Annotated in this window: 54 protein-coding genes (2 of these 54 cut by a window edge); 20 read left to right on the top strand and 34 right to left on the bottom strand. The window is 71.2% G+C overall.

Annotated features, from left to right (window positions below):
* Positions 1 to 352, top strand: partial view of a TerD family protein gene (locus tag ACZ60X_RS00550; RefSeq protein ID WP_469591805.1) — the 3' end only. 857 nt of this gene lie to the left of the window's left edge; 352 of the gene's 1209 nt are visible here — the last part of the coding sequence; the start codon falls outside the window, past its left edge; the stop codon is at positions 350 to 352.
* Positions 353 to 401: 49 nt separating this feature from the next.
* Here ACZ60X_RS00550 and ACZ60X_RS00555 read toward each other — a convergent pair whose 3' ends face one another.
* Genes ACZ60X_RS00555 through ACZ60X_RS00565 form a run of 3 tightly spaced genes read right to left on the bottom strand, consistent with a single transcriptional unit; the run spans position 402 to position 3217 of the window.
* Complete coding sequence (locus ACZ60X_RS00555) at positions 402 to 968, bottom strand: TetR/AcrR family transcriptional regulator (protein WP_469591807.1); 567 nt, start codon at positions 966 to 968, stop codon at positions 402 to 404.
* A gap of 4 nt (positions 969 to 972) precedes the next feature.
* On the bottom strand, positions 973 to 1887 hold the full coding sequence (locus tag ACZ60X_RS00560) for an alkaline phosphatase PhoX (protein WP_469591809.1): 915 nt from the start codon (positions 1885 to 1887) through the stop codon (positions 973 to 975).
* Positions 1790 to 3217, bottom strand: a complete 1428-nt coding sequence (locus ACZ60X_RS00565; RefSeq protein WP_469591811.1) for a hypothetical protein — start codon at positions 3215 to 3217, stop codon at positions 1790 to 1792. The genes ACZ60X_RS00560 and ACZ60X_RS00565 overlap by 98 nt, the downstream gene beginning before the upstream one ends.
* Positions 3218 to 3495: 278 nt before the next feature.
* Here ACZ60X_RS00565 and ACZ60X_RS00570 point away from each other — a divergent pair, with 278 nt between their 5' ends.
* Positions 3496 to 5358, top strand: coding sequence for an endonuclease/exonuclease/phosphatase family protein (locus ACZ60X_RS00570; RefSeq protein ID WP_469591813.1), 1863 nt, complete (start codon positions 3496 to 3498; stop codon positions 5356 to 5358).
* An 11-nt stretch (positions 5359 to 5369) separates the two neighbouring features.
* Here the strand turns inward: ACZ60X_RS00570 and ACZ60X_RS00575 are convergent, their stop codons facing one another.
* The 4 genes from ACZ60X_RS00575 to ACZ60X_RS00590 form a co-directional block, all read right to left on the bottom strand.
* Entirely contained in the window at positions 5370 to 6107 is a 738-nt protein-coding gene (locus ACZ60X_RS00575; protein ID WP_469591816.1) for an SRPBCC family protein, read from the bottom strand.
* A gap of 14 nt (positions 6108 to 6121) precedes the next feature.
* A complete protein-coding gene (locus ACZ60X_RS00580; RefSeq protein WP_469591817.1) occupies positions 6122 to 6760 on the bottom strand; it encodes an ArsR/SmtB family transcription factor in 639 nt (212 codons plus the stop codon).
* An 80-nt stretch (positions 6761 to 6840) separates the two neighbouring features.
* The gene (locus tag ACZ60X_RS00585; protein WP_469591819.1) at positions 6841 to 7527 is read right to left on the bottom strand and encodes a hypothetical protein; all 687 of its coding nucleotides are present in this window, start codon (positions 7525 to 7527) and stop codon (positions 6841 to 6843) included.
* Positions 7524 to 7694, bottom strand: a complete 171-nt coding sequence (locus ACZ60X_RS00590; protein WP_469591821.1) for a hypothetical protein — start codon at positions 7692 to 7694, stop codon at positions 7524 to 7526. Before ACZ60X_RS00590 ends, ACZ60X_RS00585 begins: the two co-directional genes overlap by 4 nt.
* Positions 7695 to 7851: 157 nt before the next feature.
* Between ACZ60X_RS00590 and dapA the strand changes: the two genes are divergently transcribed.
* The gene (gene dapA, locus ACZ60X_RS00595) at positions 7852 to 8760 is read left to right on the top strand and encodes a 4-hydroxy-tetrahydrodipicolinate synthase (RefSeq protein ID WP_469591823.1); all 909 of its coding nucleotides are present in this window, start codon (positions 7852 to 7854) and stop codon (positions 8758 to 8760) included.
* Between the two features lie 90 nt (positions 8761 to 8850).
* Positions 8851 to 9354 carry an HAD domain-containing protein gene (locus ACZ60X_RS00600; RefSeq protein ID WP_469591824.1) on the top strand — a complete coding sequence of 168 codons (504 nt, stop codon included), beginning with the start codon at positions 8851 to 8853 and terminating at the stop codon, positions 9352 to 9354.
* Between the two features lie 72 nt (positions 9355 to 9426).
* Here ACZ60X_RS00600 and dapD read toward each other — a convergent pair whose 3' ends face one another.
* From dapD to ACZ60X_RS00615, 3 genes are all read right to left on the bottom strand, one after another.
* Positions 9427 to 10413: a 2,3,4,5-tetrahydropyridine-2,6-dicarboxylate N-succinyltransferase gene (dapD, locus tag ACZ60X_RS00605; RefSeq protein WP_469591826.1), complete on the bottom strand. Its 987-nt coding sequence runs from the start codon at positions 10411 to 10413 to the stop codon at positions 9427 to 9429.
* A gap of 73 nt (positions 10414 to 10486) precedes the next feature.
* Positions 10487 to 11047: a TetR/AcrR family transcriptional regulator gene (locus ACZ60X_RS00610; RefSeq protein ID WP_469591828.1), complete on the bottom strand. Its 561-nt coding sequence runs from the start codon at positions 11045 to 11047 to the stop codon at positions 10487 to 10489.
* Positions 11047 to 11370, bottom strand: coding sequence for a DMT family transporter (locus ACZ60X_RS00615; protein ID WP_469591830.1), 324 nt, complete (start codon positions 11368 to 11370; stop codon positions 11047 to 11049). The genes ACZ60X_RS00610 and ACZ60X_RS00615 overlap by 1 nt, the downstream gene beginning before the upstream one ends.
* A 114-nt stretch (positions 11371 to 11484) precedes the next feature.
* On the opposite strand from ACZ60X_RS00615, the gene ACZ60X_RS00620 reads away from it, so the two are divergent.
* On the top strand, positions 11485 to 12294 hold the full coding sequence (locus ACZ60X_RS00620) for an AbfB domain-containing protein (protein ID WP_469591833.1): 810 nt from the start codon (positions 11485 to 11487) through the stop codon (positions 12292 to 12294).
* Between the two features lie 57 nt (positions 12295 to 12351).
* On the opposite strand, the gene ACZ60X_RS00625 is transcribed toward ACZ60X_RS00620, so the two are convergent.
* The 8 genes from ACZ60X_RS00625 to ACZ60X_RS00660 are packed head-to-tail and all read right to left on the bottom strand — an operon-like array spanning position 12352 to position 18906.
* Positions 12352 to 12684 (bottom strand): metal-sulfur cluster assembly factor, encoded by a 333-nt coding sequence (locus ACZ60X_RS00625; RefSeq protein WP_062142589.1) that lies wholly within the window; start codon positions 12682 to 12684, stop codon positions 12352 to 12354.
* Positions 12681 to 13148 (bottom strand): Fe-S cluster assembly sulfur transfer protein SufU, encoded by a 468-nt coding sequence (gene sufU / locus ACZ60X_RS00630; protein WP_469591835.1) that lies wholly within the window; start codon positions 13146 to 13148, stop codon positions 12681 to 12683. Before sufU ends, ACZ60X_RS00625 begins: the two co-directional genes overlap by 4 nt.
* 18 nt (positions 13149 to 13166) lie before the next feature.
* Positions 13167 to 14423: a cysteine desulfurase gene (locus ACZ60X_RS00635; RefSeq protein WP_469591837.1), complete on the bottom strand. Its 1257-nt coding sequence runs from the start codon at positions 14421 to 14423 to the stop codon at positions 13167 to 13169.
* Positions 14420 to 15184: a Fe-S cluster assembly ATPase SufC gene (sufC, locus tag ACZ60X_RS00640; protein ID WP_469591839.1), complete on the bottom strand. Its 765-nt coding sequence runs from the start codon at positions 15182 to 15184 to the stop codon at positions 14420 to 14422. Before sufC ends, ACZ60X_RS00635 begins: the two co-directional genes overlap by 4 nt.
* 8 nt (positions 15185 to 15192) lie before the next feature.
* Entirely contained in the window at positions 15193 to 15513 is a 321-nt protein-coding gene (locus ACZ60X_RS00645; protein ID WP_469591841.1) for a non-heme iron oxygenase ferredoxin subunit, read from the bottom strand.
* Positions 15510 to 16694, bottom strand: a complete 1185-nt coding sequence (sufD, locus tag ACZ60X_RS00650; protein ID WP_469591843.1) for a Fe-S cluster assembly protein SufD — start codon at positions 16692 to 16694, stop codon at positions 15510 to 15512. The genes ACZ60X_RS00645 and sufD overlap by 4 nt, the downstream gene beginning before the upstream one ends.
* 59 nt (positions 16695 to 16753) lie before the next feature.
* Entirely contained in the window at positions 16754 to 18175 is a 1422-nt protein-coding gene (gene sufB, locus ACZ60X_RS00655) for a Fe-S cluster assembly protein SufB (RefSeq protein ID WP_070025403.1), read from the bottom strand.
* The gene (locus ACZ60X_RS00660; protein ID WP_399069045.1) at positions 18172 to 18906 is read right to left on the bottom strand and encodes a helix-turn-helix transcriptional regulator; all 735 of its coding nucleotides are present in this window, start codon (positions 18904 to 18906) and stop codon (positions 18172 to 18174) included. Before ACZ60X_RS00660 ends, sufB begins: the two co-directional genes overlap by 4 nt.
* A 183-nt stretch (positions 18907 to 19089) precedes the next feature.
* Between ACZ60X_RS00660 and ACZ60X_RS00665 the strand changes: the two genes are divergently transcribed.
* The 4 genes from ACZ60X_RS00665 (at position 19090) to ACZ60X_RS00680 (ending at position 22715) form a co-directional block, all read left to right on the top strand.
* The gene (locus ACZ60X_RS00665; protein ID WP_469591847.1) at positions 19090 to 19890 is read left to right on the top strand and encodes an AAC(3) family N-acetyltransferase; all 801 of its coding nucleotides are present in this window, start codon (positions 19090 to 19092) and stop codon (positions 19888 to 19890) included.
* Positions 19891 to 19936: 46 nt separating this feature from the next.
* Positions 19937 to 20860 carry an ABC transporter ATP-binding protein gene (locus tag ACZ60X_RS00670; RefSeq protein WP_469591849.1) on the top strand — a complete coding sequence of 308 codons (924 nt, stop codon included), beginning with the start codon at positions 19937 to 19939 and terminating at the stop codon, positions 20858 to 20860.
* A 59-nt stretch (positions 20861 to 20919) separates the two neighbouring features.
* The gene (locus tag ACZ60X_RS00675) at positions 20920 to 21636 is read left to right on the top strand and encodes an ABC transporter permease (protein ID WP_469592954.1); all 717 of its coding nucleotides are present in this window, start codon (positions 20920 to 20922) and stop codon (positions 21634 to 21636) included.
* 68 nt (positions 21637 to 21704) lie between these two features.
* Positions 21705 to 22715: a COX15/CtaA family protein gene (locus ACZ60X_RS00680; protein ID WP_469591851.1), complete on the top strand. Its 1011-nt coding sequence runs from the start codon at positions 21705 to 21707 to the stop codon at positions 22713 to 22715.
* A 34-nt stretch (positions 22716 to 22749) separates the two neighbouring features.
* Here the strand turns inward: ACZ60X_RS00680 and ACZ60X_RS00685 are convergent, their stop codons facing one another.
* From ACZ60X_RS00685 to ACZ60X_RS00700, 4 genes are all read right to left on the bottom strand, one after another.
* Entirely contained in the window at positions 22750 to 23490 is a 741-nt protein-coding gene (locus ACZ60X_RS00685; RefSeq protein ID WP_469591853.1) for a nucleotidyltransferase domain-containing protein, read from the bottom strand.
* Between the two features lie 18 nt (positions 23491 to 23508).
* Complete coding sequence (locus tag ACZ60X_RS00690; protein WP_469591855.1) at positions 23509 to 24615, bottom strand: amidohydrolase family protein; 1107 nt, start codon at positions 24613 to 24615, stop codon at positions 23509 to 23511.
* Between the two features lie 182 nt (positions 24616 to 24797).
* Positions 24798 to 25118, bottom strand: coding sequence for a hypothetical protein (locus ACZ60X_RS00695; protein WP_469591857.1), 321 nt, complete (start codon positions 25116 to 25118; stop codon positions 24798 to 24800).
* Between the two features lie 58 nt (positions 25119 to 25176).
* On the bottom strand, positions 25177 to 26133 hold the full coding sequence (locus ACZ60X_RS00700) for a heme o synthase (protein ID WP_469592956.1): 957 nt from the start codon (positions 26131 to 26133) through the stop codon (positions 25177 to 25179).
* 437 nt (positions 26134 to 26570) lie between these two features.
* Between ACZ60X_RS00700 and tkt the strand changes: the two genes are divergently transcribed.
* From tkt to pgl, 5 genes are read left to right on the top strand one after another with little or no spacing between them, the layout of a single operon-like run.
* Positions 26571 to 28673 carry a transketolase gene (gene tkt / locus ACZ60X_RS00705; RefSeq protein ID WP_469591859.1) on the top strand — a complete coding sequence of 701 codons (2103 nt, stop codon included), beginning with the start codon at positions 26571 to 26573 and terminating at the stop codon, positions 28671 to 28673.
* Positions 28674 to 28706: 33 nt separating this feature from the next.
* A complete protein-coding gene (gene tal, locus ACZ60X_RS00710) occupies positions 28707 to 29825 on the top strand; it encodes a transaldolase (protein ID WP_469591861.1) in 1119 nt (372 codons plus the stop codon).
* Between the two features lie 10 nt (positions 29826 to 29835).
* Entirely contained in the window at positions 29836 to 31365 is a 1530-nt protein-coding gene (gene zwf / locus ACZ60X_RS00715) for a glucose-6-phosphate dehydrogenase (RefSeq protein ID WP_469592958.1), read from the top strand.
* Positions 31362 to 32450 (top strand): glucose-6-phosphate dehydrogenase assembly protein OpcA, encoded by a 1089-nt coding sequence (gene opcA / locus ACZ60X_RS00720; protein WP_469591863.1) that lies wholly within the window; start codon positions 31362 to 31364, stop codon positions 32448 to 32450. Before zwf ends, opcA begins: the two co-directional genes overlap by 4 nt.
* Complete coding sequence (gene pgl / locus ACZ60X_RS00725) at positions 32447 to 33229, top strand: 6-phosphogluconolactonase (protein ID WP_469591865.1); 783 nt, start codon at positions 32447 to 32449, stop codon at positions 33227 to 33229. The genes opcA and pgl overlap by 4 nt, the downstream gene beginning before the upstream one ends.
* Positions 33230 to 33290: 61 nt before the next feature.
* Here pgl and pgi read toward each other — a convergent pair whose 3' ends face one another.
* The 10 genes from pgi to uvrC form a co-directional block, all read right to left on the bottom strand.
* Positions 33291 to 34943: a glucose-6-phosphate isomerase gene (gene pgi, locus ACZ60X_RS00730; protein WP_469591867.1), complete on the bottom strand. Its 1653-nt coding sequence runs from the start codon at positions 34941 to 34943 to the stop codon at positions 33291 to 33293.
* A gap of 203 nt (positions 34944 to 35146) precedes the next feature.
* Positions 35147 to 35482, bottom strand: coding sequence for an RNA polymerase-binding protein RbpA (locus ACZ60X_RS00735; protein ID WP_003957010.1), 336 nt, complete (start codon positions 35480 to 35482; stop codon positions 35147 to 35149).
* Between the two features lie 227 nt (positions 35483 to 35709).
* The gene (secG, locus tag ACZ60X_RS00740; RefSeq protein ID WP_469592960.1) at positions 35710 to 35940 is read right to left on the bottom strand and encodes a preprotein translocase subunit SecG; all 231 of its coding nucleotides are present in this window, start codon (positions 35938 to 35940) and stop codon (positions 35710 to 35712) included.
* A 128-nt stretch (positions 35941 to 36068) separates the two neighbouring features.
* Positions 36069 to 36845 (bottom strand): triose-phosphate isomerase, encoded by a 777-nt coding sequence (gene tpiA, locus ACZ60X_RS00745; protein WP_469591868.1) that lies wholly within the window; start codon positions 36843 to 36845, stop codon positions 36069 to 36071.
* Positions 36846 to 36851: 6 nt separating this feature from the next.
* The gene (locus tag ACZ60X_RS00750; RefSeq protein WP_469591870.1) at positions 36852 to 38063 is read right to left on the bottom strand and encodes a phosphoglycerate kinase; all 1212 of its coding nucleotides are present in this window, start codon (positions 38061 to 38063) and stop codon (positions 36852 to 36854) included.
* A gap of 134 nt (positions 38064 to 38197) precedes the next feature.
* Positions 38198 to 39205, bottom strand: a complete 1008-nt coding sequence (gene gap, locus ACZ60X_RS00755; protein ID WP_469591872.1) for a type I glyceraldehyde-3-phosphate dehydrogenase — start codon at positions 39203 to 39205, stop codon at positions 38198 to 38200.
* 492 nt (positions 39206 to 39697) lie between these two features.
* A complete protein-coding gene (gene whiA / locus ACZ60X_RS00760; protein WP_030605113.1) occupies positions 39698 to 40687 on the bottom strand; it encodes a DNA-binding protein WhiA in 990 nt (329 codons plus the stop codon).
* Complete coding sequence (locus ACZ60X_RS00765; protein WP_469591874.1) at positions 40678 to 41745, bottom strand: gluconeogenesis factor YvcK family protein; 1068 nt, start codon at positions 41743 to 41745, stop codon at positions 40678 to 40680. Before ACZ60X_RS00765 ends, whiA begins: the two co-directional genes overlap by 10 nt.
* On the bottom strand, positions 41742 to 42761 hold the full coding sequence (gene rapZ, locus ACZ60X_RS00770) for an RNase adapter RapZ (protein WP_469591876.1): 1020 nt from the start codon (positions 42759 to 42761) through the stop codon (positions 41742 to 41744). Before rapZ ends, ACZ60X_RS00765 begins: the two co-directional genes overlap by 4 nt.
* Positions 42758 to 44842, bottom strand: a complete 2085-nt coding sequence (uvrC, locus tag ACZ60X_RS00775) for an excinuclease ABC subunit UvrC (RefSeq protein WP_469591878.1) — start codon at positions 44840 to 44842, stop codon at positions 42758 to 42760. Before uvrC ends, rapZ begins: the two co-directional genes overlap by 4 nt.
* 641 nt (positions 44843 to 45483) lie before the next feature.
* On the opposite strand from uvrC, the gene ACZ60X_RS00780 reads away from it, so the two are divergent.
* Entirely contained in the window at positions 45484 to 46431 is a 948-nt protein-coding gene (locus tag ACZ60X_RS00780; protein ID WP_469591880.1) for a hypothetical protein, read from the top strand.
* A gap of 30 nt (positions 46432 to 46461) precedes the next feature.
* On the opposite strand, the gene ACZ60X_RS00785 is transcribed toward ACZ60X_RS00780, so the two are convergent.
* Complete coding sequence (locus ACZ60X_RS00785; protein ID WP_469591882.1) at positions 46462 to 46887, bottom strand: Rieske (2Fe-2S) protein; 426 nt, start codon at positions 46885 to 46887, stop codon at positions 46462 to 46464.
* Between the two features lie 511 nt (positions 46888 to 47398).
* Between ACZ60X_RS00785 and ACZ60X_RS00790 the strand changes: the two genes are divergently transcribed.
* Positions 47399 to 48538: a LacI family DNA-binding transcriptional regulator gene (locus tag ACZ60X_RS00790; RefSeq protein WP_469591884.1), complete on the top strand. Its 1140-nt coding sequence runs from the start codon at positions 47399 to 47401 to the stop codon at positions 48536 to 48538.
* A complete protein-coding gene (locus tag ACZ60X_RS00795; RefSeq protein WP_469591886.1) occupies positions 48535 to 49446 on the top strand; it encodes a carbohydrate kinase family protein in 912 nt (303 codons plus the stop codon). Before ACZ60X_RS00790 ends, ACZ60X_RS00795 begins: the two co-directional genes overlap by 4 nt.
* A 186-nt stretch (positions 49447 to 49632) precedes the next feature.
* Here the strand turns inward: ACZ60X_RS00795 and uvrA are convergent, their stop codons facing one another.
* Positions 49633 to 52659, bottom strand: a complete 3027-nt coding sequence (gene uvrA, locus ACZ60X_RS00800) for an excinuclease ABC subunit UvrA (protein ID WP_469591888.1) — start codon at positions 52657 to 52659, stop codon at positions 49633 to 49635.
* A 224-nt stretch (positions 52660 to 52883) separates the two neighbouring features.
* On the opposite strand from uvrA, the gene ACZ60X_RS00805 reads away from it, so the two are divergent.
* The 3 genes from ACZ60X_RS00805 to ACZ60X_RS00815 form a co-directional block, all read left to right on the top strand.
* Positions 52884 to 53570 carry a maleylpyruvate isomerase family mycothiol-dependent enzyme gene (locus tag ACZ60X_RS00805; RefSeq protein WP_469591890.1) on the top strand — a complete coding sequence of 229 codons (687 nt, stop codon included), beginning with the start codon at positions 52884 to 52886 and terminating at the stop codon, positions 53568 to 53570.
* Positions 53571 to 53615: 45 nt separating this feature from the next.
* Positions 53616 to 54272 carry an MBL fold metallo-hydrolase gene (locus tag ACZ60X_RS00810; protein WP_469591891.1) on the top strand — a complete coding sequence of 219 codons (657 nt, stop codon included), beginning with the start codon at positions 53616 to 53618 and terminating at the stop codon, positions 54270 to 54272.
* A 491-nt stretch (positions 54273 to 54763) separates the two neighbouring features.
* Positions 54764 to 55566 carry the 5' portion of an ABC transporter substrate-binding protein gene (locus ACZ60X_RS00815; protein WP_469591893.1) on the top strand. The gene runs 82 nt beyond the window's last position, so only the first 803 of its 885 coding nucleotides appear in the window; its start codon is at positions 54764 to 54766; its stop codon lies off the right edge, out of view.

Genomic DNA, 55566 nt, shown 5'->3' on the forward strand with positions numbered 1-55566 from the left:
GGTCAAGCACTCGGGGGACAACCTCACCGGTGAGGGCGCGGGCGACGACGAGGTGATCGTGGTCGACCTCGGCCGCCTCCCCCAGGAGGTCACCGGCCTGGTCTTCACGGTGAACTCCTTCTCCGGGCAGAAGTTCACGGACGTCGCCAAGGCGTACTGCCGCCTGGTGGACGCGGCCACGGACGAGGAGCTGGTCCGCTTCGACCTCACTCACGCCGAGCCCCGGACGGGCGTCATGATGGCCAAGCTCATCCGCCAGTTCTCCGGCGAGTGGGACATGACGGCGATGGGCGACTTCGTGGAGGCGCGGACGGTGCGCAACATGGTGGAACCGGCGGCGAGGGCTCTGTAGGCCGCCGGCCACGGGTGCGTGGGTGCCGGTCGTGCGGCGCCAGCGGCACCTACGCCCGCAGCCCCTCCGTCACCAACGCCAGATAGCGCCGGATCTGCGTGCCCTTCCCGTCCGCCAGCTCCGACGCCGTGGCCACCCCGTGCGCCAGCCGCAGCAGCTCGATGGGCTCCAGGTCGGCGCGCAGGAACCCCTCCTCCCGCGCGGCCTCGATCAGCGGGCCCGCCGCCCCGCGCACGGCCGTCCCGCACGCCGTCAGCGCCGCCGTGCCGCCGTCCGTGACCGCCGAGCCCAGCAGCGCCTTCATTCCGCGCACCTGGATCGTGCCGACGCACAGCTCGTACAGCCACTCCATCAGCGCCTCGCCCGGCGGCAGTTCGGCCGCCAGTTCGCCGGCCCGCGCGCCGAGTGCCTCGATGCGGTCGACGTACGCCGCCTCCAGCAGCGCCCGCCGCGTGGGGAAGTGCCGGTACAGCGTGCCGGAGCCGACGCCCGCCCGCTTGGCGATGTCGTCGAGCGACGCGTTCTCCCCATGCTCGGCGAAGGCCTCCGCCGCCACCTTCAGCAACCGCTCGTAGTTGCGCCGAGCGTCCGCGCGCATGGGCCTGACCTGCGTCATCCAGTTACTCCTCGCCCACCGGGGACTCTTCGCGCATATTACCGACGCACGACCGGCACCGGGCACGAGCGCTGTTTCGAAGCAGAGACGAGGACAGCGGATCGTGCCGGTCCTCCTCGGTGCCGCCCGCCGCGGTAGCGGCTGATGGCGCGCTCGGGCTCCTCGTGCCCCAACAGGCAACGTTCGCCCCGTCGCGACGCCCGGCACGCTCCCCCGCTGCGCGGGAGGCGCCCCCACTCGCCGCACCGGCCGAAAGCCCACGTACGCCCAGTACGAGGACTTCCGGCCGGCACGCCGACAGCACGCACCGGACGCCGCTCCGTGACGGGCAAACGTCGCCTGCCGGGGCACTAGAACCAGACCTGGCCGTCGTGCCGGCCCGGGCTCTCCGCACGGGCGTAGGAGGAGGCGACGCCGGCTCCGCCGGCGCCCCACCCCATGCCGGCGTCGCTCTGGGCCCGGCGGGGTGCGCAGCTTGCCGCGGCCGTGCCGGAAGACCTCGGCCGGGGTCCGGCGGTAGAGCAGACCGGTGGGGCCGCAGGCGTCCTCGGCGAGGCGTCGCTCTGGGCCCGGCGGGGTGCGCAGCTTGCCGGAAGACCTCGGCCGGGGTCTGGCGGTAGAGCAGACCGGTGGGGCCGCAGGCGTCCTCGGCGAGGTCCGGATGGCCGCGCCCCGGCTCGACCGGGACGGCCTCGTGGGCGTAGCGGCCGAGCGCATTGACCGGCTTCGGGTCGCGGGCCGCCCGTCGTCGACCCGGCGCCCACGCTTGCGGCGCTCGCCGGTTCGCCTCGCGCACGGCCCGCCAGGCTCTCCCCCGACGCTCAACTCCCCTGCTGCGAGCGCGCCTTGAATGCCGCCTTGCGCGCCGCCTTGGCCACCTTCTTGTCCGGGTGCAGCCGTCCCATCGCCTCCAGCACATCGGCGGTGGCCGGATGCTCCACCCGCCACGCCGCCGCGAAGAACCCGCTGTGCTGCGCGGCCAGCCCCTCGACCAGGGCCTGCAGCTCCTCGGAGTTGCCCTCGGCCGCGAGCTGCGCGGCGACCGTGTCGATGGTCAGCCAGAACACCAGCTCCTCGGACGGCGCCGGCACCCCGGCAGCACCCTGTTCGGTCAGCCACACCCGGGCGAGGCCGCCCAGCTCGGGGTCGTCCAGCACCTCGCGCAGCGCCGGCTCGGCCTCCGCGCCGATCAGCGACAGCGCCTGCTGGCAGCGCAGCCGGCGCAGCGGCGCGCCCGCGTCGCCGCCGCGCGCAGCGGCAAGCAACTCCCGTGCGGCGCCCAGCGGTTCGCGGCGCGCCAGCCACTGCTCGGTCTCGGCCTGGGCGGCCGACGGGCCGAAGCCGGCGGTGCCGTCGAGCAGGACGTCCGCGCCCTTGTCGGCGAGTTCGCCGACGGCCGGCGCCTCGAACCCGGCGTCCAGCAGCCGCGCCCGCAGCCCGTACGCGCCGAGCGGGGTGAGCTGGACCATGCCGTAGCGGGAGACGTCGGTGTCGTCCACCGGGCCGCCGGGCTCCTCGTCGGCGTCCGCCATCAGCGCCTCGTCCACCGGCTGGTACTCGACCAGCCCGACCGGCTCCAGCACCCGGAACTGGTCGTCCAGCCGCATCATCGCGTCGGAGACCTGCTCCAGGACGTCGTTGGTGGGCTCGCCCATGTCGTCGGGGACGAGCATCGAGGCGGCGAGGGCGGGCAGCGGGACCGGGCCGTCGCCGGGGCCGCCCTCACTCACGGTCAGCAGATAGAGGTTCCCGAGGACGCCGTCGAGGAACTCGGCCTCGGCCTCGGGGTCCCAGTCGAGTGACGAGAAATCGACCTCGCCGCCCTCGTCCAGCGCGTCGACCAGGTCGTCCAGGTCGGGTACGGCGGCGTCGGCGAGGACGGTCTCCAGGGCGGCGAGCCACACGGTGAGCACGTCCCGCGGGGTGCCGCCGGTGAGCAGCCGGAGCTCCTCCCCCGCCCGGACCGTGCCGTCCTCCTCGTCCGCGATCTCGACCAGTCCGGCGTCCACCGCGACCCGCCAGGCCTCGGCGGCGTACGCGGCGGCGTCGTCCCCGGTCAGTCCGAGCAGCTCGACGGCGGCCGGAAGCTGCTCCTCCACGAGACCGCCGCCCGCGTCCACGAGGGTGTCGGGGCCGGCCCAGCGGGCGAGGCGGGCGGCACGGGAGAGCAAAGGCGTGGACAGCGCGGCGCGCGCCAGCTCCGCTTCGGGACGCAGCCGTACGGGCGGCAGGGGGGAGCGGTCTGACATCGGCTGGTTCTCCTCGGACCGTGAACGGGCTCAGCCGCTCAGCCTAGACGGATTTCCACCCATGCCGCCCGGTTCATCTCTCCGCCGGCTTCGGTACATGGCCGAAACCTTGACAACTCCCTTACCCAGGTAAGAGATTGACGCGCGTAGAAGTCGGGGGGACGCCTGTTCGCCCGGCGCTGCGGGTGTCACGGAGGGCCACCAGCGCCCCACGGTCCCGATCCGCCTCCGTGCCGCACCTCGTCCCGGCGTTTCGTCACGTCCCCGGAGGGAACCCCTTGCCGAGCAGGTCTTCCGCGCGCCTCGGCGCGCTCACGGCCGCCGCCGTCTGTTCCGCCGCGGCCGTCCAGACGGTCGTCCTCCCCGCCCCCGCCCACGCCGACTCGGTGCGCATCCACGACATCCAGGGCACGACCCGGATCTCGCCGCTGGCCGGCCAGAAGGCGGCGGACCTGCCCGGCATCGTCACGGCCACGCGCACCTACGGTTCCTCCAGAGGCTTCTGGATGCAGGACCCGAACCCGGACGACGACCCGCGCACCAGCGAGGGCGTCTTCGTCTTCACCGGCTCCACGCCGAAGGTCGCCGTCGGCGACTCGGTGACGGTGACCGGCACGGTCTCCGAGTATGTCCCGGGCGGCGCCTCGTCCGGCAACCAGTCCCTGACGGAAATCTCGTCCGGCAACCAGTCCCTGACGGAAATCACCAAGGCGACGGTCACCACCGTCTCCACCGGCAACCCCGTACCGGCGCCGGTCGTGATCGACGCGAAGTCGGTCCCGAGCGCGTACGCCCCGGCCGGCGACACCGCCGCGAACGGCTCGGTCAACGGCCTGCCCCTGCGTCCGTCGACGTACGCCCTGGACTTCTACGAGTCCCTGGAGGGCATGAACGTCCAGGTCAGGGACGCCCGCTTGGTCACCGCGACCGATCCGTACAGCGAGCTGTGGGTCACGGTGAAGCCGTACGAGCACCGCAACCGCCGCGGCGGCACGGTCTACGGCTCCTACGACTCCCAGAACACCGGCCGGCTCCAGATACAGTCGCTGGGCGCGACCGCCGACTTCCCCCGGGCGAACGTCGGCGACACGCTCACCGGCACCACCACCGGCCCGCTGGACTTCAACCAGTACGGCGGTTACACGCTGGTCGCGAGCCACCTGGGCACGCCGGCGAGCGGCGGGCTCCAGCGCGAGACCACGCGCAGGCAGTCGGGCCGCGAGCTGGCGGTGGCGACGTACAACGTCGAGAACCTCGACCCGTCGGACACCACCTTCGACGCGCACGCCGCCGCGATCGTGCACAACCTGCGGTCGCCGGACATCGTGTCCCTGGAGGAGATCCAGGACGACAACGGCGCCAAGGACGACGGCACGGTCGACGCGAGCGTGACCGTGGACAAGCTGATCGACGCGATCGTCGCGGCGGGCGGCCCGAAGTACGACTGGCGCTCGGTCAACCCGGTCAACGACCAGGACGGCGGCGAGCCGGGCGGCAACATCCGCCAGGTGTTCCTGTTCAACCCCGAGCGGGTGTCCTTCGTGGACCGCGCGGGCGGCGACTCCACCACCGCGGTCGGCGTCGCCGAGGTGCACGGCAAGGCCGGGCTGACGGCCTCGCCGGGCCGGATCGATCCGGCGAGCGCGGCCTGGACGGCCAGCCGCAAGCCGCTGGCCGGCCAGTTCACCTTCCACGGCAAGACCGTCTTCGTGATCGCCAACCACCTGGCCTCCAAGGGCGGCGACCAGGGCCTGACCTCGCAGTACCAGCCGCCGACGCGCAGCTCGGAGATCCAGCGCCACGCGCAGGCGGCCGAGGTGAACGCGTTCGTCAGGTGCATCCTGAAGGTCCAGAAGAACGCGAACGTCATCGCGCTTGGCGACATGGACGATTTCGAGTTCTCGGAGACGGCGAGGATCCTGCAGGGTGACGGCGAGCTGTGGTCGGCGATCGAGTCGCTGCCGAGGAGCGAGCGTTACACCTACGACTACCAGGGCAACGAGCAGGTCCTGGACCAGATCCTGATCAGCCCGCGGATCCGGCGCGACGGCGACTTCGCGTACGACAGCGTGCACATCAACTCGGAGTTCAACGACCAGATCAGCGACCACGACCCGCAGGTGCTGCGCTTGCGCCCGTGACCGACGGCCGCTCAGGACCGGCCGAACACGCCGTCCAGCCAGCCCTGCCAGGCGGTCTCGGTGGCCTCGGCATCGGCGTCCGGCGCGAAGTCGTGGACGCTGATGCCGAGCGGCGCGCCCCAGTGGCCGCGTCCGAAGAAGCGGATGAGGGCGTCGTCGGTGCGCAGTCCGATGAAGTACGGGTTGCGGTAGTCGAGTACGGCGTCCAGGGTCCGCCCGCCCGGCCCCCGGGCGCCGACCTTCGTCCCGGCGGCCGCGTCGTCCGGCAGGCCCAGGGCCTGGGCGACGGCGGCGAGCGCGCGCGGGGTCGCCGAGACCGCCGGGCCGTCCAGCTGGGCGAAGGTGACCGGGCGGCGCGCGAAGTGCGTCAGGTACTCGCACAGGGTGTGCAGATAGAAGTTGGTGTGCTTGCTCGCACCGTCGTACTGGTTGTTCCAGTCATCGGTGAAGATGCCGCTGTGCACGTAGCGCACCCAGGCACGGCGGCCCTCGTCGCGGGGCTCGATGGTGTAGTCGAGCTGGTTGGCGGACTGGACGGGGAAGCCGACGTCCTCGCTGCGGTTGGTGTAGCGGTGCGGCGGGTCCCAGGCGGTGACCGTCGACCCGAAGGGCCCGGAGCCGCCGACGCGGGGCTCCGGCGGATCCATGGGCCACAGGTAGGCGCCCGACGCGTTGACGACCGCGTCCCACACCTCCTCCGGCGGGACGTCGACCTCGAACTCGCGGACGATCTCGAATTCCTTGGACATGGCGGGGCTCCTGCTCACTGATCCGGTTCGGGCGCGGGCCGGGCCGTGACGGCGGGAGCCTCGGCCGGGGGTTGCTTGACGGCGGGGTGGAGGGCGACGACGATCCGGTGGTCCCGGCCGCCCTCGGCGCCGGGCGCGTCGTACTTGCGGACGAGGGCGCTCACACCCGCCGTCAGCTCCTGCACGAAGGCCGCGCGGTCGGCGGCGGAGGCGAAACGGACCTGCCCGTCCAGGGCGTAGGTCGCCAGCTGCTTCCTGGCCCGGGCCGCGTCGGTGATGAGCACGCCGAGGTCGCGCACCAGGCGGGCGCCGAGGGCGAGCAGCCAGCGCGCCGAGAGCTGGTCCCGGAAGCGCTCCGGGTCCGGCTGCACGGCGGGCAGGGCGGCCGGCGAGATGACGTACGACGCGGCGGTCGCGCGCATCAGCCGCTCGGTGACATTGCCCTTGCGGCGCTCTCCGGCCAGCTCCACCAAGCCGTGCCGCTCCAGCGTCTTGAGGTGGTAGTTCACCTTCTGCCGGGGCAGTCCCACCTTGCCGGCCAGCATGGCGGCCGACGCGGGCCCGGCGGCCAGCTCGGCGAGCAGCCGCGCCCGCACGGGGTCCAGCGACACGGCCGCCGCCTCGGGGTCCTCGATCACGGTCACGTCCAGCATGCGCCCACCCTCGCACCGAAAACTTTTTTCGTCCAGGTGAACCAAGTTTTCGGTCCGGGGGCGGGACCGGCAGCCGGCGGCTAGCCCTTCTCCCCTCGCTCGCCGAGGCGGGCGAGCTGACTCTGGAACCAGTCGAGACGGGCCTGCAACAGGGCTGCCTCCGCGACGAGTTCGGGCACGCCCAGCTCCGCGCCGGACGCCGGGGCTGCGGCCGGGAGCGCCGTACCGGCACCGCCCCGGGCCACGACCTCCAGCCCCTCCCCGGCCAGCCGGGCGAACCCGGCGAGCGGGACGGAGGTACGGCCGCGCACACAGCCGGCGCAGACGGGGGCGAGGGCGTGCCAGCCGGGGCGGCCCCAGCCGGCGTCGGCCAGCGCGACGGCGGTCGCCCCGCAGGCGCACGGCCCGGCCGTGGCGGTGCGCACCCGCTGGCGGGCGTAGCGGAATCCGCGCTCGAAGCGGATGTAGGCGCCGAGCACGGCGACCTCCAGCAGGAGGGCCGTACGGTGTTCGGCCGGGCACAGCATGGCCTCGGCGGCGGCGCGGTCATGGACGCAGTGGAAGCCGCAGTCGCACAGCCGGGCGGGCGGGCGGTGCCGTCGGCCGTAGACGCAGGAGGCGTCGTCGAGCACGCCGTACGGCAGCGCGCCGCCGAGCGACACTCCGGTGAACCCGGCCCGGGTGCCGTCCTGGGACAGCACCGGGTGGGCGATCTTGTATCCGGTCGGCGGCTCCGTCGGGCGTTCCGCCGGGAGCCGCAGTCTCATCGGGCGGCCGGGACCTCTTCGCGGGCCGGCTCGGCCGGTTCGACGTGGACGGTGGCAGTGTCCGTGGTGGTGCCCTCGGGAGGCGGCGCCTCTTCCTCACGGACGAGCGGCCGCTCCTCGGCGACCCCCGCGGCCAGTGCCTTGCCGAGCTTCATGGTGCCTCCCATGACGGACGTCACTATGACCCTCTGGCCATAGTGACCCATGAGGGGCCGAGTTGGACACCGTGCCGTCGGCTGCGGACCAAACGTCTCAGAATTATTTAGCTGTACCTCGTAGAAGAATTAAGTGGTGCTTCACTGTGGGGCTGCCGAGACTACTCCCATGACGAGCACACCCGACACCGCCCGGCCCCGGCCCTTCGGACGCACCCTCTGCGCGATGGTCACGCCGTTCACCGAGTCCGGCGCCCTGGATCTCGACGGCGCCCGGAGCCTGGCCGCGCGGCTGGTGGCCGCGGGCTGCGACGGCCTGGTGCTCAGCGGCACCACGGGCGAGTCGCCCACCACCACGGACGCCGAGAAGGCGCGGCTGATCGCGGCCGTCCGGGACGCGGTCGGCGACGGGGTCTTTCTGGTTGCGGGCGTGGGCAGCGCCGACACCCGGCACACCGTCGAGCTGGCGCTCGCGGCCGAGAAGGCGGGCGCCGACGGGGTGCTGGTGGTGACGCCGTACTACAGCCGGCCTCCGCAGGAGGCGGTCGAGGCGCACTTCCGCCAGGTCGCCGACGCGAGCGGCCTGCCCGTGATGCTCTACGACATCCCGGGCCGCACCGGCACCCGGATCGAGCCGGACACCATGATCCGGCTGGCCGGGCATCCGCGGATCGTGGCGGTCAAGGACTGCTCCTACGACTTCCTCGGCACCCAGAAGGTGCTCGCCCGCACGGAGTTGGCGTACTACGCGGGGTGCGACGAGCATGTACTGGCGCTGTACGCGGTCGGCGCCGCGGGCTGTGTGAGCACGGTCGGCAACGTCGTCCCGGCCCAGGTCGCAGCGATCCTCGACGCCTTCGACGCCGGTGACACCGCCCTCGCCCGCCGACTCCAGCTGCGGGCCACGCCGTTGATCGACGCGATGATGGGCGCGGGCCTGCCGGGCACGGTCACCGCCAAGGCCCTCCTCGCCCGGCTCGGCCTGCCCGCCGGCCCCGTGCGCGCGCCACTGCTGCCCGCCGGCCGGGAGGCGGCCGACGGACTGCTGGCACGGTACGAGGAATTGGTGGCCGCCTGACCGGCGGCGCGAGAAGCCGAGCGCGGCGTGTGCCGCCGGGGCGCCGGAATCCCGCAGGAGCGTCCGCCACCGCTGCCGTACCGTGTCCCCGTGAGCCGACCCCTGCTGTTCCTGGACGTCGACGGCCCGCTCAATCCGTACGCGGCCCAGGCGGAACGACGGCCCGAGGGGTACACGACGATCCGGGTGCCCTTCGGCTCCCGCACCCTGCGCGTCTGGCTGAACCCGGACCACGGCCCGGCGTTGCTGGCCCTCGGTTACGACCTGTGCTGGGCGACGACGTGGATGGCGCAGGCGGGCAGCCGGATCGCGCCGGTGATCGGCCTTCCCACCGACCTGCCGTACGTCGACTTCGGCACCGGCCTGTTCGCCGTCCGGCCCGACGCAGTCCACTGGAAGACGGAGGCGATCGTGGCGTACGCCGACGGCCGCCCCTTCGCGTGGGTGGACGACGAGCAGAGCCCGGCGGACACGCGGTACGTCAGGGACCGTCACCCCGGCCCCGCCCTGCTCCACCCCGTCGACCCGAGGATCGGCCTGCGGGCGGACGACTTCGCCGCGCTGCGGCGGTTCGCGGCGGCTCTGCCCGCGTGACCGGGTGGGGCACGGGAGACAGCGGCGCCCCTCACCGCCTGGTGAGGGGCGCTTGCCGACCTGCCGTGCGGATCAGTTGTGGCTGTGCAGGATGTCGTTCAGGCCGCCCCAGACCGCGTTGTTCGGGCGGGCCTCGACCACACCGGTGACCGAGTTGCGGCGGAAGAGGATGTTGGACGCGCCGTTCAGCTCGCGGGCCTTGACGATCTGCCCGTCGGGCATGGTGACGCGGGTGCCCGCGGTGACGTAGAGACCGGCCTCGACCACGCACTCGTCGCCCAGCGCGATGCCCACGCCAGCCTCGGCGCCGATGAGGCAGCGCTCGCCGATGGAGATGCGCACGTTGCCGCCGCCGGACAGGGTGCCCATGGTGGAGGCGCCGCCGCCGATGTCCGAGCCGTCGCCGACCACGACACCGGCCGAGATGCGGCCCTCGACCATCGAGGTGCCCAGCGTGCCGGCGTTGAAGTTCACGAAGCCCTCGTGCATGACCGTGGTGCCCTCGGCCAGGTGCGCGCCGAGGCGGACCCGGTCGGCGTCGGCGATGCGCACGCCCTTCGGGGCCACGTAGTCGGTCATGCGCGGGAACTTGTCGATCGAGGTGACCTGGAGGTGCAGGCCCTCGGCGCGGGCGTTGAGCCGCACCTTCTCGATGTCGTTCACGGCGACCGGGCCGAGCGAGGTCCAGGCGACGTTGGCGAGGTGGCCGAAGATGCCGTCCAGGCTCTGGCCGTGCGGCTTGACCAGGCGGTGCGAGAGCAGGTGCAGGCGGAGGTAGACGTCGTGCGCGTCGATCGGCTTCTCGTCCAGCGAGGAGATGACCGTGCGGACCGCGACCACCTCGACACCCCGGCGGGCGTCCGGGCCGGTCGCCGCGGTCGCGCCGCCGCCCAGCAGCTCGGCCGCCCGCTCGGCGGTCAGCCGCTCGGTGCCGGCCGGGCCCGGCTGCTCGACCAGCTCGGGAGCCGGGAACCAGGTGTCGAGAACAGTGCCGTCGGAGGCGATCGTGGCAAGGCCGGCGGCGACGGCGCCGGTGGTACGGGAAGCAGTGTCGGTCATGTACCAAAACCTAACGTGAGCGGCCTGGTGGAGGCGAACCGGTGCCGGGCCGTCTCACGTGCCGGGCGCGGCTTCAGGGGATCAGACGGCAGAGCGCGGCGCGCGCGTACTCCTCGTCGTACGAACCGCCCGTCAGCAGCACCTGCAAGCAGATGCCGTCCATGAGCGCGAGCAGCGCCCGGGCCGTGACCGGGTCGGTGCGCCGGGCCAGCAGCGCGGCGCCCTCCTCGGTCCACTCGGCGGCGACGGGACGCAGCGCGGGCCGGCGCAGCGCGGCGAGGTACAGCTCGTACTCCAGCTCCACGCCGGTGCGCTCGCCGCCCAGCCAGTCGCCGAGCACGGCGGCCAGTTCCGCCGCGAGAGCGCCCGCGCCGTCCCCCGCGCCGTCCTCGCCGTCCGCGGTCTCGCGCAGCCGCTCGGCGAGCATCCGGCCGAAGCCCTCGTTCGCCTGCCGCAGCGCGGCCACCATCAGTTCTTCGAGGGTGGCGAAGTGGTACGTCGTGGAGCCGAGTGGCACGTCCGCCTCGGCGGCGACGGAGCGGTGGCTCAGCCCGGCGATGCCGTCCCGGCCGACCACGCGGATCGCGGCGTCGATGATGCGCTGGCGCCGCTCGGGGTCGTAGCGCCGGGGCATCAGTGGCTCGCCCCGCCGAGGTTGAGCACGACGACACCGCCGATGATCAGCAGGATCCCGGCGAGCTTGGCGGCGCTCAGCCCCTCCCCGAAGAGCAGCAGCCCGAGCACGGCGATGGTGGCGGTGCCGGCCCCGGACCAGATCGCGTACGCGGTGCCGATCTGCACGGTCTTCAGCGTCTGGGCGAGCAGCGCGAAGGAGACGACGTACCCCAGGGTCGTGACCAGCGAGGGCCCCAGGCGGGTGAAGCCCGCGCTGTACTTCATCGCCGTCGTCGCGGCGACCTCGGCGGCGATGGCGCCGGCGAGCAAGAGATATCCCATGCGTACGAGCGTACACAACGTTGTGTACGCTCGTACACACAGAAGGGAACGAGAAAGTTTCACTTTCACAGAAACCGCTCACTGAACACTCCGCGGCCACTAATGTGCGGGGCCATGTCCGACCACACCCCCCGCTCCTGGGAGACCGGCTGGAGTGCCGACGCCTCCCGCGCCCCCGGCACCCGAAGACTCTGGCTGGCCGGCGCGCTGGCGCTCACGGTCGTCACCGCCTGCGTCACCGCGCTCGCCGTGACCGACAGGGCCCCGCGCGCCGAGGCCACCTCGCGCGCGACCGCCGACCCGACGGCGAACGGCCCCGGCCTGCTCTCCTTCGCCTCTCCCTCCGGGAGTACGACCGCTTCCCCCAAGGGCAGGAGCGCCCTGGCCCCGGTCACCGCGCAGGAGGCCGCTTCCCCTTCGGGCGCGCCGAAGCCCGCACCCGCCACGTCACCCGCAGGGCAGGGAAGTCCGCCGAAGCGGAAGCAGCCGGAGCCCGCGCCGCGGGAGTCGGGAACCTCCGTCCGTTCCGTCAACTACCCGGACCGCTACTGGCACATCAGCGGTGACGTCGTCCGGCTCGACCCCGTCACCTCCCCCGCCGATCGCGGCGCCGGCACCTTCACCGTGGTCAACGGCCTCGCCGGCAGCGGCTGTTACTCCTTCGCCACGGCCGACGGCGGCTACCTGCGCCACCGGAACTTCCTCCTGCGCGCCGAACCCGACGACGGCACGAGCCTGTTCCGCCAGGACGCCACCTTCTGCCCCCGGCCCTCCCCCTACCCCGGCGCGACCATGCTGGAGTCGGTCAACTACCCCGGCCGCTTCCTGCGCCACCAGAACTTCCGGCTGAAGCTGGACCCGTACCAGAACACCGACCGGTACCAGGCGGACTCGGCGTTCGAGCTGGTGGCCGGGGTGGGCTGAGGCCACGCGAAAGCGGCGGCACCCGCAGGAGTGCCGCCGCTTTCGCACGCGGTGAGGTCAGACGTTGAACCCGAGCGCCCTCAGCTGCTCGCGGCCGTCGTCCGTGATCTTGTCGGGGCCCCACGGGGGCATCCAGACCCAGTTGATGCGCAGTTCGCTCACGAGGCCGTCCGTGGCGGACTTGGCCTGGTCCTCGATGACGTCGGTCAGCGGGCAGGCAGCCGAGGTCAGGGTCATGTCGACGGTCGCCACATTGGAGTCGTCGATGTGGATGCCGTAGATCAGGCCGAGGTTGACGACGTCGATGCCCAGCTCGGGGTCGACCACGTCCATCAGGGCCTCGCGGAGTTCCTCCTCCGAGGCCGGCTTCATCTCGACGGTGTCGCTCATGCGGTCTTCCTTTCGGCTTCGGCGCCACCCAGCGCCTGGGCCGTCGCGTCCTTCCACGCCATCCAGCTCAGGAGGGCGCACTTGACCCGCGCGGGGTACTTGGAGACGCCGGCGAACGCGACGGCGTCCTCCAGCACCTCCTCCATGGCGTCGTCCGGCTCGATCTTTCCCTTGGACTGCATCAGCTCCAGGAAGGTCTCCTGGATCTTCTGCGCCTCGGCCAGCTCCTTGCCGACGAGGAGATCGTTGAGGACGGAGGCGCTCGCCTGGCTGATGGAGCAGCCCTGGCCCTCGTAACTGACGTCCTTGATCGTCATGCCGTCGTACTTCACGCGAAGGGTGATCTCGTCGCCGCACGTCGGGTTCACGTGGTGCACCTCGGCGTCGCCATCCCTCAGACCACGCCCGTGCGGGTTCTTGTAGTGGTCCAGGATGACTTCCTGGTACATCGAATCCAGCTTCACGGTCTCAGCTCACGCCTCTCAGCCGAAGAAGTTCCGTACGTGCTCCAAGCCGTCGACCAGCGCGTCGATCTCGGCCGGCGTGGAGTACAGATAGAACGACGCTCGCGTGGTCGCAGGAATTCCGTAGCGCAGGCAGACGGGGCGCGCGCAGTGGTGGCCGACGCGGACCGCGATGCCCTGCTCGTCGAGGACCTGGCCCACGTCGTGCGGGTGGATGTCGCCGAGCGTGAAGGAGATCGCCGCACCCCGGTCCTCGGCCGTGGTCGGGCCGATGATCCTCAGGTCCGGGACCTGCGCCAGGCGCTGGACCGCGTACTCGGTCAGCGCGTGCTCGTGGGCGAGGATCTTCTCCATGCCGATCGAGTTCAGGTAGTCGATCGCGGCGCCGAGGCCGACCGCCTGGGCGATCGGGGGCGTGCCCGCCTCGAACTTGTGCGGGGCGGGAGCGTACGTCGAGGAGTGCATCGAGACGGTCTCGATCATCTCGCCGCCGCCGAGGAACGGCGGAAGGTCCTCCAGCAGCTCCTGCCGGCCCCAGAGCACGCCGATTCCCGTCGGACCGCACATCTTGTGGCCGGTGAAGGCGACGAAGTCGGCCTGGAGGGCCTGCACGTCCAGCGGCATGTGGGGGGCCGCCTGGGAGGCGTCGATGCAGACCAGGGCGCCGACCTCCTGGGCGCGGCGCACGATGGCCTCGACCGGGTTGACCGTGCCCAGGATGTTCGACACCAGCACGAAGGAGACGATCTTCGTCTTCTCGGTGATGACCTCGTCGATGTTGGACAGGTCCAGCCGGCCGTCCTCGGTCAGGCCGAACCACTTCAGCTTCGCGCCCGTGCGCTGCGCGAGCAGCTGCCACGGCACGATGTTGGAGTGGTGCTCCATCTCCGTGATGACGATCTCGGTCTCGTGGTCCACGCGGTAGGGCTCGTCGGCCCAGCCCAGCATGTTCGCCACGAGGTTCAGCGACTCGGAGGCGTTCTTGGTGAAGACCACCTCGTCGCGGCTGGGGGCGTTGACGAACTCGGCGACCTTGTCGCGCGCGCCCTCGTACAGCGCCGTGGCCTCCTCGGCGAGCACATGCACACCGCGGTGGACGTTGGCGTTGTAGCGCTCGTAGTACTCGCTCAGGGCGTCCAGCACCTGGCGCGGCTTCTGCGAGGTCGCCGCGTTGTCCAGGTACACGAGCTTCCTGCCGTCGTGGACGACTCGGTCCAGCACGGGGAAGTCCTTGCGGATCGCCTCGGTGTCGAGGAGGCCCGGCAGCTGTGTCACGCGGATGCGCCACCCTTCACGTATGCCTCGTAGCCCTCGTTCTCCAGCTTGTCCGCCAGCTCGGGGCCGCCGGACTCGACGATGCGGCCGCCGGCGAACACGTGGACGTGGTCGGGCTTGATGTAGCGCAGGATGCGCGTGTAGTGCGTGATCAGCAGGGTGCCGACCTCGCCGGTCTCGCGGACGCGGTTGACGCCCTCGGAGACGATGCGAAGGGCGTCGACGTCGAGGCCGGAGTCGGTCTCGTCGAGGATCGCGACCTTCGGCTTGAGCAGTTCCAGCTGCAGGATCTCGTGGCGCTTCTTCTCACCGCCGGAGAAGCCCTCGTTGACGTTGCGCTCGGCGAAGGAGGGGTCCATGTGGAGGCGCTCCATGGTCTCCTTGACCTCCTTCACCCAGGTGCGCAGCTTGGGGGCCTCGCCGCGGATGGCGGTGGCGGAGGTGCGCAGGAAGTTGGAGACCGAGACGCCGGGGACCTCGACCGGGTACTGCATGGCGAGGAACAGGCCCGCGCGGGCGCGCTCGTCGACGGACATCTGAAGGACGTCCTCGCCGTCGAGCAGCACGGTGCCGCCGGTGATCGTGTACTTCGGGTGACCCGCGAGGGAGTAGGCGAGGGTCGACTTGCCGGAGCCGTTGGGGCCCATGATGGCGTGCGTCTCGCCCTGCTTCACGGTGAGGTCGACGCCCTTGAGGATCTCCTTCGTGGCGTTGTCGGCCTCGACGGTGACGTGCAGGTCTCGGATTTCAAGCGTTGCCATGGATTGCCTCAGGACTCCTGGGTGAGGGAGACGAGAACGTCGTCCCCTTCGATCTTTACGGGGTATACGGGGACGGGGCGCGTCGCGGGGAGGCCGGACGGCTTGCCGGTGCGGAGGTCGAAGCTGGAGCCGTGCAGCCAGCACTCGATCTGGCAGTCCTCCACCTCGCCCTCGGAGAGGGAGACGTTCGCGTGGGAGCAGATGTCGTAGATCGCGAAGACCTCGCCCCCGGTCTTGACGACCGAGACGGGCGTGCCGTCGAGTTCCACCCGCTTCGGGGTGTCCTCCTCCAGCTCGCTCAGCCCGCAGGCGCGTACGAACGACGTCATGCGACCGACGCCTCCAGCTCCTCCTCGATCTTGGCGAGCAGGCGCTCCTCGATGTCGGCGACACCGATCTGCTGGACCAGCTCGGCGAAGAAGCCGCGGACCACCAGGCGGCGGGCCTCGTGCTCCGGGATGCCGCGGGCCATCAGGTAGAAGAGCTGCTCGTCGTCGAAGCGGCCGGTGGCGGAGGCGTGGCCGGCGCCGACGATCTCGCCGGTCTCGATCTCCAGGTTCGGCACCGAGTCGACGCGCGCGCCGTCCGTGAGGACCAGGTTGCGGTTCATCTCGTAGGTGTCCGTGCCCTCGGCCTTGGCCTCGATGAGCACGTCGCCGATCCACACGGCGTGCGCGTCGTCGCCCTGCAGCGCGCCCTTGTAGACGACGTTGGACTTGCAGTGCGGGGTGTTGTGGGTGACCAGCAGGCGGTGCTCCTGGTGCTGGCCGGCGTCGGTGAAGTACAGGCCGAACAGCTCCGCCTCGCCGCCGGGGCCCGCGTACTCGACGCGCGGGTGCAGGCGGACCACGTCACCGCCGAAGGTGACGACGACCGACTTGAAGGAGGCGTCCCGGCCGACGAGGGCGTTGTGCTGCGCGATGTGCACGGCCTTGTCGTCCCAGTCCTGGACGGAGACGACGGTCAGCTTGGCGCCGTCGCCGAGGACGTAGTCGACGTTGGCGGCGAGCACCGCGTCACCGGTGTGGTCGATGACCACGACGGCCTCGGCGAAGGCGCCCAGCTCGATGACCTGGTGGCCGAAGGCGGTACCGCCCTGGCCGTGCACCGCGATGCGGATCGGCTCGGCGAGGACGGTCTCCTTCGGGACGGTCACGACCGAGGCCTTCTCGAAGGCGGAGTACGCCTGCGCGGCGACCCGGTCCACCGGCGTGCCCGCCTTGCCGAGCCGCGCGTCGTCACGGCCGACGGTCTCGACGGTGACGCCCTCGGGGGCCTGGACGTCGACCTTCACGCCGTCGCCGGTGGCGACGGCGGTGCCGTCGTGCAGCCCGCGCAGCCGCTCCAGCGGGGTGAACCGCCACTCCTCCTCGCGGCCGTGCGGGACCGGGAAGTCCGCCACGTCGAAGGACGGGGGCGCGCTCATGCGCGAGACGACGGTCGACTCCGCGGCGACCGCGATCGAGCCGGCGGTGGTCGAACCCACCGGGATGTTCTGGGCCTCAGCCATGGCTGTCGTTGTGCTCTCTTCCTACGTCAGAAATTCGCTGGCTGCTCTCAGGGCGGTCGTCAGCCGACCGCGCCCTCCATCTGCAGCTCGATCAGCCGGTTGAGCTCCAGCGCGTACTCCATGGGCAGTTCCTTGGCGATCGGCTCGACGAAGCCGCGCACGATCATCGCCATCGCCTCGTCCTCGGAGAGGCCGCGGCTCATCAGGTAGAAGAGCTGGTCCTCGGAGACCTTGGAGACGGTGGCCTCGTGGCCCATGGACACGTCGTCCTCGCGGACGTCCACGTAGGGGTAGGTGTCCGAGCGGGAGATGGTGTCGACCAGCAGCGCGTCGCACAGCACGTTGGACTTCGACCCGGCGGCACCCTCGCCGATCTCGATCAGACCGCGGTACGACGTACGACCGCCTCCGCGCGCGACCGACTTCGAGACGATGTTGGACGAGGTGTTCGGCGCCATGTGGACCATCTTGGCGCCGGCGTCCTGGTGCTGGCCCTCACCGGCGAACGCGATGGACAGGGTCTCGCCCTTGGCGTGCTCGCCCATCAGGTAGACGGCGGGGTACTTCATCGTCACCTTGGAGCCGATGTTGCCGTCGATCCACTCCATGGTCGCGCCCTCGTAGGCCACGGCGCGCTTGGTGACCAGGTTGTAGACGTTGTTCGACCAGTTCTGGATGGTCGTGTAGCGGCAGCGGGCGTTCTTCTTGACGATGATCTCGACGACCGCGCTGTGCAGCGAGTCCGACTTGTAGATCGGGGCGGTGCAGCCCTCGACGTAGTGCACGTAGGCACCCTCGTCGACGATGATCAGGGTCCGCTCGAACTGGCCCATGTTCTCCGTGTTGATGCGGAAGTAGGCCTGCAGCGGGATCTCGACGTGCACGCCCTTCGGCACGTAGATGAAGGAGCCGCCCGACCACACGGCGGTGTTCAGGGCCGCGAACTTGTTGTCGCCGGCGGGGATGACCGTGCCGAAGTACTCCTTGAAGAGCTCCGGGTGCTCCTTCAGCGCGGTGTCGGTGTCGAGGAAGATGACGCCCTGCTGCTCCAGGTCCTCGCGGATCTGGTGGTAGACGACCTCCGACTCGTACTGCGCGGCGACACCGGCGACGAGGCGCTGCTTCTCGGCCTCCGGGATGCCCAGCTTGTCGTAGGTGTTCTTGATGTCCTCGGGCAGGTCCTCCCAGGACTCCGCCTGCTTCTCCGTGGAGCGCACGAAGTACTTGATGTTGTCGAAGTCGATGCCCGAGAGGTCCGAGCCCCAGTTCGGCATCGGCTTCTTCTCGAAGAGCTTCAGGCCCTTCAGGCGCAGCTTGGTCATCCACTCCGGCTCCGACTTCTTGCCGGAGATGTCGCGGACGACGTCCTCGTTCAGGCCGCGCCGGGCGGAGGCACCGGCCACGTCGGAGTCGGCCCAGCCGTATTCGTACTTGCCCAGGCCCTCCAGCTCAGGGTGGGCAGTCTCCGTGGGGAGAGTCATGCGGGGTTCCTCCCGGCCGTGCTTGCAGGTGCGTCAGTGGAAATCTTGGGGATGAACGTCGTGCAGACGCCGTCGCCGTGCGCGATGGTCGCCAGTCGCTGGACGTGAGTACCCAGCAGTTCGGCGAAGATTTCCGTCTCCGCCTCGCACAGCTGGGGGAACTGCTCCGCGACGTGGGCGACCGGGCAGTGGTGCTGGCACAGCTGTTCGCCGACCGGTGCGCTGCGCGCCGTTGCAGCGTACCCGTCCAGGCTCAGGGCCTTGGCCAGGGCTTCGGCGCGCTTGTCCGGCGTGACCGCCTCGATCGCCTTGCGGTAGGCACTCGCCTGGGCGGTGATCCGCGCGCGGGCGAACGCCGCGACCGCCTCGGGCCCTCCGCCCTGCTCGGCGATCCAGCGCAGCGCGTCGGCGGCGAGCTTGTCGTACGACTGGTCGAAGGCGTCCCGGCCGCAGTCGGTGAGCGCGAAGACCTTGGCGGGGCGGCCACGCGTGCGCGTGCCGTAGACCCGCTGCTCGCGCGCCTCCACGACGTCGTCGGCGACGAGGGCGTCGAGGTGGCGCCGGACGGCGGCCTGGGTCAGCCCCAGCCGGCCGGCCAGCTCGGCGACGGTCGACGGGCCGTGGTCCAGGATGGAGCGCGCGACGCGGTTGCGCGTGGAGCGCTCACCGGTCGCGAGTTCCTCCTGCGGGGCCCCCAGGGGGGTCTCCCGAGCCTCGCCGACGTTTTTCACAACGCCATTGTTGCGTAATTCCGCGGAGCCTGACAAGCGCGGTCCGGATCAACGGGCGGTGCCCTGCATCACTTAGGCATACCTAATCCGACCTGCGGAAACGATCTTTGATCGATCATCCGGTCCGCCCTGATCAGGCAATTCGCTGGCGCCCCGAGACCGTGTGGGGAAGACTCCCGGACCATGCCGACACCCCCTCCGACCGGCCCGCTCGTCACCCGCGACACCCTCGCCGCGCAGCTGCGCCTGCTCGGTGTCGAGTCCGGCGAGATCCTCCTCGCGCACTCCTCGCTCAGCTCCCTCGGCTGGGTCAACGGAGGCGCGGTGGCCGTGGTGCGGGGGCTGCTCGACGTCCTCGGTCCGGACGGCACGCTCGTCGTGCCGACGCAGACCGCCGACCTGTCCGACCCGGCCGTGTGGTCGAACCCGCCCGTGCCCGAGGAGTGGTGGGAGCGGATCCGGGCCACCATGCCCGCCTACGACCCGCTGATCACGCCCACACGCGGCGTCGGCGTGGTCCCGGAGACCGTGCGGACCTGGCCCGGCGCACTGCGCAGCGCGCACCCGCAGACCTCCTTCGCGGCCGTCGGCCCGCACGCGCGCGCGATCACGGACGGCCACGCGACCGACTGCCGGCTCGGCGAGCACAGCCCGCTGGCCCGGCTGGAGAAGCTCGGCGCCCGGGTCCTGCTGCTGGGCGCCGGCTACGACGCCTGCACCAGCTTCCACCTCGCCGAGTACCGGATACCCGCGCCCCGCGTGCCCGTCGGCCGGCCGGCACCGGGCGGCGGCTGGGAGACGGTGGCCGAGGTCTCGATCACCTCGGAGCGGTTCGACGAGCTGGGGCACGACTTCGAACGGGACCGGGACGTCGTACGGGGCAGGGTGGGGGCGGCCGAGGTCCGGCTGTTCCCGGTGGCGGACGCGGTGGCCTACGCCGAGCGCTGGCTGGCGCTGCACCGGCCCCGTGCGGAGGAGATCTAGCACCCCCGCGCCGCAACGGTCCGCCCGCTCCCTAGACTCTGGACCCATGCGAAGTCAGCCTGTCGTCCAGGTCCAGGCCCTGGTGAAGCGGTACGGCACGAAGACCGCGGTGGACGGCCTCGACCTGGCGGCCCAGGCGGGCGTGACCGCCGTCCTCGGCCCCAACGGAGCGGGGAAGACGACCACGGTCGAGACCTGTGAGGGGTACCGGACGCCGGATTCCGGCACGGTGCGCGTCCTGGGCCTCGACCCGGTGCGGCAGTCCGCCTCCTTGCGTCCCCGTATCGGTGTGATGCTCCAGTCCGGGGGCGTGTACTCCGGCGCCCGAGCCGACGAGATGCTGCGGCACGTGGCCAAGCTGCACGCCCATCCGCTGGACGTGGACGCGCTGATCGAACGCCTCGGCCTCGGCTCCTGCGGCCGGACCTCCTACCGGCGGCTGTCCGGCGGCCAGCAGCAGCGGCTCGCGCTCGCGATGGCCGTGGTCGGGCGCCCGGAGCTGGTCTTCCTGGACGAGCCGACCGCCGGTCTCGACCCGCAGGCCCGCCGCGCCACCTGGGACCTGGTGAAGGACCTGCGCGCCGACGGCGTCTCGGTGATCCTCACCACGCACTACATGGAGGAGGCCGAGCAGCTCGCCGACGACGTCGCGATCATCGACGGCGGCAAGGTCATCGCCCAGGGCTCCCCCGACGAGCTGTGCAAGGGCGGCGCCGAGAACACCCTGCGCTTCACCGGCCGCCCCGGCCTCGACGTCGGCTCCCTGCTCAAGGCGCTCCCGGACGGCTGCACGGCCGCCGAGCTGACCCCGGGTGCCTACCGCGTCGTCGGCCGGGTCGACCCGCAGCTGCTCGCCACGGTCACCTCGTGGTGCGCCCAGCACGGGGTGATGCCGGACCGGATCTCGGTGGAACGCCACACCCTCGAAGACGTCTTTCTGGAGCTGACCGGCAAGGAGCTGCGCTCGTGACGACCGCCACCGGTACCGGTACCTACACCCCCGACCCGGGTGCGGCGCCGCTTGCCCGCATGATCGCGGCGCAGGCGGTGCTGGAGACGAGGATGCTGCTGCGCAACGGCGAGCAGCTGCTGCTGACGGCCGTCATCCCGACCCTCCTCCTGGTGCTGTTCAGCTCCGTGGACATCGTCGACACCGGCAAGGGCAAGGCCGTCGACTTCCTCACCCCCGGCATCCTGGCCCTCGCCGTGATGTCGACCGCGTTCACCGGGCAGGCCATCGCCACCGGCTTCGAGCGCCGCTACGGCGTGCTCAAGCGGCTCGCCTCCTCGCCGCTGCCCCGCTGGGGCCTGATGACCGCCAAGACGGCGTCCGTGCTGGTCACGGAGGTTCTCCAGGTCGTCCTGCTGACGGTGATCGCGTTCGCGCTGGGCTGGCACCCGCACGGCAACCCCGCCGCCGTGCTGCTCCTGCTGGTCCTCGGCACGGCCGCCTTCTCCGGGCTCGGCCTGCTGATGGCGGGAACCCTGAAGGCGGAGGCGACCCTGGCCGCCGCCAACCTCGTCTTCCTGCTGCTCCTCGTCGGCGGCGGCGTCATCGTCCCGCTGGACAAGTTCGGCCCGGGCGCGCAGGACATCCTGGGGGCGCTGCCGATCTCCGCGCTGTCGGACGGCCTGCGCGGAGTGCTCCAGCACGGGGCCGGCCTGCCCTGGGGTGACCTCGGCATCCTCGCCGTGTGGGCGGTCGTGGCACTGGCCGCGGCCGGACGGTTCTTCCGCTGGGAATGAGGCGCCGGCGACCTGCACGCACGCGCGGGGAGGACCCTCGTGAACGCGTGCACAAGCGGCGCCCTACCATGGTGGGCGTGCCAAAGCTGACCCGCGCCGACGCCGCTGCCGCCCTGCGCAACCCGCTCGCCTTCATCGCCGAACGCTGGACTCCGGGGCCCCGGACCGTCCAGCGGGCGGCCCTCGCCGCGCTCGTCATGTCGGTGGTCATCGTGGTCACCGGCGGTGCCGTGCGCCTGACGGGTTCGGGCCTCGGCTGCCCGACCTGGCCCGAGTGCACCGACGGCTCGCTGACGCCGACGACCGCGCTGAGCTACCACAGCGCGATCGAGTTCGGCAACCGGATGCTGACGTACGTGCTGTGCGCGGCGGTCGGCTGGGCGATCATCGCCGCGCGCTCCGAGAGGCCTTACCGGCGCAGCCTGACCCGACTGGGCTGGGCGCAGTTCTGGCTGGTGATGGGCAACGCGGTCCTCGGCGGCATCGTGGTGCTCGTCGGCCTCAACCCGTACACGGTCGCGGCCCACTTCCTGCTGGCGACGGCCCTCACCGCGGTCGCCGTGCTGATGTGGCAGCGCACGCGGGAGGGCGACGGCGCGCCCCGGCCGCTGGTCGGCAAGGCCGTGCAGCAGCTGGTGTGGTTCCTCGTCGTCGCCTCGGTCCTGCTGATCGGGGTCGGCACGGTGGTGACGGGCGCCGGCCCGCACGCGGGTGACTCCAGCGACGTCAAGCGCATCCCGATCGACTGGGAGACCGTCGCCAAGCTGCACGCCGTGCTCGCCTGGATCGTGGTGACGCTCACCTTCGCGCTCTGGTTCCTTCTGAAGGCGGTGGACGCCCCCCAGGGACCGCTGCACCGCACCCGCGACCTGTTCCTGATCCTCCTCGGCCAGGGCGTCATCGGCTACGTCCAGTACTTCACCCACCTGCCCGAGGTGCTCGTCGGCCTGCACATGCTGGGCTCCTGCCTGGTGTGGATCGGCGTCCTGCGCGTCCTGCTGGCGCTGCGCGAGCGCCCGGAGGAGACCGTGGAGCTGCCCGGCCCCGCCGCCGAGGTGGCGGTGGGCACGCGCGCGTGAGGCGTTCACCGGCGCCACGCGCGCGAGGCGTGCGTCATCCGTAGGTGGTGACCAGCGTGTCGATCGCCGGGGCGAGGTAGGCGCGGGTCAGCGCCGCCCGGCGGGTCAGCCACGCGTCGTCCGCCGCGGGCCCCGCCGGGTCGTACCGCCTCCGGGTGATGTCCGCCACGACCTCGGCGGGAGCGCCCAGTGCCGCGAGCTCGGCCAGCGCCTCCCGCTTGGAGATCAGTCGTCCGTCGCGCAGGGTCGCGGTGGCGCGGGCGTGGGTCAGCAGCCCCAGGTCGACCCAGGCGTCCTGCCGCCACAGCCGGGCCTTGTCGACGTGGGGCCGCCAGAAGGTGCGCTGGTCACGGACGACGAAGGCGCGCAGCTGCCGCTCCGGGACCGGCGGCAGCAGTCCGGCCGGTGCCCCGCCGTACAGCACCCGCCCGAAGTCGTGCAGCTCGCGCCGGGTGACGGGGGTGACCGGGCGGCGCATCACACGGCCGTGCGCCCAGGTGAGGTGGGACCGGTCCGGGTCGGCCAGTGCGGCGGGGGTCGGATAGCTGCAGTGGAGCTTCGCGGCGAGCGGCTCCGCGCGCAGCCGCCGGTGCAGCGACACCACCCGCCGTAAGACCGTCAGGCTCACCGCGTCCGGCAGTACGGCGATGAGGTCGAGGTCGCTGCGGCCCTCCTGGTAGTCGCCGCCGGCCAGGGAGCCGTGGGCCCACACGGCGCGGGGGCGCAGCGGCGCCAGGCCGGTCAGGAAGCGGTCGAGCAGGGATTGCGTCTGCATCGGACCAGTCTGGTGGGCTCAGTGGAGCCCGTACACCCGGCGCGCGTTGTCCGCCGCGACCATCCGGGCCACCCGCTGGGCGTCCCGCAGGGACCACGCCCCCTCGGCGACCCAGCCGCCCAGGACCTGCCCCAGCGCCTCGCGGAACAGCCGGGCCCCGACGACGTGCAGCTCCGGCAGGCCCTGGGCGCCGGTGGAGAAGAGGATCTTGCCGAAGGGAGCCAGCTCCAGGATCTCCGCGAGGACCGTCGCCGCACGCGCTCCGGTGCGTACGAGCGCGGCGCCGGAGTCGGTGTGGACGTGCGCGAAGACCCCGGCGAGGTGGGCGGCGTGGCGGTGGTACGGATAGCCGTGCAGCAGGATCAGATCGGTGCCGAGACCGGCCGTGGCCCGGACGAAGTCGGTGAGCAGCACCGGGTCGGTGCGGTCGATGCGCGAGCCGGGCTCGCCGAGTCCCGCGTGGAGTTGCAAGGGCCGGCCGGAGGCGACGGCGATCCACAGCAGGTGCCGGAGCAGCACGGGGTCGCGCAGCGCGCCGCCGACCCTGCGTCCGGCCAGCCAGCGGCCCGCCGCGCCGCGCACCTCCCCCGGCCCCGGCGGCTCGGGCGCGAGCGCGAGGCCGTGCCGGAGCCCGGCGACCGAGGTGAAGGCGACGGCGTGCGCGGCGGCGCCGTGCACGGACTCCGCGAGGTTGGCGAGGAAGGACTCGACGGTGCCGGAGGTGTCGGCGACCTGCTCGGCGAGCAGTTCCAGCCGGACGATCTCATGGGCCTCGGCGAAACCGGCGGAGGCCAGCTCGGTGGGGCCGGTGAGGTCGCCGGGCACGCCGGTGTCGACGAGGTAGGTGGTGATGCCGCTGCCGCGCAGCAGTCTGCGGCCCGCCTCCAGGACGCCCAGTTCCCGGCGCCGGGCCAGATAGCGGGCGGGCGCGCAGTGGGGCTCCAGGCCGAGCAGGGGCGGACACCAGCGCCGTACGGCGAAGCCGGTCTGGGTGTCGAAGAGGGTGGTGCCGGCCGCCGGCGGGCCCTCGGTGCGGGCGAGCTGGGCCTCGAAGGTGCCGAGGCCCAGCTCGGTTCGCAGTACGCCGTGGCAGTACTGGTCCACGAGGGACGGCGTTTCGATCATCCGGGGTCTCCCGCGAGACGCTGCGCTGTGCCTTGCGGGGGTTAACGGATGAGCGGGGTCCGGGGTCGCGGAAGCGCTCGGGAATGCGCGTTGTTGTGCGACTACGGGCCGCCTTTGGCTGCTCGCGCCCACGCCGCGGAGCCGCGTGTCGATACGGCGTCGCGCCCCTCGGGGCGCGTCGTTCAGCCGCCGATCTGGATGCCCGCCATCCGCTTCCACTCGTACGGGCCCGTCTTCACCTTCGCCGCGAACTCGCCGTCGAAGGACTCGTGGACGGTGATGCCGGACTTCTCGACGGCCTTGGCGGCGATCTCCGTGCTGGGCGCCACGAGGTCGCCCCAGTCGCCGTCCTCGCCGACGAGGACGATGCGGGCGCCGCGTTCGCCGATGTAGGCCACCTGTCCCTCGGCGCCGCCGTGCGCCTTGGCGAAGGCGCTGATCTGGTGGGCGAGCCGGGACACCTTGCGCTCGGCCCGCGCGTCAACCTGCTGCGTGTCTGCCATGGCCAGGATGCTACTCGCGGGTAGCCCTGCTGGCGAGAGCAGGGCTCTGTGACCTGCGTCAGCGCAGGAACGGGTCCACGGCGATCGCCACGAACAGCAGCGACACATAGGTGATCGACCAGTGGAAGAGCCGCATCTCCTTCAGCTTCCCACCCGTGACCTCGGCCTTGGCCCGGTTCTGCAGAGCGTGCGCCTCCCACAGCCACCAGCCGCCGGCGGCCAGCGCGACGGCCGTGTAGAACCAGCCGGTGTAGCCGAGCGGGGTGAGGAGCAGGGAGACGACGACCATCACCCAGCTGTAGATGACGATCTGTCGGGCGACGACCTTGTTGGACGCGATGACCGGGAGCATGGGCACGCCCACGCGCGCGTAGTCGTCCTTCACCTTCATGGACAGCGGCCAGTAGTGCGGCGGGGTCCAGAAGAAGATGACGAGGAAGAGGATGACCGGCGCCCAGGAGAGGGAGTCCGTCACGGCCGACCAGCCGATGAGCACCGGCATGCACCCCGCGATGCCGCCCCACACGATGTTCTGCGAGGTGCGCCGCTTGAGGATCATCGTGTAGACGACGACATAGAAGAGGAGCGCGCCGAGCGAGAGCCAGGCGCTCAGCCAGTTGACGGTGAGGCCGAACAGCAGCGTCGAGACGACGGCCAGGTTGATGCCGAAGGCGAGGCACTCGCGCGGGCTGACCATGCCGGTCACCAGCGGCCGCTGCGAGGTGCGGTCCATCAGCGCGTCGATGTCGCGGTCGATGTACATGTTCAGCGCGTTGGCGCCGCCCGCGGACAGGTAGCCGCCGACGCAGGTGAGCAGGACCAGCGTCAGGTCCGGTACGCCCTTCTGCGCCAGGAACATCACCGGAACGGTGGTGATGAGCAGCAGCTCGATGATCCGCGGCTTGGTCAGCGCCACGAACGCCTTGACGCGGGCACCGAACGGCCGATGGGCCGGGCCCTGGCTCGCACCACCGAGCACACCCGCTGGACGGGATTCGACGGCCGTCACGCACACCCCTGACAGAGACATCCCAGCAAGCCTCCCCCTGTGAAGTCCCGGTAAAGGCTCGCGCGTACCACGCCACTTTAGACGTTGCCCATACCCCGGCCTTCGCGGGGGTGGGGTCGTGTTGGCGGCCCCGCGGCACAGGGCCGTCACGAGGGTCTCCGGGAGGGCCGCCGGGACGTCTTCGAGGGACCCCCATAAGAGGGGTACCACCTCTCGATTGAGCGCTCAGATGACTGGCCCCGTATTCATGTGCCAAATGCCGTCTCGGCCAGTCGGGAGGCGGATCGTACGGAGTCCCGGCAGTCTGTAAACACTCGAAAAAACGCACGTCCTCACGAGGGTAGGCTCGTCAGCGGCCGGCGGGCGCCAAGCACGCCGGCGGCCGGGTGGGCGCATGCCCCGAAGACCGGCGACCGACATGTGGAGAGGAGCCCTGACCCAGGGTGAGCACCAAGCCGACCACCACAGACCTTGAGTGGACCGAGCTGGACCAGCGGGCCGTCGACACCGCCCGTGTCCTGGCCGCAGACGCCGTACAGAAGGTCGGCAACGGCCATCCCGGTACGGCGATGAGCCTGGCTCCGGCCGCGTACACCCTCTTCCAGAAGGTGATGAGGCACGACCCGGCCGACCCGGAGTGGGTCGGGCGCGACCGCTTCGTGCTGTCCGCCGGCCACTCGTCCCTGACCCTCTACACCCAGCTGTACCTGGCCGGCTTCGGCCTGGAGCTGGACGACCTGAAGGCCTTCAGGACCTGGGGCTCGAAGACGCCCGGCCACCCGGAGTACGGGCACACCAAGGGCGTGGAGACCACGACCGGTCCGCTCGGCCAGGGTGTCGCCAACGCGGTGGGCATGGCGATGGCCGCCCGCTACGAGCGCGGTCTGTTCGACCCTGACGCCCCGCAGGGTGAGTCCCCCTTCGACCACTTCGTGTACTGCATCGCCGGTGACGGCTGCCTGCAGGAGGGCATCTCCGCCGAGGCGTCCTCGCTGGCCGGCCACCAGAAGCTCGGCAACCTGATCCTGCTGTGGGACGACAACCACATCTCGATCGAGGGCGACACCGAGACGGCCGTCTCCGAGGACACGGCCAAGCGGTACGAGGCCTACGGCTGGCACGTGCAGCGCGTGGAGCCGCAGGAGAACGGCGACCTGGACCCGGCCGCCATCTACGCGGCCGTCCAGAAGGCCAAGGCCGTCACGGACCGGCCGTCGTTCATCGCGATGCGCTCGATCATCGCCTGGCCGGCCCCGAACGCGCAGAACACCGAGGCCGCGCACGGCTCGGCGCTGGGCGACGAGGAGGTCGCGGCCACCAAGCGCGTCCTCGGTTTCGACCCGGAGAAGACCTTCGAGGTCGCCGACGAGGTCATCGCCCACACCCGCAAGGCGCTGGAGCGCGGTGCGCAGGCCAAGGCCGAGTGGGAGAAGTCGCTGCAGGTGTGGCGCGACGAGAACGCCGAGCGGGCCGCCGAGTTCGACCGGATCAGCAAGGGCGAGCTGCCCGCCGGCTGGGAGGAGAAGATCCCGGTCTTCGAGCCCGGCAAGGGTGTCGCGACGCGTGCCGCGTCCGGCAAGGTGCTCCAGGCGCTCGGCGCGGTCATCCCCGAGCTGTGGGGCGGCTCCGCCGACCTCGCCGGGTCGAACAACACGACCATCGACAAGAGCAGCTCGTTCCTGCCCGAGGGCAACCCGCTGCCGGAGGCCCACCCCTACGGCCGCACCATCCACTTCGGCATCCGCGAGCACTCCATGGGCGCCGAGATGAACGGCATCGCCCTGCACGGCAACACCCGCGTCTACGGCGGCACGTTCCTCGTCTTCTCCGACTACATGCGCAACGCGGTGCGCCTGTCGGCCCTGATGCACCTGCCGGTGACGTACGTGTGGACGCACGACTCCATCGGCCTCGGCGAGGACGGCCCGACGCACCAGCCGGTCGAGCACCTGGCCTCGCTGCGCGCCATCCCCGGTCTGAACGTCGTCCGCCCGGCGGACGCCAACGAGACCGCGATCGCCTGGCGCGAGGTCCTCAAGCGGTACACCAAGGAGTTCGGCAAGGGGCAGCCGCACGGCTTCGCCCTCACCCGCCAGGGCGTGCCGACCTACGAGCCGAACGAGGACGCCGCGCGCGGTGGTTACGTCCTGTTCGACGCCGAAGGGCCCTCCGGGCAGAGCGCGGCGCCGCAGGTGATCCTGATCGCCACCGGTTCCGAGGTGCACGTGGCCGTCGAGGCGCGCGAGCAGCTCCAGGCCGAGGGCATCCCGACGCGTGTCGTGTCGATGCCGTCGGTGGAGTGGTTCGAGGAGCAGGACCAGGGGTACCGGGACTCCGTGCTGCCGCCGTCGGTCAGGGCCCGCGTCGCCGTCGAGGCGGGCATCGCGCTGACGTGGTACCGCTACGTCGGGGACGCCGGCCGCGTCGTCTCCCTGGAGCACTTCGGCGCGTCCGCCGACGGCAAGGTGCTCTTCCGCGAGTTCGGCTTCACTGCGGAGAACGTGGCCGCGAAGGCCCGGGAATCCCTCGCCGCCGCCCAGCGCTGACGCTCATATACGACACGTAGGAGATGTAATTCCATGACAGACGCACTCAAGCGCCTCTCCGACGAAGGCGTCGCGATCTGGCTGGACGACCTGTCGCGCAAGCGGATCACGTCCGGCAACCTCGCCGAACTGATCGACGATTCGCATGTCGTGGGCGTCACCACGAATCCGACGATCTTCCAGAAGGCGATCAGCGGCGGCGACGGCTACGAGCAGCAGGTCTCCGACCTCGCCGCCCGCAAGGTGACCGTCGAGGAGGCCATCCGCATGATCACGACGGCGGACGTCCGGGACGCCGCCGACATCCTGCGCCCGGTCTTCGACGCCACCGACGGCCAGGACGGCCGGGTCTCCATCGAGGTCGACCCCCGCCTCGCCCACGACACCAAGGCGACCGTCGCCGAGGCCAAGCAGCTGGCCTGGCTGGTGGACCGCCCCAACACCCTGATCAAGATCCCGGCCACCCAGGCGGGTCTGCCGGCGATCACCGAGGTCATCGGCCTCGGCATCAGCGTCAACGTCACGCTGATCTTCTCCCTGGAGCGCTACCGCGCGGTCATGGACGCCTACCTCTCCGGCCTGGAGAAGGCGAAGGAGCGCGGCCTGGACCTGTCGCTCATCCGCTCCGTGGCCTCGTTCTTCGTGTCCCGCGTGGACACCGAGATCGACAAGCGGCTGGACGCCCTGGGCACCCCGGAGGCCAAGGCGCTGCGCGGCAAGGCCGCCCTCGCCAACGCGCGCCTCGCCTACCAGGCGTACGAGGAGGTCTTCTCCTCCGACCGCTGGCAGGCGCTGGAGCAGGCGGGCGCCCGCAAGCAGCGTCCGCTGTGGGCGTCGACCGGTGTGAAGGACCCGGCGTACAAGGACACCCTCTACGTCGACGAGCTGGTCGCCCCCAACACCGTGAACACCATGCCGGAGGCCACCCTGGAGGCCACCGCGGAACACGGCCGGATCACCGGCGACACCGTCCGGGGCACCTACGAGCAGGCCCGCGCCGACCTCGACGCGCTGGAGAAGCTCGGTATCTCGTACGACGACGTGGTCCAGGTGCTGGAGGACGAGGGCGTCGAGAAGTTCGAGGCGTCCTGGAACGACCTGCTGAAGTCGACCGAGGCGGAGCTCAAGCGCCTCGCTCCCTCGGAGGGCTGATTTGTCACCCCTGTCCGGCTCCGGAGCGAATCCGCTCCGTGACCCGGCCGACCGACGGCTCCCGCGTATCGCGGGGCCGTCGGGTCTGGTCATCTTCGGTGTCACGGGCGACCTGTCGCGCAAGAAGCTGATGCCCGCGGTGTACGACCTCGCCAACCGGGGTCTGCTGCCGCCGGGCTTCTCGCTGGTGGGCTTCGCCCGCCGCGAGTGGGAGCACGAGGACTTCGCCGCCGAGGTCCACGACGCCGTCAAGGCGCACGCCCGTACGCCGTTCCGCGAGGAGGTCTGGCAGCAGCTCATCCAGGGGATGCGCTTCGTCCAGGGCACCTTCGACGACGACGACGCGTTCGAGCGGCTGCGCGCCACCATCGAGGAACTGGACAAGGCGCAGGGCACGGGCGGCAACTTCGCCTTCTACCTGTCGGTGCCGCCGCGCTCCTTCCCCGTCGTCATCCAGCAGCTGAAGAAGCACGGGCTCGCCGACCAGTCGGGCGGTTCCTGGCGGCGGGCGGTCATCGAGAAGCCGTTCGGGCACGACCTGGCCTCGGCCGAGGAACTGAACAAGGTCGTGCACGAGGTGTTCGAGCCGGACCAGGTGTTCCGGATCGACCACTACCTGGGCAAGGAGACCGTCCAGAACATCCTGGCGCTGCGCTTCGCCAACACGATGTTCGAGCCGATCTGGAACCGGTCCTTCGTGGACCACGTGCAGATCACCATGGCCGAGGACATCGGCATCGGCGGCCGCGCCGGCTACTACGACGGCATCGGCGCCGCCCGTGACGTCATCCAGAACCACCTGCTCCAGCTCATGGCCCTGACCGCCATGGAGGAGCCCGCCTCCTTCGGCGCGGACGCGCTGGCCGCCGAGAAGGAGAAGGTGCTCGGCGCCGTACGGCTGCCCAGGGACCTGGGCAGGCACACGGTGCGCGGTCAGTACGCGGCCGGGTGGCAGGGCGGCGAGAAGGTCGTCGGCTACCTCGAAGAGGACGGCATCGACGCCACGTCGAAGACCGACACCTACGCCGCGATCAAGCTGGAGATCGACAACCGCCGCTGGGCGGGCGTCCCCTTCTATCTGCGCACCGGCAAGCGCCTCGGCCGGCGCGTGACGGAGATCGCCGTCGTCTTCCAGCGGGCCCCGCACTCCCCCTTCGACCACACGGCGACGGAGGAACTGGGCCAGAACGCGATCGTCATCCGCGTCCAGCCCGACGAGGGCATCACGGTCCGCTTCGGTTCCAAGGTGCCCGGCACGTCGATGGAGATCCGGGACGTCTCCATGGACTTCGCCTACGGCGAGTCCTTCACGGAGTCCAGCCCGGAGGCGTACGAGCGCCTCATCCTGGACGTGCTCCTCGGCGACGCCAACCTCTTCCCGCGCACGGAGGAGGTCGAGCTGTCCTGGAAGATCCTCGACCCGATCGAGGAGTACTGGGACAGGCACGGCACGCCCGCGCAGTACCCGTCGGGCACGTGGGGCCCCGCCGAGGCGGACGAGATGCTCGCACGAGACGGACGGAGCTGGCGCAGGCCATGAAGATAGACCTGACCGACACCACCGCCGGCGACGTCAACAAGGCGCTCGTCCAGGGCCGCCGGGACATCGGCACCCCCGCCGTCGGCATGGTCCTCACCCTCGTCATCGTCACCGACGAGGAGAACGCCTACGACGCGCTGAAGGCCGCCAACGACGCCTCGCGCGAGCACCCCTCGCGCACGCTCGTGGTCATCAAGCGCGTCTCCCGCGGCCCGCGCGACCGCACGACGTCCCGGCTGGACGCCGAGGTGCGGGTCGGCGCGGACGCGGGCACCGGTGAGACGGTCGTGCTGCGGCTGTACGGCGAGGTCGTCGGCCACGCCGACTCGGTCGTGCTGCCGCTGCTGCTGCCGGACGCCCCGGTCGTGGTGTGGTGGCCGGTGAACGCGCCGGTGGACCCCGCGAAGGACCCGCTGGGCGCGCTCGCGCAGCGCAGGGTCACCGACACCTACGCCGCCGAGCAGCCGGTGCGGGAGCTGTCCGCCCGCGCCGAGACCTACACGCCCGGTGACACCGACCTGTCCTGGACCCGGATCACGCCCTGGCGCTCGATGCTGGCGGCGGCCCTGGACCAGGTCGCTTGCGAGGTGCGGGGCGTGGAAGTGGAGGGCGAGGAGTTCAACCCGAGTTGCGAGCTGCTGGCGATGTGGCTCGCGGACCGGCTGAAGGTCCCCGTCCGGCGCTCCCTGTCGGCCGGCCCGGGGCTGACGGCCGTCCGCATGGAGACCAGCAGCGGCCCAATCGTCCTGGACCGCGCGGACGGTTCGCTCGCCACGCTGTCCATCGAGGGCCAGCCGGACCGCGCGGTGGCGCTGAAGCGGCGGGAGACCGCCGAGCTGATCGCGGAGGAACTGCGCCGGCTCGACCCGGACGACACCTACGCCTCCGCGCTGCGCTACGGCGTGGAGCGGCTGAACACCGTGCCGCAACAGACGCCGGCGAAGGGCACCCGGGAGGCGGCCGAGAAGACCGCCGAGCCGGTCGCCGAGCCCGCGCCCGTGACGGAGGCGGCCAAGGCGCCCGCGAAGAAGGCGGCCGCCAAGACGGCGAAGAAGGCTCCGGCGAGGAAGGCGGCGGCGAAGTGAGCACCCCGCAGCTGGTCGTCCACCACGACAAGGAAGTGATGGCGCAGGCCGCCGCGGCCCGCCTCATCACGAAGATCGTGGACGCGCAGGCCTCGCGGGGCAGCGCGTCCGTGGTCCTGACCGGCGGCCGCAACGGCAACGGTCTGCTGGCCGCGCTGGCGGCGGCGCCGGCGCGGGACGCCGTCGACTGGGCCCGCCTCGACCTGTGGTGGGGCGACGAACGCTACCTCCCCGAAGGCGACCCCGAGCGCAATGTGACGCAGGCCCGCGAGGCCCTGCTGGACGCCGTACCGCTGGACCCGGAGCGCGTGCACGCCATGCCCGCCTCCGACGGCCCCTTCGGTACGGACGTCGACGCCGCGGCGGAGGCGTACGCGGCGGAGCTGGCGAAGGCGTCCGGGCCGGAGAACCATGGCTCGGTGCCCACCTTCGACGTGCTGATGCTGGGCGTCGGCCCGGACACCCATGTGGCCTCGCTCTTCCCGGAGCTGCCGGCCGTACGGGAGACCGAGCGCACGGTGGTCGGCGTGCACGGCGCGCCCAAGCCGCCGCCGACCCGGATCAGCCTCACCCTGCCGGCGATCCGCGCGGCCCGCGAGGTGTGGCTGCTCGCGGCCGGCCAGGACAAGGCGGAGGCGGCCGCCATCGCCCTGTCGGGCGCGGGCGAGATCCAGGCTCCGGCGGCGGGCGCGTACGGCCGGCAGCGCACGTTGTGGCTGCTGGACGCCGCCGCGGCCTCGCAGCTGCCCCGGTCGCTGTATCCGCCGTCGTCGCCGTGACCCGGCGCAGGCCCGCGGGGGCGGTGGAGGTCTCGGCCTCCACCGCCCCTTCTTTTCGTGCCTAACGGCCGCGCAGTGCCCGGTACCTGGCGACCAGCGCCGTGGTCGACGCGTCGAGGCCCGGTACCTGTGCGCCCTCGGTCAGGGCGGGTTCCACGCGCTTGGCGAGGACCTTGCCCAGCTCGACGCCCCACTGGTCGAAGGAGTCGATGTTCCACACCGCGCCCTGCACGAAGACCTTGTGCTCATAGAGGGCGACGAGCTGGCCGAGGACGGACGGGGTGAGTTCCTTCGCCAGGATGGTCGTGGTCGGCCGGTTGCCCTGGAAGGTCTTGTGCGGGACCAGTTCCTCGGCCACGCCCTCCGCGCGGACCTCCTCGGCACTCTTGCCGAAGGCGAGGGCCTGGGTCTGGGCGAAGAAGTTGGCCATCAACAGGTCGTGCTGCGCCTTGAGTTCACCGCTCAGCTCGGCCACCGGCTCGGCGAAGCCGATGAAGTCCGCAGGGATCAGCTTGGTGCCCTGGTGGATCAACTGGTAGTAGGCGTGCTGCCCGTTGGTGCCCGGCGTGCCCCACACGACGGGCCCGGTCTGCCAGTCCACCTCCTTGCCGTCACGCGCCACGTACTTGCCGTTGGACTCCATGTCCAGCTGCTGGAGGTAGGCGGTGAACCGGGACAGGTAGTGGCTGTACGGCAGCACCGCGTGCGACTGGGCGTGGTGGAAGTTGTCGTACCAGATGCCCAACAGGCCCAGCAGCAGCGGGGCGTTGGCCTCGGCGGGCGCGGTGCGGAAGTGCTCGTCGACCAGGCGGAAGCCGTCGAGCATCTCGCGGAAGTGGTCCGGGCCGATGGCGATCATCAGGGACAGGCCGATCGCGGAGTCGTACGAGTAGCGGCCGCCGACCCAGTCCCAGAACTCGAACATGTTGTCCGGGTCGATGCCGAACTCGGCGACCTTCTCGGCGTTCGTGGACAGCGCCACGAAGTGCTTGGCCACGGCCGAGGCTTCCCCACCCAGCGCGTCCAGCAGCCACTTCCGGGCGGAGGTGGCGTTGGTGATGGTCTCGATGGTGGTGAAGGTCTTGGAGGCGATGATGAACAGCGTCTCGGCCGGGTCGAGGTCGCGGGTCGCCTCGTGCAGGTCGGCGCCGTCGACGTTGGAGACGAAGCGGACCGTCAGGTCGCGGTCGGTGAAGCTGCGCAGCACCTCGTAGGCCATCGCGGGACCGAGGTCGGAGCCGCCGATGCCGATGTTGACGACGTTCCTGATGCGCTTGCCGGTGTGGCCGGTCCAGGCGCCGGAGCGGACGCGGCCGGCGAAGTCGCTCATCTTGTCGAGGACGGCGTGCACCTTCGGCACGACGTTCTCGCCGTCGACCTCGACGACCGCGTCGCGCGGGGCGCGCAGCGCGGTGTGCAGCACGGCACGGTCCTCGGTGACGTTGATCTTCTCGCCCCGGAACATGGCGTCCCGCAGCGCGAACACGTCCGTGGCTGCGGCCAGCTCGCGCAAGCGCCGCAGCGTCTCGTCGGTGACCAGGTGCTTCGAGTAGTCGATGTACAGGTCACCGACCTGGAGCGTGTACCCCGTGCCGCGCCCGGGGTCGGCGGCGAACAGCTCCCTGAGATGGGTGTCGGCCAGCTCTTCCCGGTGCTTGGCGAGCGCCGCCCACTCGGGCGTCTGGTTGAGCCTGGTCCGGCCGTCTGCGTTCATGTTCCGACTTCCGCCTTCTTTCGTGCCTGTCCCAGCCGTTCCAACCTAGTGGAGCGGCGCGGACCGGCGCCCGTCGTGGCGCCGTCGTACGGCGCAACAACCGGTACGTCCGGTTGACGGCCGGCCGTCGGCGAGGTGACGTCCAGGGCGAAAGAAGGCGGCGGACACGCGCGCGAACGCGTGGCGGCCCGCCGGTACAACGGCTAGATCTCGCCCCGCAGTTTGGCGAGCGCCTCGGCGAGGATCGCCTCCCCGTCCGCGTCGCTGCGCCGCTCGCGCACATAGGCGAGGTGCGTCTTGTAGGGCTCGGTGCGCGGTGGGTCCGGGGGATTGTCCCGGTCCTGGCCGGCGGGAAAGCCGCAGCGCGGGCAGTCCCACGTGTCGGGAACCTGAGCGTCGCTGGCGAAGCTCGGCTGCGTCTCGTGCCCGTTGGAGCACCAGAAGGAGATGCGCAGACGCGGCGCGGACTCGCCACGCTCGGCCTCGCCCATCGGCCCCGCCCCGACCCGGCTTCCCCGGATCGCGTTGCCACTTGCCACGGTCGTAACTCCCTGCGTGATGGTGCCGCGAAGCGAGTCGGCGTTCCGCTTCGCTGCGAGCGCCTCAGTCTACGTAAGGCCCAACGCGCGTCCAGTGATTGGAGTTACAAGCCCCCACACCCAGACGCAAGCCCCATGATAGGCCGCGCTCAGGAGCGCGTACCGAACATGGGGCCTTACATACCGAATATGCGTGATGTGTGGGCTGCGCGGGGCGTGCGGGAGTGTCAGCCGTTCGACTTCATCAGGATGCCGAGGACGATGATGCACGCGAACCAGAGCAGGCCGACCACGATGGTGATCCGGTCGAGGTTGCGCTCGGCGACCGAGGAGCCGCCGACGGAGGACTGCATGCCGCCGCCGAACATGTCGGAGAGGCCGCCGCCCTTCCCCTTGTGCATCAGCACCAGCAGCATCAGCAGCAGGCTGAAGATGATCAGGGCGATCGAGAACCCCAAAACCACGGCTGGACCAACTTCCTCGGATACGGGTGGACGACTTCGGATGGACGACAGGGGCACAGCACCTCGGCCGTGCCCCCGCAAGCGTACGACGTATCGCCGCTACCGCCTACTCACAGCGTGTGTCACTGATCGCGGAAGCGCACGATCTTGACGAACTCGTCGGCGTCCAGCGAGGCACCGCCGACGAGGGCGCCGTCGATGTCGGCCTGGGCCATGATCTCGGCGACGTTGCCCGACTTCACGGAGCCGCCGTACTGGATGCGGACCTTGTCGGCCACGTCCTGCGAGTACAGCTCGGCGACCTTGGCGCGGATGGCGGCGCAGACCTCCTGGGCGTCCCCGGCGCCGCACACCTTGCCGGTGCCGATCGCCCAGACGGGCTCGTAGGCGATCACGACGGTCTCGGCCTGCTCGGCCGGGAGGTCCTTCAGGCCGCCCTCGACCTGGGCGAGGGTGTGGGCGACGTGCTCGCCGGCCTCGCGGACGTCCAGTTCCTCGCCGACGCACAGGATCGGGGTGAGGCCGTGCTTGTAGGCGGCCTTGACCTTGGCGTTCACCAGCTCGTCGGTCTCGTTGTGGTACTGGCGGCGCTCGGAGTGGCCGATGACCACGAACGTGCACTTCAGCTTGGCCAGCATCGGGCCGGAGATCTCGCCGGTGTAGGCACCGGAGTCGTGCTGCGAGATGTCCTGGGCGCCGTACTTGATCTTGAGCTTGTCGCCGTCGACCAGGGTCTGCACGGAACGCAGGTCGGTGAAGGGCGGCAGGACGGCGACCTCGACGGCCTCGTAGTCCTTGTCGGCCAGGGCGAAGGCGAGCTTCTGGACGTGGGCGATGGCCTCGAGGTGGTTGAGGTTCATCTTCCAGTTGCCCGCCATCAGCGGCGTGCGGGTGGTCATACGGGGTCAGTCCTCCAGTGCGGTGAGGCCGGGGAGCTTCTTGCCCTCGAGGTACTCGAGGGAGGCGCCACCGCCGGTCGAGATGTGGCCGAACGCGTTCTCGTCGAAGCCGAGCGTGCGCACGGCGGCGGCGGAGTCACCGCCGCCGACGACGGTGAAGCCGTCCGAGTCGGTGAGGGCCTGCGCGACGGCGCTGGTGCCGTTCGCGTAGTCGGGGTGCTCGAAGACGCCCATGGGGCCGTTCCAGAAGACGGTGGCGGCGTCGGCGAGCTTCGAGGCGTACAGCTCTCGGGTCTTCGGGCCGATGTCCAGGCCCTCCTGGTCGGCGGGGATCTTGTCCGCGTCGACCACGGTGTAGTCGGCCGGCGCCTTGGTCTTCAGGTCCGGGAACTCCCGGGAGACCAGGACGTCGACGGGGAGCACCAGCTCGACGCCGTTCTTCTCGGCGCGCTCCATGTACTCGGTGACGGCCGGGATCTGGTCCTCCTGCAGGAGGGAGATGCCGACCTCGTAGCCCTTGGCCTTGAGGAAGGTGTAGGCCATGCCGCCGCCGATGAGCAGGCGGTCGGCCTTGCCGAGCAGCTGGTCGATGACGGCCAGCTTGTCGGAGACCTTGGCGCCGCCGAGCGCGACGACGTACGGCCGCTTGACGTCCTCGGTGAGCTTCTTCAGGACGCCGACCTCGGTGGCGATGAGGTGGCCGGCGTAGTGCGGCAGCCTCGCCGGCAGGTCGTAGACGGAGGCGTGCTTGCGGTGGACGGCGCCGAAGCCGTCACCGACGTAGACGTCGGCGAGGGCGGCCAGCTGGTCCGCGAAGGCGGCGCGTTCGGCGTCGTCCTTGGCCGTCTCGCCGGGGTTGAAGCGCAGGTTCTCGATGACCGCGACCTGGCCGGGCTGGAGGCCGTCGACGGCGTCGTGGGCGGCGGGGCCGACCGTGTCCTGGGCGAAGGCGACCGGGGCGTCGAGCAGTTCACCGAGGCGCTCGGCGGCGGGCAGCAGCGAGAAGGCGAGGTCCGGGGCGCCCTTGGGGCGGCCCAGGTGCGAGGCGACGACCACCTTGGCGCCGGCCTCGGCGAGTGCCTTGATGGTGGGCAGGACGGCGCGGATGCGGCCGTCGTCGGTGATCTTCCCGTCGGCCAGCGGGACGTTGAGGTCGGCGCGGACGAATACCCGCTTGCCGCTCACGCCGTCGGCGAGAAGTTCGTCGATCGTCTTCATTGAGTGGACTCCAAAGGAGGGCTCGTGGTGCACCTGATCGTAAGAGGACGTGGTCCGTACGCGGGACAGGGCCCGGGCAGCGCGGCGCTGCGCTGCCCGGGCCCTGCTCTCACTTCAAGATCTCGCTGCGACGATCAGAGCTGGTTGCCGACGAAGACCGTGAGGTCGACGAGGCGGTTGGAGTAGCCCCACTCGTTGTCGTACCAGCCGATGACCTTCACGTTCTTGCCCTCCTGGACCATGGTCAGGGAGGAGTCGAAGGTGCAGGACGCCGGGGCGTTGACGATGTCGGAGGAGACGATCTGGTCCTCGGTGTAGTCGAGGAGGCCCTTCAGCTCGCCGTCGGCGGCCTTCTTGAACGCGGCGTTGACCTCGTCCTTGGTGACCTCGCGGCTGAGCTCCACGACCAGGTCGGTGACCGAGCCGGTAGGGACCGGGACGCGCATGGCGATGCCGTCCAGCTTGCCCTTGAGCTGCGGCAGGACCAGGGCGGTGGCCTTGGCGGCACCGGTGGTGGTCGGGATGATGTTCTCGGCGGCGGCACGGGCGCGGCGCAGGTCCTTGTGCGGGAAGTCGAGGATGCGCTGGTCGTTCGTGTACGCGTGCACCGTGGTCATCAGACCCTTGACGATGCCGAAGTTCTCGTCGAGGACCTTCGCCATCGGGGCCACACAGTTGGTGGTGCAGGAGGCGTTGGAGATGACGTGGTGGTTGGCCGCGTCGTACTTGTCCTGGTTGACGCCCATCACGATGGTGATGTCCTCGTCCTTGGCCGGAGCCGAGATGAGGACCTTCTTGGCGCCGCCGGCCAGGTGCTTGGCGGCGTCCTCGCGCTTGGTGAAGATGCCGGTCGACTCGATGACGATGTCGACGCCCAGCTCGCCCCAGGGGATGTCGGCCGGGTTGCGCTCGGAAAGCACCTTGATGGTGTGGTCGCCGACGGTGATCGTGTCGGCGGTGTGGGAGACCTCGTACGGGAGGCGGCCCAGGATCGTGTCGTACTTCAGCAGATGCGCGGTGGTCGCGGTGTCACCCAGGTCGTTGACAGCCACAACCTCGATGTCTGCACCCTGCTCCAGCAGCGCGCGGAAGTAGTTACGACCGATGCGGCCGAAGCCGTTGATGCCTACGCGGATCGTCACGAACCGATCTCCTCGTTGGTACGCCGGCCATGCGGTGCCGGCGAGCTCTGTTTGGGATGTCCCCGACCACCACCGACCCTACCTCTCTGCGGGCCCCGTGGTGACATCGAGATGGCCCATACACGGGCAGGCCTTCCGTACCCGCCAGTAGAGGTACGGACCGCCCCGGATCGGCGATTCTTTCGCCCGTATTCGGTACGGAATGCCGGGCGGCTTTTACTCCCTCTTCACTCGTTCGTGAGCGGGTCGGCTCACTTGATAAACGGCTGATTCGCGCACCGTTGAGGGGGTCTCCGCTCACCTGTTGGAACAAGAGGGGTGGGATCTGTCAACGTGGCGGCCCTCACGCCAGGGTCGTGGCGGCCCTCACCCCGGATCGGTGGCTCGCGACCGGCGCGCACATGGCGCGGTACGCGACGATTCGACGGATACGAGAACGCCGGTGCCGGAACCCCGATCAGGCTCCGGCACCGGCGTGTGCGCATGGGCGGGTCAGCCGGCCAGGTTCTCCGCCAGTTCCTCGGTGAGGTTGGCCTCCGTGCCCGGGATGCCCAGGTCGGCGGCGCGCTTGTCGGCCATCGCCAACAGCCGGCGGATCCGGCCCGCGACCGCGTCCTTGGTCAGCGGCGGGTCGGCGAGCGCGCCCAGCTCCTCCAGGGAGGCCTGCTTGTGCTCCATGCGCAGGCGCCCGGCGGCAGCGAGGTGCTCGGGCACCTCGTCGCCGAGGATCTCCAGGGCCCGCTGCACCCGGGCACCGGCGGCCACGGCCGCGCGCGCGGAACGGCGCAGGTTGGCGTCGTCGAAGTTGGCGAGCCGGTTGGCCGTGGCCCGCACCTCGCGGCGCATCCGGCGCTCCTCCCAGGCCAGCACCGACTCGTGCGCGCCGAGCCGGGTCAGCAGCGCGCCGATCGCGTCGCCGTCGCGGACGACCACCCGGTCCACGCCCCGCACCTCTCGGGCCTTCGCGGCGATGGACAGCCGACGGGCGGCGCCGACCAGCGCGAGCGCGGCCTCCGGACCCGGGCAGGTCACCTCCAGGGAGGAGGAACGGCCCGGCTCGGTCAGCGAGCCGTGCGCCAGGAAGGCTCCGCGCCAGGCCGCCTCGGCGTCACAGGTGGCCCCCGAGACCACCTGCGGGGGCAGACCCCGGATCGGGCGGCCCCGGCCGTCCACGAGACCGGTCTGCCGGGCCAGCTGGTCACCGCCCGCGACGACGCGGACGACGTACCGCGAGCCGCGGCGCAGACCGCCGGGCGCCATCACGATCAGCTCGGAGCTGTGGCCGAAGATCTCCAGGATGTCCCGCTTGAGACGGCGGGCCGCCATGGCGGTGTCCAGCTCCGCCTCGATCACGATGCGCCCGCTCACCAGGTGGAGGCCGCCGGCGAACCGCAGGATGGCGGAGACCTCCGCCTTCCTGCAGCAGGTCCGGGTGACGGGGAGTCGGGAGATCTCGTCCTTCACCGCTGCCGTCATCGCCATGGGCCGATCCTTCCATGCATCCGAAAAATACGGTCGTACGCGGCGGCCAACAGCTCCGGGTCGTGCCGGGGAGAACCGTCGGTCCGGGCCACCGGCGCCAGCTCGACCGCGGCTCCCAGCCGCTTGGCGGCCTCGGTGAGCGAGTCGCGGTCGGGCACGGCGGCCTCGTCGGCCAGCACCACGTCCAGGGCGAGTTTAGGGGCGTGTCGCCCCAAAACCTCCAAATGACGCTGCGGTGAGAAGCCCTCGGTTTCTCCCGGCTGCGGGGCGAGGTTCAAGGAGAGGACCTTGCGCGCCTTGGTCTCGGTGAGGGCGTCCAGCAGCTCGGGAACGAGCAGGTGCGGGATCACCGAGGAGAACCAGGAACCGGGGCCGAGCACCACCCAGTCGGCGTCCTGGACCGCCGCCACGGCCTCGGGCACGGCGGGCGGGTCGTTCGGCACGAGGTGCACCGACTGCACCTCTCCGGGCGTGAGCGCGACCGTCGCCTGCCCGCGCACGGTGTCGACGTCGTCCGGACGCTCCGGGTCGTGGCCCTTGACCAGGGCCTGCAGCTCCAGTGGCACGGCGGACATGGGCAGCACCCGTCCGTGCGCGCCGAGCAGCTTGCCGACCAGGTCCAGGGCCTGCACATGGTCGCCGAGCTGCTCCCACAGGGCGACGATCAGCAGATTGCCGACCGCGTGCTCGTGCAGGTCGCCCTTGGACTGGAAGCGGTGCTGGATGACCCGGGCCCAGGTCTGGCCCCAGTCGTCGTCACCGCAGAGCGCCGCCAGCGCCTTGCGCAGATCGCCGGGCGGGAGCACGCCCAGCTCGTCGCGGAGCCGGCCGCTGGAGCCGCCGTCGTCGGCCACGGTGACGACGGCGGTGAGGTCGCCGGTGATCCGGCGCAGTGCGGCGAGCGAGGCGGACAGGCCCATGCCGCCGCCGAGGGCGACGACCTTGGGCTGAGTGCCCCGGCGGCGGGGCCGGCCGCCGCGGGGCTCGGCCGGGCGGCCGGCGCGCGACTCGGGCACCATCCGGCGCAGCCTGCTCAGCCGCGGTGTACGTTCCGTCATTCCCGTCCCATGTCCCGGTGTACGACCACCGTCTCCACGCCCTCGGCCGCGAGACGCGCGGCGAGCTTCTCCGACATCGCCACCGAGCGGTGCTTGCCGCCGGTACAGCCGATGGCGATCGTCACGTACCGCTTGCCCTCGCGCCGGTAGCCGGCCGCGATGAGGCGCAGCAGCTCGGCGTACCGGTCGAGGAACTCCTTGGCGCCGGGCTGGTTGAAGACGTAGGCGGCGACCTCCTCGTTGAGGCCGGAGTACGGGCGCAGCTCCGGGACCCAGTGCGGGTTGGGCAGGAACCGCATGTCCGCCACCAGGTCGGCGTCGACCGGCAGGCCGTACTTGAACCCGAAGGACATCACGGTCGCCCGCAGCTCGGGCTCCTCCTCGCCTGCGAACTGGGCGTCCATCTTGGCGCGCAGCTCGTGCACGTTGAGGCTGGAGGTGTCGATCACCAGGTCGGCGTCACCGCGCAGCTCGCGCAGCAGCTCGCGCTCGGCGGCGATGCCGTCCACGATGCGGCCGTCGCCCTGGAGGGGGTGCGGACGGCGCACCGACTCGAAGCGGCGCACCAGGGCCTCGTCGGAGGACTCCAGGAAGACGATCCGCCGGGTGACGCCCCGGGTGTCCAGATCCGCGAGGGACTCGCGCAGGTTGTCGAAGAAGCGCCGGCCGCGCACGTCCACGACGACCGCGATCCGCGCCACGTTGCCCTGCGAGCGGGCGCCCAGCTCCACCATGGTGGGGATGAGGGCGGGCGGGAGGTTGTCCACGACGAACCAGCCGAGGTCCTCCAGACACTTCGCGGCCGTCGACCGGCCCGCTCCGGACATGCCGGAGATGATCACCAGCTCGGGAATGGCCGCTTCGGGGGCCGCGGCCGCCGTGACGTCCGTACTCACCTGTGCTCCGTTTTCCTGCGCCGCGTGCTGATCGCCCGCCGCGGGCTGGGGCCGGTCCTGGCCCGCTTCCCGGTGCGCCGGATCTCGCTCGGCCGCGGCCTGTGCGTCGTGCTCGGTCATGTCTCCTGCCCCCGTCGTTCGTCAGGGAGACCCGCGATGGCGGGCTCCCCCGAGGAACCGCCCGCCGCATCGGGCTCCTCGTCTTCAATGATCTCTCCGGTCGCCGTGTTCACGGCGGGTGCGGCCGGGGCCGCCTGGGCGAGGGCCGCGGCGATCGTCTCGGCCGTCTTCCGGCCTATCCCGGGCACCTCCTGGATCTGCTCGATTGTGGCGGACCGAAGCCTCTTCACCGAGCCGAAATGCTTGATGAGCGCCTGTTTGCGGGTCTCGCCGAGGCCGGGGACGTCGTCCAGGGGCCCCGCACGGAAGCGCTTGGCCCGCCTGGTGCGCTGGTAGGTGATCGCGAAGCGGTGGGCCTCGTCGCGCACGCGCTGGAGCAGATAGAGACCCTCACTGGTGCGCGGCAGGACCACGGGGTCGTCCTCGCCGGGCACCCAGACCTCCTCCAGGCGCTTGGCGAGGCCGCAGACGGCGATGTCGTCGATCCCCAGCTCGTCCAGGGCCCGCCGGGCCGCCGCGACCTGCGGCTGACCGCCGTCCACGACGACGAGCTGCGGCGGGTAGGCGAACTTCCTGGGACGGCCGTCGTCGTCCTTGAGCGAGTCGGTGATCTCCTCGGCGCCGGTGAGGACGCAGGCGCCGGCGGTCGCGTCCTCGCCGTCGGTCCACTCCCCCGTCTTCTCCTTCTCGGCGAGGTAGCGCCGGAAGCGGCGGCTGATCACCTCGTGCATGGAGCGGACGTCGTCCTGTCCCGCGAAGCCCTTGATCTGGAAGCGGCGGTACTCGCTCTTGCGCTGGAGGCCGTCCTCGAAGACGACCATGGAGGCGACCACGTCGTCGCCCTGGAGGTGCGAGATGTCGTAGCACTCGATCCTGAGCGGGGCGCTGTCCAGGTCGAGGGCCTCGGCGATCTCCTCCAGGGCACGCGAGCGCGTGGTCAGGTCCGAGGCGCGCTTGGTCTTGTGCAGCGCGAGGGCCTGCTGGGCGTTGCGCTGCACTGTCTCCATCAGCGCCTTCTTGTCGCCGCGCTGCGGGATGCGCAGCGACACGTTGGAGCCGCGACGGCCGCTCAGCCACTCCTGCACCGGTCCGACCGGTTCGGGCAGCGCCGGGACCAGGACCTCCTTGGGCACCGCGTCCCCGGTCTCCTCGCCGTACAGCTGCTGGAGCGCGTGCTCGACCAGGGCTCCCGTGGTGACGTCCTCGACCTTGTCGGTCACCCAGCCGCGCTGTCCGCGTACCCGGCCGCCGCGCACATGGAAGATCTGGACGGCTGCCTCCAGCTCGTCCTCGGCCACGGCGACGAGGTCGGCGTCGGTCGCGTCGGCGAGCACGACCGCGTTCTTCTCCATGGCCTTCTTCAGGGCCTCGATGTCGTCGCGCAGCCGGGCGGCCCGCTCGTACTCCATCTCCTCGGCCGCCGCCATCATCTGTTTCTCCAGGCGGCGCAGATAGGTGCCGGTGCGGCCCGCCATGAAGTCGCAGAACTCCTCGGCCAGCTCCCGGTGGTCCTCGGGGGTGATCCGGCCGACGCAGGGGGCCGAGCACTTGCCGATGTAGCCGAGCAGGCAGGGCCGGCCGGTGCGGGCGGCGTTCTTGAACACGCCGGCCGAGCAGGTGCGCACCGGGAAGACCCGCAGCAGCAGGTCGACGGTGTCGCGGATGGCCCACGCGTGCGCGTACGGCCCGAAGTACCGCACGCCCTTCTTCTTGTGACCGCGCATCACCTGCACGCGCGGGAACTCCTCGTTCATCGTCACCGCGAGGTAGGGGTAGCTCTTGTCGTCGCGGTACTTGACGTTGAACCGGGGGTCGTACTCCTTGATCCAGGAGTACTCCAGCTGGAGCGCCTCGACCTCCGTGGACACCACGGTCCACTCCACGGACGCGGCGGTGGTCACCATGGTCCGGGTGCGCGGGTGCAGGTTCGCCAGGTCCTGGAAGTAGTTCGCCAGGCGCTGACGCAGGCTTTTCGCCTTTCCGACGTAGATCACCCGGCGGTGCTCGTCACGGAACCTGTACACCCCCGGGGAGTCCGGGATCTCACCCGGCCTGGGGCGGTAGCTGGAGGGGTCGGCCATGTCTCACACCCTACTGTCGAGCACCGACACCGCGTCGAGCCTGTGGACAACGCCCCGGCACGCGCCGCTCAGCCGTCCCCGCACCGTCCGGCGCCCGCCCGCGGCGCACCGGTCCTCGCTCATGCGCCGGACGAGCCGCGGTCTCCCGTCGCGCCGCACGGCGCCCCCGTCGGGATACCTGTCACAGGCCCCCGTCCATGAAGCCGCCGCTCCGCTCCCCGCGCCCAGCCGGGGCCCCGCTCCTGCCGGTGCACCGGTTCTCCGGACGCCCATCGGCGATCCGCGACAGCGGTCCGGCGACCGCCCCCTGGGACGGCACGGCGGTGTCGCCGCCGGCGAACGCCCAGGTCCGCCGTCGCGCGCCCGTTCCCTGTCCGGCAGCGGACGCCGATCGCGGTGTCCGCGCGGGCGGCTCCGGCGGCGCGCCGCGGTCCGGCCGGCCGGGGTCATGGCGGGTTCCAGGTGTTGTCGGGGCTTGGTCAACACGCTTCAATGCGGGGGAACTCGGGGCCGGGCACGCCGCACAACGGGATACGGCGTGCGCAGTCACGGGCGTCCACAGCGCCCACGGGGGTGGTCCCGCACACCAGCGCAGACGGCCCGACCAGCCGTAGCGACACCTCATAGAAAGGCGCCTCGGCATGCGGCATGCCACCGAGCACGCTGACCTCCCCGCCACGGAACTGGACACGGTCCTGCGGGGCGGCCCCTTCCATGTGGCGCTGCGCGCCGCGATCGCCGCACGCGGCCTGCCGCTGCAGCGCGTCCAGCACCATCTGTCCCGTCACGGGGTCAAAGTCGGCGTGACCAGCCTGAGTTACTGGCAGCAGGGTGCCCGCCGTCCGCAGCGTCCCGAGTCCCTGCGGGCCGTGCGGGCGCTGGAGGAGATCCTCCAACTGCCGGACGAGTCGCTGATCCGGCTGCTGGCCGACGCCCGGGAGCGCACGGTGGGCGGCCGTCCCGGGGCCCGCTCCTACCGCTCCCTGATCGAGGCATCGGACGTCCTGGACCGGCTCCGGGCGGGCCTCGGCCACGCCCCCGACGGCGGACTGCACACCCTCGGCCACCACGAGTACGTCCAGATCGGCGCCCGGCGCGAACTGGCGGCCCGCGAGGCGCACCACATCGTGCGGGCCCACCGCGACGGCGTCGACCGCTTCCTCGCCGTGCACCACGGCGACCCCGGCTGCCACCCGCAGGACATCAGGGTGCGCGCCCTGGAGAACTGCCGTACGGGACGCGTCCGCTGGGACCAGGACACCGGCCTGCTGGTGGCCGAACTGCTCTTCGGCACCCGGCTGCGGGCCGGGGAGACGTTCCTCTTCCGGTACGGCATCGAGGACGGCACGGCCGGAGCCTGCCGTGAATACCTCCACCGGTTCCGCTCCCCCGGCGGCCAGTACGCACTGCAGGTGCGCTTCGACACGGCCGCGCTTCCCGCACGCTGCCACCGCTTCGCCCAGCCCTCGGCCGCGGCTCTGCGCAGCGGTCGACAGGAACTCCCGGTCACCGGACCCCATCACTGCGTCCACGTCGTCGAGCAGCGGATCCGGCCGGGCATCGTCGGCGTCGCGTGGGACTGGGAGTGAACCGCCCGTCGCCGCCTGCCGGTTGAGCGGTCAGGCGCTCGGGCCGGCCACGATCCTGCCGTTGGAGGTCTTCACCGGTACCTCGGGGAGGGGCTCGGTGGCCGGCTGCTGGACCACCTTGCCCGTCGTTGCGTCGAACTCGCTGCCGTGGCAGGGGCAGATCAGAGTCGTCTCCTGGAGTTTGTTGATGGGGCACCCCGCGTGCGTGCAGATCGTGCTGTACGCCTTCAGCACGCCGTTCTTGTCCCGGCTGACGACCATGTTGTGATCCCGGTAGAGCTTGGCGCCGCCCTTCGCGACCTCGGTCTCGGCACCGAGGTCGACAGGCGCCGTGGGGGCGGCCGACGCCGGGTCACCGCCCGACCCGGAGCACGCGGCCAGGCCGAGCCCGGCGACCGGGGCCACGGCGGCCCCTCGAAGGACGGTACGACGACTCGCGGACGAGCGGGCGGGCATCGGGGACTCCACTGGTCAAGGTCTGTGCAGGGCGACCATACCCGGGCAGAAGGGCCGGTCCTTCGGCGGGGGGCGGCTGCGGTGACGGTGACCACGAGATGCGGACCCACGAGCGGCCGAGCCGACTGGGGTGGCCTGAGGGGCGAGGGTGCGGGTGAGGGGCCGCTTGTGGGGCGGGCGAGGCAGCCGGGTGCGGTGGGTGGTGGTGGCGTCTCGTAGACGGGCCGTCGGGGCGGGCCGTCGGGGCGGGCCGTCGGGTGGCGTGCTTGGAGTGGCGAGCGGGGCGGGCCGTCAGGGCGTGTTCGGATCGGAAAGCGCGCAGGTGGGCACGCCTGCGCGGTGGACAGCGGCGGCCGGGGCGAGGGCGGAGCAGCCGGGGCCAGGACGTAAACGCTTGCGCAAGCGTTTACGCGGGGGTGGCCGATGGGATACGTTCCGGGCCGGAGGGGGCGACCGCACCCCGCGGAGATCCGAGTACTGCCAGGCTCGTCGGCTCAGGGAGGGGAACGCGATGGCCACCATGGCGGACGTCGCTCGCAGCGCCGGTGTCTCGGTGGCGACCGTCTCCCACGTCCTCAACGGCACGCGCCCGGTGCTCCCCCGCACCCGCCAGGCCGTGCTGGACGCCATCGACACCCTCGGCTACACGCCCAACACCCTCGCCCGCTCCCTGGTGACCTCCCGCACCCGCTCCATCGGGCTCGCCGTGGCGGCGATCAGCAATCCCTACTTCACCGAGATCCTCCAGGGTGTCGAGGCCGCCGCGCTGGAAGCGGGGTACAGCCTGCTCATCGCCGACCCGCATGACGACCCTGGGCACGAACGCGAGGTCGCCCGGCTCCTCCACGAGCGGCGGGTGGACGGCATGATCGTCGCCCCCTCCGCCCATCCGCGGCAGCTCGTCGGCTACCTGCGCCGCCATGCCGTCCCCACCGTGTTCCTGGACCGGGTGATCGACGCGCGCATGCTGGACGGCGTGCCGGCCACTGCCGCGGAGGGCGCCGCCCCTGGCGGGGGCACGCCGTGGTGCGACCAGGTCTGTGCCGAGAGCGCCGGACCGACCGCCCGCCTCGTCAGCCATCTCGCGGGCCTGGGTCACCGGCGGATCGGCATGGTCGCGGGTCTGCCGGGCCTCAGCACCACCGAGGAGCGCGTCGCCGGGTACCGGGCCGGCCTCACCGCTGCCGGGCTGGCGCACGACGAGCGGCTCCTCGCATCCGGCGATTCCGAGTCCGCCGGTGCCGAGCAGGCCACCACCGCCCTGCTCGCGCTGCCCGATCCGCCCACGGCCCTGGTCACCGGCAACAACGCGATGACCATCGGCGCCCTGCGCGCCCTGCGCCGGCTCGGTCTGTCCGTCCCGGACGACATCGCCCTGTGCTGCTTCGACGACTTCGCCTGGGCCGACCTGTTCTCACCCCGGCTCACCGCCGTCGCCCAGCCCAGCAGGGAGCTGGGTGCCCAGGCCGTCCGGGTCCTGCTGGACCGGCTGGGCGAGCCCGGGCGGCCGACCCGGACGGTGCGGCTGCCGTGCGCGTTCGTGCACCGCACGTCCTGCGGCTGCCCCGAGCGACCCGGCGAGGCCGGGAGCACGGAGCACGGCGGACCGTCCACACCATCCACGCTGTCCGAGAAGGGGACCATCTCGTGATCGTCGTCGCCGGTGAGGCACTGATCGACCTGGTGCCGCAGGGCCCGGGCGCCCTCGCGGACCTGAAGCCGGCACTCGGCGGTGGCCCGTACAACACCGCCGTGGCGCTCGGCCGGCTCGGCTCCCGCACCGCTTTCTGTTCGCGGACCTCGCGGGACGCCTTCGGCGAGGCCCTGTTGGACGGGCTGCGAGCGGCGGGGGTCGAGGTGTCGGGCGTCCGGCGGGGGCCGGAGCCGACGACGCTCGCGGTGGCCACGCTCGACGCCGATGGCTCCGCCACCTACTCCTTCTATGTCGACGGCACCGCCGACCGTCTGTTCGCCGCGCCCACCGCGCTGCCCGCCGGCACGCGCGCGGTCTCGTTCGGCACGTGCTCGCTCGTCCTGGAACCGGGCGCGAGCGCCTATGAGGAGCTGATGCGCGCGGCGGCCGGGCAGGGGCTGTTCACCGCGCTCGACCCCAACGTCCGGGCGGGACTGATCCCGGACGCGGACGCCTACCGTGCGCGTTTCAAGAGCTGGCTGCCCTCGGTGACGCTGCTGAAGCTGTCCGCGGAGGACGCGGCGTGGCTGGGCGGCACGCCGCGCGAGTGGCTGGCCTCGGGACCGTCGGCGGTCGTCGTGACACGGGGCGGGGACGGTCTGACCGTGTTCACCCGGGACGGCGGGGAGCACTCCGTGCCGGGTGAGAAGGTCGCCGTGGTGGACACCATCGGCGCCGGTGACACGGTGAACGCGGCCTTGCTGCACGGGCTTTCGACCCAGGACGCGTTGTCTGCCGAAGCGCTCGCCTCCCTCGGGACAAAGGGCTGGACGCGGCTGCTGCGCTTCGCGGCACGGGCTGCGGCGATCACCTGCTCGCGGGCGGGAGCGGAACCGCCCTATGCGGCCGAACTCGGTGAGTGGTGAACGGTCTTGTCTTCCCTGTGCTGTTGACAAGGTGCGGCCGGGACCGCGGTGGGCGGGGAACTCTCGGACCGCGGAGCCGGGCTGGCTGATGGATGAACGATCGGTGCCCCGCGGGAGGTTCCCACGGGGCGCCGATCTTTTTTTGGGCTCGACAGGCCAGTGACCCGGCCTCAGTTGACGCTCGCTTCAGGACTTGCGGGTCCGTGTCGTCTTCTTCGCCGGAGCGGCCTTCTTCGTGGCACCGGCGGCCTTCTCGGTCGCGGTGCTGTTGGCCTTGGCCGTGACCGTCTTCTTCGCCGCCGACTTGGCCGCCGCCGTCTTCTTGACCGTCGTACCGCGTGACGCCTTCACCGGTTCCGCGTCGCTGATGCGGTCGGCACCGAGGATCTCGCGCAGGAACTTTCCGGTGTGGCTGGCCGGGACCCCGGCGACCTCCTCCGGTGTCCCCTCGGCGACCACGAGACCACCGCCGGCACCGCCCTCGGGTCCCATGTCCACGACCCAGTCGGCGGTCTTGATCACGTCGAGGTTGTGCTCGATGACGATGACCGTGTTGCCCTTGTCGACCAGACCGCCGAGGACCTTCAGCAGCTTGCTGATGTCCTCGAAGTGCAGACCCGTGGTCGGCTCGTCCAGGACGTAGACCGTGCGTCCGGTGGACCGCTTCTGCAGCTCGCTGGCCAGCTTGACGCGCTGGGCCTCACCGCCGGAGAGGGTCGTGGCGGACTGGCCGAGGCGGACGTAGCCGAGGCCGACGTCCTTCAATGTCCTGAGGTGCCGGGAGATCGCCGGGACCGCCTCGAAGAAGTCGGTGGCCTCCTCGATCGGCATGTTCAGCACGTCGGCGATGGACTTGCCCTTGTAGTGGACCTCCAGCGTCTCCCGGTTGTACCGGGCGCCGTGGCAGACCTCGCACGGGACGTACACGTCCGGGAGGAAGTTCATCTCGATCTTGATCGTGCCGTCGCCGGCGCAGTTCTCGCAGCGGCCGCCCTTGACGTTGAAGGAGAAGCGGCCGGGCTGGTAGCCACGGACCTTCGCCTCGGTGGTCTCGGCGAACAGCTTGCGGATGTGGTCGAAGACACCCGTGTACGTCGCCGGGTTGGACCGCGGGGTGCGGCCGATCGGCGACTGGTCGACGTGCACGACCTTGTCGACCAGGTCGTCGCCGTCCACGCGCGTGTGCCGTCCGGGGACGTTGCGCGCGCCGTTCAGTTCGCGGGCCAGGTGCGTGTACAGGATGTCGTTGACGAGCGTCGACTTGCCGGAGCCGGAGACACCCGTGACGGCCGTGAAGACGCCCAGCGGGAAGGACACGTCGATGTCCTGCAGGTTGTTCTCACGGGCGCCGTGCACGGTGAGCCGCCGGGACGGGTCGTGCGGACGTCGGACGTCGGGCAGCGGGATCGACCGGCGGCCCGAGAGGTACGCGCCGGTCTGCGACTCGGTGTTCGCGAGCAGCTCCTTCAGGGAGCCGCTGTGCACGACCTTGCCGCCGTGCTCACCGGCGCCGGGGCCGATGTCCACGACCCAGTCGGCGACCTTGATGGTGTCCTCGTCATGCTCCACGACGATGAGCGTGTTGCCCATGTCACGCAGTCGGACGAGGGTCTCGATCAGCCGGTGGTTGTCCCGCTGGTGCAGGCCGATGGACGGCTCGTCGAGGACGTAGAGCACGCCGACGAGGCCGGAGCCGATCTGGGTGGCCAACCGGATGCGCTGGGCCTCACCGCCGGAAAGGGTGCCGGCGGCGCGGTTGAGCGAGAGGTAGTCCAGGCCGACGTCAACCAGGAAGCGCAGTCGCTCGTTGACCTCCTTCAGCACGCGCTCGGCGATCTTCTTGTCGCGGGCGTTGAGCTTCAGCTCGCCCAGGAAGTCGGCGCAGTCACTGATCGACATCGCGGAGACCTCCGCGATGGACTTGTCCATGATCGTGACCGCCAGGACGATCGGCTTCAGGCGCGTGCCCTCGCAGGAGGGGCAGGGCACCTCGCGCATGTAGCCCTCGAAGCGCTCGCGGCTGGCGTCGCTCTCGGCCTCGCTGTGCCGGCGCTTGACGAAGGGCACGGCGCCCTCGAACGGCGTGGTGTAGACGCGCTCGCGACCGTACCGGTTGCGGTACCGCACCTCGATCTGGGTCTTGTGGCCGTAGAGCAGGGCCTTCTTCGCGCGCTGGGGCAGGCCCGCGAAGGGGATGTCCGTACGGAAGCCGAGCGCGGCGGCGAGGGCACCGATGAGGCGGCCGAAGTAGTCCTTGGTGTGCCCGTGCGACCAGGGGTGGATGGCGCCCTCGTCCAGGGTCTTGTCCGGGTCCGGGACGAGCAGCTCGGGGTCGACCTCCATGCGCGTGCCGATGCCGGTGCACTCGGGGCAGGCGCCGAAGGGCGAGTTGAAGGAGAAGGAGCGGGGCTCCAGTTCCTCGAAGGACAGGTCGTCGTACGGGCAGTACAGGTGCTCCGAGTACATGCGCTCGCGCTCGGGGTCGTCCTCGGGGAGGTCGACGAAGTCGAGCACGACCATGCCGGCGGACAGGCCGAGGGCGGTCTCCACGGAGTCGGTGAGCCGGCGCTTGGCGGAGTCCTTGACCGTGAGGCGGTCCACGACCACCTCGATGGTGTGCTTCTCCTGCTTCTTCAGCGTCGGCGGGTCGGAGAGCTGGATCGTCTGGCCGTCCACGCGCGCGCGGGAGTAGCCCTTGGTCTGGAGGTCGGCGAAGAGGTCGACGAACTCGCCCTTGCGCTCGCGCACGAGCGGCGAGAGCACCTGGAAGCGGCTCCCCTCCGGCAGCTCCAGGACCTTGTCCACGATGGCCTGCGGCGACTGGCGCGAGATCGGGCGGCCGCACTCGGGGCAGTGCGGCTTGCCGATACGGGCGAAGAGCAGACGCAGGTAGTCGTAGACCTCGGTGATGGTGCCGACCGTCGAGCGCGGGTTGCGCGAGGTCGACTTCTGGTCGATGGAGACCGCCGGGGAGAGGCCCTCGATGAAGTCCACGTCCGGCTTGTCCATCTGACCCAGGAACTGCCGGGCGTACGAGGAGAGCGACTCCACGTAGCGGCGCTGGCCCTCCGCGAAGATCGTGTCGAAGGCCAGGGAGGACTTGCCCGACCCGGACAGGCCCGTGAAGACGATGAGCGAGTCACGAGGCAGGTCGAGCGAGACATTCTTGAGGTTGTGCTCGCGCGCGCCACGGACGATGAGACGGTCGGCCACGCCGGTCCGCACCTTTCTTGAGAGAAGTGACAGGGGCGGGGCCCCCGTGCTTCTTCAGACTAGGGGGAGCCACTGACAACGCCGGTCGGATTGCCCGGTTGCATAACAACCCCCGGCCATCCAGCATGCCCGACGCCGCCATCGACGATATAGCACGTTCTTTCGATTTGCGGACGGCCTTCACCACCTTCACCCGAAGGTGTGGCGGAGCTAGGGTCGGGCGCATGACTGATCACGCCCATGACCTGGCATGTGTACGTGCCGCGACCGAACGACTCCTCGACGCGGTCGCCGAACTGGACAACGCGTCGCTCGCCGAGCCGTCACGGCTTCCGGGCTGGAGCCGCGGGCACGTCCTCGCCCACCTCGCCCGCAACGCCGACGCGCTCGTGAACGTTCTCGGGGGCCGGCCCATGTACCCGAGCGCCGAGTCACGCGACGCCGACATCGAGCGCGGCGCCCCGCGCCCTCTCGACGTCCAGCTCGCCGACCTGCGCGAGAGCGCGGCCCGGTTCCAGGCCGCCGGGGACGCGCCGGCGGACTGGTCGCGCACCGTCGAGCTGCGCAACGGGGTCACCGACTCCGCGTCCCGGATGCCCTTCCGCCGGTGGGCCGAGGTGGAGCTGCACCACGTCGACCTCGGGATCGGATACGAGCTGGAGGATCTTCCGGCGGAGTTCACCGAGCGCGAGATCGACTTCCTGGCCCGGCGCTTCACCGGGCACCCGGATGTGCCGCCGACCGGCCTGTCCGCCATGGACGGCCCGACCTGGACCACGGGCGGCGGCGCCGAGGGCGCACCGGTGACGATCGGGGGGACGCCCGCCGACCTGCTGGGCTGGCTCGCCGGGCGGCGCGACGGCGGGGGCCTGAGGACGGACGGCGCGCTGCCGAAGCTGCCGCCGTTGTAGGCCGACGCCGGTCCGCGGCGCCTGCCCCGCTATAGGCTGATCACCATGACGTACACCGGAGAGGTCAAGGTCGGCGGACCGGCGGACGTGCACGAGCTGAAAGACCTGATGATCACGAAGATCGCGGTCGGCCCGATGGACAACAACGCCTATCTGCTGCGCTGCCGGGCCACCGACGAGCAGCTACTGATCGACGCCGCCAACGAGGCGGGGACGCTCCTCGGCATGATCGGTGACGACGGCATCGCCTCCGTCGTCACCACCCACCGGCACGGCGATCACTGGCAGGCGCTCGCCGAGGTCGTCGCGGCCACGGGCGCGCGCACCCACGCCGGACGCGAGGACGCACCCGGCATCCCGGTGCCCACCGACGTCCTCGTGGACGACGGCGACATCATCCGCGTGGGGAACGTGGAACTCACCGCGCGGCATCTGGTGGGGCACACGCCGGGTTCGATCGCGCTGGTCTACGACGACCCGCACGGCCACCCGCACGTCTTCACCGGCGACTGTCTGTTCCCCGGTGGTGTCGGCAACACGTTCAAGGACCCGAAGGCCTTCGCCAGCCTCATCCACGACGTGGAGACGAAGATCTTCGCTGTGCTGCCCGACGAGACCTGGGTGTATCCCGGACACGGCAACGACACGACGCTGGGCGCGCAGCGGCCGCAGCTGCCGGAGTGGCACGCGCGCGGGTGGTGAGGGGCGGGCGCGCGGGTGGTGAGGGGCGGGCGCCGCGAGCCGGCCGATCGCCGGACCGGGCCGCGCAGAGGACCGAGCCACGCCGCGCACCGGGCACGTCGTAGTCCCGGCACGTCGCAGTCCCGCACGCGGTACACCGGGATTCGCGCGCCGGGATGACCGCGCCGGGCGCGCTTCCTTGCGACGCGCACGCAGCGCGCATTGTCTTGCGCGCGCCCCGTGTGAACGCTTCACACACGCCGGAGTGCCGCGCGCGCTCCCGGAGACCGGTGCGACGCGGTCAACTGGTGGCAGTCCCGCACAGGCTGACGGCTCCTGTGCGGAGGGGCCGCCGGCCTTCCCACCCCGCCCTCGGCCGGCGGCCCAGGCCGGCCGCGGTCATTCGCCCCGTCACCGGGGGAAGTTCACACCGCCGCAACACCCGTTCCCACCATGCGGACAGTTACCGCTGTGACGTGGACAAACGCGGGGTTCGCTGCCAATCTCCCGCCATGCATCCTGCCCCTCGCACCCTGCGCCGCGCGGTGGTCGCCGCCACCGCGGCCCTGCTCGCCACCGCCGTCGGCTGCGCCCCGCAGCCCGACGAGAAGGCTTCGGCCACCCCGTCCGGCTCGGCCGCGAAGAGCTGCGCTCCGGGCAAGGTGGCCACCAAAACGTCAGGCAAGCTCACGATCGCGACGGACGAACCGGCGTACGAGCCCTGGTTCAAGGACGACAAACCCGCCAACGGCAAGGGCTACGAATCGGCCGTCGCCTATGCCGTGGCCAAGCAGCTGGGATACGGCGAGAACGCGGTCGTGTGGCAGCGCGTGCCGTTCAACAAGGCGTTCGCGCCCGGCGTGAAGACCTTCGACTTCGACATCAACCAGGTGTCGATCAGCGACGAGCGCAAGAAGGCCGCGGACTTCTCCTCCGGCTACTACGACGTGCGCCAGGCCGTGATCGCCCTGAAGGGCGGCAAGGCGGCCAAGGCGGCGACCATCGCGGATCTGAGGAAGCTCAAGCTGGGCGCCCAGGTGGGCACCACGAGCCTCGACTACATCACCGACGTGGTGAAGCCGGCGCAGGAGCCAGCCGTGTACGGCAAGAACGACCAGGCCAAGTCCGCGCTGAAGAACGGCCAGGTGGACGCCATCGTCACCGACCTGCCGACCGCGTTCTACATCACCTCGGCCGAGGTGACGGACGCGAAGATCGTCGGCCAGTTCGAGAACCAGGGCGGTACGCCCGAGCAGTTCGGGCTGGTGCTCGACAAGGGCAGCACGCTGACCCCGTGCGTGAGCGGCGCGGTGGA

The organism is Streptomyces sp. NPDC104106 (assembly GCF_055584345.1).

Coding starts and splice junctions, on each gene's coding strand:
- tal (WP_469591861.1), top strand. CDS start 28,707: ATGACAGACGCACTCAAGCGCCTCTCCGACGAAGGCGTCGCGATCTGG.
- ACZ60X_RS00690 (WP_469591855.1), bottom strand. CDS start 24,615: ATGATCGAAACGCCGTCCCTCGTGGACCAGTACTGCCACGGCGTACTG.
- ACZ60X_RS00780 (WP_469591880.1), top strand. CDS start 45,484: ATGCGGCATGCCACCGAGCACGCTGACCTCCCCGCCACGGAACTGGAC.
- ACZ60X_RS00565 (WP_469591811.1), bottom strand. CDS start 3,217: ATGTCAGACCGCTCCCCCCTGCCGCCCGTACGGCTGCGTCCCGAAGCG.
- rapZ (WP_469591876.1), bottom strand. CDS start 42,761: ATGACCGAGCACGACGCACAGGCCGCGGCCGAGCGAGATCCGGCGCAC.
- ACZ60X_RS00620 (WP_469591833.1), top strand. CDS start 11,485: ATGTCCGACCACACCCCCCGCTCCTGGGAGACCGGCTGGAGTGCCGAC.
- ACZ60X_RS00625 (WP_062142589.1), bottom strand. CDS start 12,684: ATGAGCGACACCGTCGAGATGAAGCCGGCCTCGGAGGAGGAACTCCGC.
- ACZ60X_RS00675 (WP_469592954.1), top strand. CDS start 20,920: ATGATCGCGGCGCAGGCGGTGCTGGAGACGAGGATGCTGCTGCGCAAC.
- ACZ60X_RS00645 (WP_469591841.1), bottom strand. CDS start 15,513: ATGACGTCGTTCGTACGCGCCTGCGGGCTGAGCGAGCTGGAGGAGGAC.
- ACZ60X_RS00665 (WP_469591847.1), top strand. CDS start 19,090: ATGCCGACACCCCCTCCGACCGGCCCGCTCGTCACCCGCGACACCCTC.
- tpiA (WP_469591868.1), bottom strand. CDS start 36,845: ATGACCACCCGCACGCCGCTGATGGCGGGCAACTGGAAGATGAACCTC.
- sufB (WP_070025403.1), bottom strand. CDS start 18,175: ATGACTCTCCCCACGGAGACTGCCCACCCTGAGCTGGAGGGCCTGGGC.
- ACZ60X_RS00615 (WP_469591830.1), bottom strand. CDS start 11,370: ATGGGATATCTCTTGCTCGCCGGCGCCATCGCCGCCGAGGTCGCCGCG.
- ACZ60X_RS00585 (WP_469591819.1), bottom strand. CDS start 7,527: ATGAGACTGCGGCTCCCGGCGGAACGCCCGACGGAGCCGCCGACCGGA.
- ACZ60X_RS00555 (WP_469591807.1), bottom strand. CDS start 968: ATGACGCAGGTCAGGCCCATGCGCGCGGACGCTCGGCGCAACTACGAG.
- sufD (WP_469591843.1), bottom strand. CDS start 16,694: ATGGCTGAGGCCCAGAACATCCCGGTGGGTTCGACCACCGCCGGCTCG.
- sufC (WP_469591839.1), bottom strand. CDS start 15,184: ATGGCAACGCTTGAAATCCGAGACCTGCACGTCACCGTCGAGGCCGAC.
- ACZ60X_RS00790 (WP_469591884.1), top strand. CDS start 47,399: ATGGCCACCATGGCGGACGTCGCTCGCAGCGCCGGTGTCTCGGTGGCG.
- whiA (WP_030605113.1), bottom strand. CDS start 40,687: ATGGCGATGACGGCAGCGGTGAAGGACGAGATCTCCCGACTCCCCGTC.
- ACZ60X_RS00610 (WP_469591828.1), bottom strand. CDS start 11,047: ATGCCCCGGCGCTACGACCCCGAGCGGCGCCAGCGCATCATCGACGCC.
- ACZ60X_RS00810 (WP_469591891.1), top strand. CDS start 53,616: ATGACGTACACCGGAGAGGTCAAGGTCGGCGGACCGGCGGACGTGCAC.
- pgi (WP_469591867.1), bottom strand. CDS start 34,943: ATGAACGCAGACGGCCGGACCAGGCTCAACCAGACGCCCGAGTGGGCG.
- ACZ60X_RS00750 (WP_469591870.1), bottom strand. CDS start 38,063: ATGAAGACGATCGACGAACTTCTCGCCGACGGCGTGAGCGGCAAGCGG.
- ACZ60X_RS00560 (WP_469591809.1), bottom strand. CDS start 1,887: ATGTGCTGGAGGCGATGGGACGGCTGCACCCGGACAAGAAGGTGGCCA.
- dapA (WP_469591823.1), top strand. CDS start 7,852: ATGACGAGCACACCCGACACCGCCCGGCCCCGGCCCTTCGGACGCACC.
- ACZ60X_RS00785 (WP_469591882.1), bottom strand. CDS start 46,887: ATGCCCGCCCGCTCGTCCGCGAGTCGTCGTACCGTCCTTCGAGGGGCC.
- ACZ60X_RS00765 (WP_469591874.1), bottom strand. CDS start 41,745: ATGACGGAACGTACACCGCGGCTGAGCAGGCTGCGCCGGATGGTGCCC.
- ACZ60X_RS00590 (WP_469591821.1), bottom strand. CDS start 7,694: ATGGGAGGCACCATGAAGCTCGGCAAGGCACTGGCCGCGGGGGTCGCC.
- ACZ60X_RS00685 (WP_469591853.1), bottom strand. CDS start 23,490: ATGCAGACGCAATCCCTGCTCGACCGCTTCCTGACCGGCCTGGCGCCG.
- ACZ60X_RS00575 (WP_469591816.1), bottom strand. CDS start 6,107: ATGTCCAAGGAATTCGAGATCGTCCGCGAGTTCGAGGTCGACGTCCCG.
- ACZ60X_RS00670 (WP_469591849.1), top strand. CDS start 19,937: ATGCGAAGTCAGCCTGTCGTCCAGGTCCAGGCCCTGGTGAAGCGGTAC.
- opcA (WP_469591863.1), top strand. CDS start 31,362: ATGAAGATAGACCTGACCGACACCACCGCCGGCGACGTCAACAAGGCG.
- ACZ60X_RS00580 (WP_469591817.1), bottom strand. CDS start 6,760: ATGCTGGACGTGACCGTGATCGAGGACCCCGAGGCGGCGGCCGTGTCG.
- ACZ60X_RS00805 (WP_469591890.1), top strand. CDS start 52,884: ATGACTGATCACGCCCATGACCTGGCATGTGTACGTGCCGCGACCGAA.
- ACZ60X_RS00680 (WP_469591851.1), top strand. CDS start 21,705: ATGGTGGGCGTGCCAAAGCTGACCCGCGCCGACGCCGCTGCCGCCCTG.
- ACZ60X_RS00695 (WP_469591857.1), bottom strand. CDS start 25,118: ATGGCAGACACGCAGCAGGTTGACGCGCGGGCCGAGCGCAAGGTGTCC.
- uvrC (WP_469591878.1), bottom strand. CDS start 44,842: ATGGCCGACCCCTCCAGCTACCGCCCCAGGCCGGGTGAGATCCCGGAC.
- dapD (WP_469591826.1), bottom strand. CDS start 10,413: ATGACCGACACTGCTTCCCGTACCACCGGCGCCGTCGCCGCCGGCCTT.